At 56.1% G+C, this 57,671-nt stretch carries 47 protein-coding genes (2 of these 47 cut by a window edge); 23 read left to right on the top strand and 24 right to left on the bottom strand.

Going from position 1 to position 57,671, the window contains the following annotated elements; all coding sequences use genetic code 11:
- Positions 1–1,540, bottom strand: the 5' portion of a protein-coding gene (locus WFK59_RS20880) for a methyl-accepting chemotaxis protein (protein ID WP_336757166.1). The gene continues 119 nt to the left of window position 1, outside the view; only the first 1,540 of its 1,659 coding nucleotides appear in the window; the start codon lies at positions 1,538–1,540; the stop codon falls past the left edge of the window.
- 626 nt (positions 1,541–2,166) lie between these two features.
- On the opposite strand from WFK59_RS20880, the gene WFK59_RS20875 reads away from it, so the two are divergent.
- The gene (locus WFK59_RS20875; protein WP_336757164.1) at positions 2,167–2,487 is read left to right on the top strand and encodes a hypothetical protein; all 321 of its coding nucleotides are present in this window, start codon (positions 2,167–2,169) and stop codon (positions 2,485–2,487) included.
- Between the two features lie 95 nt (positions 2,488–2,582).
- Here WFK59_RS20875 and WFK59_RS20870 read toward each other — a convergent pair whose 3' ends face one another.
- Positions 2,583–2,804, bottom strand: a complete 222-nt coding sequence (locus tag WFK59_RS20870; protein WP_336757162.1) for a DNA polymerase V subunit — start codon at positions 2,802–2,804, stop codon at positions 2,583–2,585.
- Between the two features lie 1,155 nt (positions 2,805–3,959).
- Between WFK59_RS20870 and WFK59_RS20865 the strand changes: the two genes are divergently transcribed.
- The 3 genes from WFK59_RS20865 to WFK59_RS20855 all read left to right on the top strand — a co-directional run bounded on the left by WFK59_RS20865 (position 3,960) and on the right by WFK59_RS20855 (position 6,511).
- Positions 3,960–5,180 (top strand): diguanylate phosphodiesterase, encoded by a 1,221-nt coding sequence (locus WFK59_RS20865; RefSeq protein WP_233988877.1) that lies wholly within the window; start codon positions 3,960–3,962, stop codon positions 5,178–5,180.
- Between the two features lie 148 nt (positions 5,181–5,328).
- Positions 5,329–5,538 (top strand): CsbD family protein, encoded by a 210-nt coding sequence (locus tag WFK59_RS20860; protein ID WP_064738984.1) that lies wholly within the window; start codon positions 5,329–5,331, stop codon positions 5,536–5,538.
- Positions 5,539–5,746: 208 nt separating this feature from the next.
- The gene (locus tag WFK59_RS20855; protein WP_262287808.1) at positions 5,747–6,511 is read left to right on the top strand and encodes a MerR family transcriptional regulator; all 765 of its coding nucleotides are present in this window, start codon (positions 5,747–5,749) and stop codon (positions 6,509–6,511) included.
- 91 nt (positions 6,512–6,602) lie between these two features.
- Here WFK59_RS20855 and WFK59_RS20850 read toward each other — a convergent pair whose 3' ends face one another.
- Positions 6,603–7,094: an Hsp20 family protein gene (locus WFK59_RS20850; RefSeq protein ID WP_233988875.1), complete on the bottom strand. Its 492-nt coding sequence runs from the start codon at positions 7,092–7,094 to the stop codon at positions 6,603–6,605.
- 168 nt (positions 7,095–7,262) lie between these two features.
- Positions 7,263–7,502: a transcriptional regulator gene (locus WFK59_RS20845; RefSeq protein ID WP_233988874.1), complete on the bottom strand. Its 240-nt coding sequence runs from the start codon at positions 7,500–7,502 to the stop codon at positions 7,263–7,265.
- A gap of 105 nt (positions 7,503–7,607) precedes the next feature.
- Between WFK59_RS20845 and WFK59_RS20840 the strand changes: the two genes are divergently transcribed.
- The 4 genes from WFK59_RS20840 (at position 7,608) to WFK59_RS20825 (ending at position 12,325) form a co-directional block, all read left to right on the top strand.
- Entirely contained in the window at positions 7,608–8,105 is a 498-nt protein-coding gene (locus tag WFK59_RS20840; protein WP_336757158.1) for a DUF3606 domain-containing protein, read from the top strand.
- 518 nt (positions 8,106–8,623) lie between these two features.
- Positions 8,624–10,408 (top strand): EAL domain-containing protein, encoded by a 1,785-nt coding sequence (locus WFK59_RS20835; RefSeq protein ID WP_336757156.1) that lies wholly within the window; start codon positions 8,624–8,626, stop codon positions 10,406–10,408.
- A gap of 226 nt (positions 10,409–10,634) precedes the next feature.
- A complete protein-coding gene (locus tag WFK59_RS20830; RefSeq protein WP_336757154.1) occupies positions 10,635–10,844 on the top strand; it encodes a DUF1471 domain-containing protein in 210 nt (69 codons plus the stop codon).
- Positions 10,845–11,131: 287 nt separating this feature from the next.
- Positions 11,132–12,325 carry a diguanylate phosphodiesterase gene (locus WFK59_RS20825; protein ID WP_336757151.1) on the top strand — a complete coding sequence of 398 codons (1,194 nt, stop codon included), beginning with the start codon at positions 11,132–11,134 and terminating at the stop codon, positions 12,323–12,325.
- 1,417 nt (positions 12,326–13,742) lie between these two features.
- On the opposite strand, the gene WFK59_RS20820 is transcribed toward WFK59_RS20825, so the two are convergent.
- Complete coding sequence (locus WFK59_RS20820; protein ID WP_233988869.1) at positions 13,743–14,816, bottom strand: RepB family plasmid replication initiator protein; 1,074 nt, start codon at positions 14,814–14,816, stop codon at positions 13,743–13,745.
- Between the two features lie 3,568 nt (positions 14,817–18,384).
- Here WFK59_RS20820 and WFK59_RS20815 point away from each other — a divergent pair.
- The 7 genes from WFK59_RS20815 to WFK59_RS20785 all read left to right on the top strand — a co-directional run bounded on the left by WFK59_RS20815 (position 18,385) and on the right by WFK59_RS20785 (position 27,292).
- Positions 18,385–19,587 carry an AAA family ATPase gene (locus WFK59_RS20815; RefSeq protein ID WP_031377930.1) on the top strand — a complete coding sequence of 401 codons (1,203 nt, stop codon included), beginning with the start codon at positions 18,385–18,387 and terminating at the stop codon, positions 19,585–19,587.
- Positions 19,584–20,567 (top strand): ParB family protein, encoded by a 984-nt coding sequence (locus WFK59_RS20810; protein ID WP_336757150.1) that lies wholly within the window; start codon positions 19,584–19,586, stop codon positions 20,565–20,567. Before WFK59_RS20815 ends, WFK59_RS20810 begins: the two co-directional genes overlap by 4 nt.
- A gap of 233 nt (positions 20,568–20,800) precedes the next feature.
- A complete protein-coding gene (locus WFK59_RS20805; RefSeq protein ID WP_233988867.1) occupies positions 20,801–21,727 on the top strand; it encodes an aminoimidazole riboside kinase in 927 nt (308 codons plus the stop codon).
- A gap of 162 nt (positions 21,728–21,889) precedes the next feature.
- Positions 21,890–23,407, top strand: coding sequence for a carbohydrate porin (locus WFK59_RS20800; protein ID WP_336757148.1), 1,518 nt, complete (start codon positions 21,890–21,892; stop codon positions 23,405–23,407).
- A gap of 71 nt (positions 23,408–23,478) precedes the next feature.
- The gene (locus WFK59_RS20795; protein WP_336757147.1) at positions 23,479–24,849 is read left to right on the top strand and encodes a sucrose-specific PTS transporter subunit IIBC; all 1,371 of its coding nucleotides are present in this window, start codon (positions 23,479–23,481) and stop codon (positions 24,847–24,849) included.
- Positions 24,849–26,258 carry a sucrose-6-phosphate hydrolase gene (locus tag WFK59_RS20790; protein ID WP_336757207.1) on the top strand — a complete coding sequence of 470 codons (1,410 nt, stop codon included), beginning with the start codon at positions 24,849–24,851 and terminating at the stop codon, positions 26,256–26,258. The genes WFK59_RS20795 and WFK59_RS20790 overlap by 1 nt, the downstream gene beginning before the upstream one ends.
- Before the next feature lie 29 nt (positions 26,259–26,287).
- Positions 26,288–27,292 (top strand): substrate-binding domain-containing protein, encoded by a 1,005-nt coding sequence (locus WFK59_RS20785; RefSeq protein WP_336757146.1) that lies wholly within the window; start codon positions 26,288–26,290, stop codon positions 27,290–27,292.
- Between the two features lie 57 nt (positions 27,293–27,349).
- On the opposite strand, the gene WFK59_RS20780 is transcribed toward WFK59_RS20785, so the two are convergent.
- The 3 genes from WFK59_RS20780 to WFK59_RS20770 all read right to left on the bottom strand — a co-directional run bounded on the left by WFK59_RS20780 (position 27,350) and on the right by WFK59_RS20770 (position 30,029).
- Positions 27,350–27,895 carry a chorismate mutase gene (locus WFK59_RS20780; RefSeq protein ID WP_336757144.1) on the bottom strand — a complete coding sequence of 182 codons (546 nt, stop codon included), beginning with the start codon at positions 27,893–27,895 and terminating at the stop codon, positions 27,350–27,352.
- A gap of 433 nt (positions 27,896–28,328) precedes the next feature.
- Positions 28,329–29,495: a zinc-dependent alcohol dehydrogenase gene (locus WFK59_RS20775; RefSeq protein ID WP_233988862.1), complete on the bottom strand. Its 1,167-nt coding sequence runs from the start codon at positions 29,493–29,495 to the stop codon at positions 28,329–28,331.
- Positions 29,496–30,029 (bottom strand): SRPBCC family protein, encoded by a 534-nt coding sequence (locus WFK59_RS20770; RefSeq protein ID WP_233988861.1) that lies wholly within the window; start codon positions 30,027–30,029, stop codon positions 29,496–29,498.
- Positions 30,030–30,258: 229 nt separating this feature from the next.
- Here WFK59_RS20770 and WFK59_RS20765 point away from each other — a divergent pair, with 229 nt between their 5' ends.
- Positions 30,259–30,504: a hypothetical protein gene (locus WFK59_RS20765; RefSeq protein WP_233988860.1), complete on the top strand. Its 246-nt coding sequence runs from the start codon at positions 30,259–30,261 to the stop codon at positions 30,502–30,504.
- Positions 30,505–30,508: 4 nt separating this feature from the next.
- Here the strand turns inward: WFK59_RS20765 and WFK59_RS20760 are convergent, their stop codons facing one another.
- Together WFK59_RS20760 and WFK59_RS20755 are read right to left on the bottom strand one after the other, a co-directional pair.
- Positions 30,509–31,438: a GNAT family N-acetyltransferase gene (locus WFK59_RS20760; RefSeq protein WP_336757141.1), complete on the bottom strand. Its 930-nt coding sequence runs from the start codon at positions 31,436–31,438 to the stop codon at positions 30,509–30,511.
- A 54-nt stretch (positions 31,439–31,492) separates the two neighbouring features.
- Complete coding sequence (locus WFK59_RS20755; RefSeq protein ID WP_336757140.1) at positions 31,493–32,038, bottom strand: GNAT family N-acetyltransferase; 546 nt, start codon at positions 32,036–32,038, stop codon at positions 31,493–31,495.
- A 343-nt stretch (positions 32,039–32,381) separates the two neighbouring features.
- Between WFK59_RS20755 and WFK59_RS20750 the strand changes: the two genes are divergently transcribed.
- The 4 genes from WFK59_RS20750 (at position 32,382) to WFK59_RS20735 (ending at position 38,196) form a co-directional block, all read left to right on the top strand.
- Complete coding sequence (locus WFK59_RS20750; protein WP_233988858.1) at positions 32,382–34,742, top strand: glucose/quinate/shikimate family membrane-bound PQQ-dependent dehydrogenase; 2,361 nt, start codon at positions 32,382–32,384, stop codon at positions 34,740–34,742.
- Positions 34,743–34,885: 143 nt separating this feature from the next.
- Positions 34,886–35,458, top strand: a complete 573-nt coding sequence (locus tag WFK59_RS20745; RefSeq protein ID WP_336757138.1) for a pyridoxamine 5'-phosphate oxidase family protein — start codon at positions 34,886–34,888, stop codon at positions 35,456–35,458.
- Between the two features lie 62 nt (positions 35,459–35,520).
- On the top strand, positions 35,521–36,450 hold the full coding sequence (locus tag WFK59_RS20740) for an alpha/beta fold hydrolase (RefSeq protein ID WP_336757136.1): 930 nt from the start codon (positions 35,521–35,523) through the stop codon (positions 36,448–36,450).
- Between the two features lie 282 nt (positions 36,451–36,732).
- The gene (locus WFK59_RS20735) at positions 36,733–38,196 is read left to right on the top strand and encodes a YsnF/AvaK domain-containing protein (protein WP_336757134.1); all 1,464 of its coding nucleotides are present in this window, start codon (positions 36,733–36,735) and stop codon (positions 38,194–38,196) included.
- A 61-nt stretch (positions 38,197–38,257) separates the two neighbouring features.
- On the opposite strand, the gene WFK59_RS20730 is transcribed toward WFK59_RS20735, so the two are convergent.
- The 6 genes from WFK59_RS20730 to budA form a co-directional block, all read right to left on the bottom strand.
- Positions 38,258–39,097 carry an MBL fold metallo-hydrolase gene (locus tag WFK59_RS20730; protein WP_336757132.1) on the bottom strand — a complete coding sequence of 280 codons (840 nt, stop codon included), beginning with the start codon at positions 39,095–39,097 and terminating at the stop codon, positions 38,258–38,260.
- A gap of 163 nt (positions 39,098–39,260) precedes the next feature.
- The gene (locus WFK59_RS20725) at positions 39,261–40,574 is read right to left on the bottom strand and encodes a CitMHS family transporter (protein ID WP_336757130.1); all 1,314 of its coding nucleotides are present in this window, start codon (positions 40,572–40,574) and stop codon (positions 39,261–39,263) included.
- A 354-nt stretch (positions 40,575–40,928) separates the two neighbouring features.
- Positions 40,929–42,380, bottom strand: coding sequence for a flagellin N-terminal helical domain-containing protein (locus WFK59_RS20720; protein WP_336757128.1), 1,452 nt, complete (start codon positions 42,378–42,380; stop codon positions 40,929–40,931).
- Positions 42,381–42,585: 205 nt separating this feature from the next.
- On the bottom strand, positions 42,586–43,359 hold the full coding sequence (locus WFK59_RS20715; protein ID WP_336757126.1) for a (S)-acetoin forming diacetyl reductase: 774 nt from the start codon (positions 43,357–43,359) through the stop codon (positions 42,586–42,588).
- Between the two features lie 23 nt (positions 43,360–43,382).
- Entirely contained in the window at positions 43,383–45,062 is a 1,680-nt protein-coding gene (alsS, locus tag WFK59_RS20710; protein WP_336757124.1) for an acetolactate synthase AlsS, read from the bottom strand.
- Positions 45,063–45,076: 14 nt separating this feature from the next.
- Positions 45,077–45,859 (bottom strand): acetolactate decarboxylase, encoded by a 783-nt coding sequence (gene budA, locus WFK59_RS20705; RefSeq protein WP_233988850.1) that lies wholly within the window; start codon positions 45,857–45,859, stop codon positions 45,077–45,079.
- Between the two features lie 104 nt (positions 45,860–45,963).
- Between budA and WFK59_RS20700 the strand changes: the two genes are divergently transcribed.
- Entirely contained in the window at positions 45,964–46,854 is an 891-nt protein-coding gene (locus WFK59_RS20700; RefSeq protein ID WP_233988849.1) for a LysR family transcriptional regulator, read from the top strand.
- A gap of 87 nt (positions 46,855–46,941) precedes the next feature.
- Positions 46,942–47,187 carry a hypothetical protein gene (locus WFK59_RS20695; protein WP_233988848.1) on the top strand — a complete coding sequence of 82 codons (246 nt, stop codon included), beginning with the start codon at positions 46,942–46,944 and terminating at the stop codon, positions 47,185–47,187.
- Between the two features lie 49 nt (positions 47,188–47,236).
- On the opposite strand, the gene WFK59_RS20690 is transcribed toward WFK59_RS20695, so the two are convergent.
- The 4 genes from WFK59_RS20690 to WFK59_RS20675 form a co-directional block, all read right to left on the bottom strand.
- Positions 47,237–50,290: an efflux RND transporter permease subunit gene (locus WFK59_RS20690; RefSeq protein WP_336757122.1), complete on the bottom strand. Its 3,054-nt coding sequence runs from the start codon at positions 50,288–50,290 to the stop codon at positions 47,237–47,239.
- The gene (locus WFK59_RS20685; RefSeq protein WP_336757120.1) at positions 50,287–51,423 is read right to left on the bottom strand and encodes an efflux RND transporter periplasmic adaptor subunit; all 1,137 of its coding nucleotides are present in this window, start codon (positions 51,421–51,423) and stop codon (positions 50,287–50,289) included. Before WFK59_RS20685 ends, WFK59_RS20690 begins: the two co-directional genes overlap by 4 nt.
- Positions 51,424–51,516: 93 nt before the next feature.
- Positions 51,517–52,686, bottom strand: a complete 1,170-nt coding sequence (locus WFK59_RS20680) for a sensor histidine kinase (RefSeq protein ID WP_336757118.1) — start codon at positions 52,684–52,686, stop codon at positions 51,517–51,519.
- A complete protein-coding gene (locus WFK59_RS20675; RefSeq protein ID WP_233988844.1) occupies positions 52,683–53,378 on the bottom strand; it encodes a response regulator in 696 nt (231 codons plus the stop codon). Before WFK59_RS20675 ends, WFK59_RS20680 begins: the two co-directional genes overlap by 4 nt.
- Positions 53,379–53,509: 131 nt before the next feature.
- Here WFK59_RS20675 and WFK59_RS20670 point away from each other — a divergent pair, with 131 nt between their 5' ends.
- Entirely contained in the window at positions 53,510–54,298 is a 789-nt protein-coding gene (locus WFK59_RS20670) for a MipA/OmpV family protein (RefSeq protein ID WP_336757116.1), read from the top strand.
- A gap of 184 nt (positions 54,299–54,482) precedes the next feature.
- On the opposite strand, the gene WFK59_RS20665 is transcribed toward WFK59_RS20670, so the two are convergent.
- The 4 genes in view from WFK59_RS20665 to WFK59_RS20650 are tightly spaced (at most 19 nt apart) and all read right to left on the bottom strand, a layout consistent with a single transcriptional unit that may run on beyond the window.
- The gene (locus WFK59_RS20665; RefSeq protein WP_233988842.1) at positions 54,483–54,797 is read right to left on the bottom strand and encodes a PTS lactose/cellobiose transporter subunit IIA; all 315 of its coding nucleotides are present in this window, start codon (positions 54,795–54,797) and stop codon (positions 54,483–54,485) included.
- Positions 54,794–56,194 (bottom strand): glycoside hydrolase family 1 protein, encoded by a 1,401-nt coding sequence (locus WFK59_RS20660; RefSeq protein WP_336757114.1) that lies wholly within the window; start codon positions 56,192–56,194, stop codon positions 54,794–54,796. The genes WFK59_RS20665 and WFK59_RS20660 overlap by 4 nt, the downstream gene beginning before the upstream one ends.
- A 19-nt stretch (positions 56,195–56,213) precedes the next feature.
- Positions 56,214–57,542, bottom strand: coding sequence for a PTS sugar transporter subunit IIC (locus WFK59_RS20655; protein ID WP_336757112.1), 1,329 nt, complete (start codon positions 57,540–57,542; stop codon positions 56,214–56,216).
- Positions 57,539–57,671, bottom strand: partial view of a PTS sugar transporter subunit IIB gene (locus WFK59_RS20650; protein ID WP_233988839.1) — the 3' portion only. Its footprint extends 197 nt past the window's final position; the window shows 133 of its 330 coding nt (coding positions 198–330); its start codon lies beyond the right edge, outside the window; it ends in the stop codon at positions 57,539–57,541. Before WFK59_RS20650 ends, WFK59_RS20655 begins: the two co-directional genes overlap by 4 nt.

The raw sequence follows: 57,671 nt of genomic DNA, 5'->3' as shown, positions 1-57,671 counted from the left end.
TATCCACTTTAAAGGTGGCCACCAGCGCCGATAAGGTTTCAGCCTGTTCCTGCAGGGATTTTGAAGCCGATGATGCCTCTTCAACCAGCGAGGCGTTCTGCTGCGTAACCTCATCCATCTGACCGATAGCCAGATGAACCTGCCCGATGCCCTTACTTTGCTCAGAGGTAGCCGCAGCGATCTCATTCACCAGATCGGCGACCTGCTGGATCGCCTGACGGACATTTTCACTGTTACTGCCAACACCACTGGCCTGTTCTAAACCGTGCCCGACCTGTGACACCGAGGTTGCGATAAGGTCTTTAATTTCACGCGCGGCAGACGAGGAGCGCTGTGCCAGATTACGCACTTCAGAAGCGACAACCGCGAAGCCCCGTCCGTGCTCACCGGCACGCGCCGCTTCTACCGCCGCGTTCAGCGCCAGGATATTGGTCTGGAAAGCGATGCCTTCAATCAGCCCGGTGATTTCAGAAATTTTAGCCGAGCTGGCGCGGATCTCATCCATCGTACTCAACATTTGCTTCACCGCCGCCCCGTTCTGAATCGACATATGATTCGCATTGTTTGCCAGCTGACTGGCCTGTTGCGCACCTTCTGCATTCTGGCGTACCGTTTCGCTCAGCGTTGCCATGCTGGAAGAGGTCTGCTCCAGCGAAGCCGCCTGCTCTTCGGTGCGCGAAGAGAGATCTTCATTGCCCGCCGCGATTTGTGTCGAACCGGTACTGACCGATTGTGCAGCATGATTCACCGACAACAGCGTCGCGGAAACCCGCTGTAACAGCCCATTAAACGCCATCGCGGTTTTGCCAATCTCATCTTTTCTTAACACCGGCGCGGTACGGGTCAAGTCGAGCGTATTGCTGACCTGAGTCAGGGTATTGACCATGCCCGAGAGGCTTTTCCGGATGCCAAGAATAGTGCTGGCAGAGAAAGCGCCGAGCAGCAGGATGATCAGCAAAGAGCCGCCTGACATCGCCCACAGCGTCAGGCGGTAGACGCGCTGATTTTCTGCCCGCAGCTGATTGCCGATATTAATGTTCAGCTCAATCTGACGGGTAAAATCCGCTTCAAGTTTTCTTGCGGCAGCGCCGATCCCGGCATCACCCTGCAGCAGTGCCAGCGAAACCGCATTATTGTGCGCACGTGAAGCCGCAATAAATGCCGGTAACGCGCTACGCACCGCGTCAAGATTTCTGTAGGACTGCTCGGTCAGCGCTTTATCTTCCTCGTTGGAGATGTCATTCGCCATATAGTAATCGCTAAGCGATTTGATCTCGTCCAGCAACTGGTTAATCCGCTGCTCGGCCGCCGGCAGTCGGGCACTCTCCATCATGCTCTGATGGCGATACAGCGCAATCCCGAGCTGATTAGTCGCACTGATCGATTTGTTGATATCCCGGATGCTGGGAATGGCATTGACCTGCACATATTCAAAACGGGACTGAAAACCTGAGATCACGGATAAAGAAATAATCGCCAATGCAATCAGAGAGATTGCAAGCAGTGAGAATACCGTTACCAGTCGCTGTGTAATAGTCATAAATGCTCGCTGTAAAACAGGCTAAAAAAAGCACAGGGTTATTTAGTGAATCGTTTTTATCGGCGCGGTTTAAACGGGCTTTAATTGATTTTCGCCATTATATTTTTTTATTATTTCTTGCAAACAGCCTGTTCTGGACTATGTAATAAATTGCATTCAGGATGCATGTCGGCGCGGAGCGATTATTTTTCCGCGCCTCTGTTGATTATTTTATTGTCGACACGATTTACTCCTCAGCGGGCAGAATATATCCGCACAGAAACCGTTCATGGCCTGATGATTAGCGTTCTTATTATGAAATTTCAGCATCAGATAAGCGCGCCGCGGGCAAAATCGGGTCATAACGGCGATCTGTACGAACAGGGGATCTCCTGCGCGCGCCGTGCTGTCAGCCCCGGAATTCCGTGCGCTGCGCAAAATAAGTTACATCAGAATTTCTGATTGAATAACGGCCCTTTACCTGAGTCTGTCTGAACAAGCTGGGCGTCTGCATGGTTGATTTTGTCAGTACCAATTAAAAAACGTGATTGGGCTGGCAGAAATCAAATCATGGTCTATGCTCACTGGCCCGACCAGGCTCAGGTCTGGTCCACAGCAATAATACATACAATAAAAAAGGAGTCATTATGGATTTAGCCACATTTGAAGCCAGAACCGGCCTTTGGCCACATATGCAGTTTACCGATGTCGAATATGAAGTGTGCGGCGATCGGGTTGAGATCTACGCCATTGATGTCAGTGGTCAGACGAAGAGTAAGTTGTTTATCTGCCGTGTTGCGAATGAACAACAGGCAGCATCGCTGACCGCTCAGTTCAAAGAGTGGTTGCCTAAACTGAAGCTGAAAAAACGCAAAGTGGCGCTCAACCTTGCTCGTGTCGCCTGTGAAAAGAGTTATCCCGCCACGCTAAACCGGCCGGCTCGTCACACAGCCAGCCGATCGTTCTGATCGCCCGGCCGCGTCCCTTTCTTCAGCCTGACTGTCAGCGGTCAGGCTGATCAGATTAGCCGGTCAGCGGGTGCCAATGGCGCGTTCATCACGGTTTACGACAGCCGGAAAAGGCGATCGTCGCCTGGCGCAACAGAGACATCCTGAAACGGTGTGATGTGGATTTCGATCCAGTGATTGGCAGCCCGCAAGGTGTGTGGCCAGTTGCGCCGCGCCAGTTCTGCGACAAAATCATGGGTGCTTATCGTCAACCTGCCGTTTTCGTCCTGTCGTATTGCCTGACGGAACGCGGTATGAATTTCATCTTCATGTGACATTTATCGCTTCTCACATCAACTGTATAAATAAACAGTATTAGTAATCGACTCAGTAATCAAGCGTTGAGCGTCATTCCAGCCTGCTTCACTTCAGCCTGGCGCCGTCTGCTGTTTCACCTATCGCTTGTGGCCGGACTAAAAAGTGCCAGCCCGATCCTGCTGACATCGCTAAGCGCCCCCCTTCGCACGGATGTAAGTAATTATTTGATTTATAATATTATTTTTGGATTTTCGTTACAGGCAGCAGGCGCGGTCGTTGCTTTCTCACTCCTGCCGCTCAGTGACTTTAAGCCAAATCTTAGAAAACGTTTTCATATAAGCGTAACGCGTTGATTAGCCAGACAATCACCTTCCATTAGCGTTTTAATTATTTGATATCTAACTAAAATAATAAGTAAACGTAGCGGCAACTCTGCAGGTTTTGCCCTATCTTTAAATGGCTCTGTAAGGAAATCCACTCCGATTACAGAGTGATCTAACTCCTACCCTTGCCCCCTTTTTCAGGGGGCTCTTTTTTATAGACTGCCAGGTCGTTTTCAACAGGCGGTTTTCCTCGCCCCGCTCCACTGATTATTCCCGCTGATCGGATAAGGCACAAAGTCAGCCTCAGCAGTAAAGATATACCTGAGCAGGAATTAATACCGATTAGCGTTAAGAAAGGTTATTTATTTGTAACGGTATAATTCATTACGCTGAATCAATACAAACAATGCGGATTATATTGCTTTGAAAAGAATGCTTTTTTTATTCATATCGTTGATACAGGCTTTTCGTGAGTGAAAATTGGACCAACACGCTATGGAAACAATTAAAAAAGTTGGGTAATAATCACACTGACCACCCTTATCCGGCGCCTCACCAGGGAAGCCGTTAGTCCATAAAAACAGGTTCGTTCGTTGTTTGCCCCTGCCTTAATGGAAGGGGCTTTTCATGTGCGTTGTTTCAGTCAGCGTAATGGGCTGTTCTTTTCCGCTTAAACGTTATCTGACCTCTCTGTTAGCAGACCAGATTAATCCGGTCAGCAGATTTCAGCCTGCATAAATGGACGCCCGCCATCCGCCCAGCAGAGGGATGAAAACGCCGCTGTTGTGTCGCTAACCGCGATTCACTCTGTGTTATGGTTGCTGAGCAAATACCAGCCATGCGAGTCCGCCTATGCTTTCCACCATCATTTACCGTAGCCAGCTTACGTCTTGCGTCTCACCTGAGAGATTGCAGGCGCTGGTCGATCATGCCAGTTCTAAAAACATGGCTATTCAGGTGACCGGTATCCTGTTATTTGATGGACAGCATTTTTTCCAGGTGCTGGAAGGCACAATGGAAGCCGTTCTCGACGTCTATCAGCGTATCAGTCAGGACGATCGGCATTTTAATCTGATTGAATTAATGCGTGATTACGCGCCGGCCCGCCGGTTTGGCCATGCGGGTATGGAGCTGTTTGATCTGCGGGGCTACCAGGACAGCTCCGTCGTGGAGGCGCTGCTTAACCGTGTCACGCTGAATGCCAGTCGGGTGAAAGGCGATCGGGTGGTGAAATTCTTACGGTCTTTTGTAGAGGGCCGCGATAAAGAGACCTTTATTGCAATTGATCCGGCACAGGCCTGGCAGCTGGTTACCCCACCGCAACCTGCCCTTCCATCACCTTATTGTCCTGCGCCCGACCAGCATTGTGCATTTGCCCTTCAGCCGATTGTCGATGTCGCCCGTCGCCGCATCGTCTCCTGTGAGGCGCTGATACGCGGCCCGCAGGGCGCCTCACCAGCAGACTATTTTGCCCGACTGCCTGAAGATAAGATTTATCAGGCCGATCTCCATTCAAAAACCTACGCCTTTATGCTGGCCAGGCATCTGGGGATGCGTCATCAGACGCTGTCCGTCAACCTGCTGCCGATGTCACTGGTGGTGATTGAACACGCAGTTGAACAGCTGATCCAGCAGATCATCCGACAGGGGTTACGCCCGGAGCAGGTGGTGGTTGAAGTGACGGAGGATGAGGTCATTTCGCGCTTTGATGAATTCCAGTTTGCGGTACAGCAGCTGAAAGCAGCCGGCATCAGTCTGGCGCTCGACGATTTTGGTGCCGGTTTTGCGGGCCTTTCGCTGTTAGCGGAGTTTCAGCCAGACAAAGTGAAAATTGACCGAAAGCTGATTATGGATATTCACCGCAGCGGTCCGCGTCAGGCGATCGTGCTGGCGATCCTGAAATGCTGTAATGCGCTGGAAATAACGGTGATAGCGGAAGGGGTCGAGAAGATTGAAGAATGGCTGTGGCTGGAAGGCGCGGGCGTTCGCTATTTTCAGGGGTTCCTGTTTGCCCGGCCGGCCCTCAATACTATTCCGCCGGTAAGCTGGCCTGAACGTCGCCAGTTACGCTGATCGACTCTTTTCGCAGGAGTATGATGCAGCTCACACCGCTTCGCTGCAAAGCACAGAAGCTGTGCCAGGCTTAATCCATCGGTCAGAGAGAGCGTCTGGCTGATAATGATTAAATCGCTGGAAACCAGCCTGAAAGTGGAGAATCACCATGAACGAAGATCGCATTAGCGGTAACTGGAAGCAGTTCAAAGGCAAAGTTAAGGAAAAATGGGGCGATCTCACAGATGACGATATGACCGTTGTTGAAGGGAAGCGCGATCAGCTGGTCGGTAAGATTCAGGAACGCTACGGATACGAAAAAGATCGTGCCGAGAAAGAAGTAAAAGAGTGGGAAGATTCGAACAAGTACCACTGGTAATACCTTCTCTATGCCGGGCTGCCCTGCGCCCGGCTCGTTTTCTGTTTCACTCCCCTGCCCTCATTTATCACGTCACGCTTGCTCCTCTGAGGTGCCGCATTTGCTGCACTGATTATTATGGAAATGATTGTTTCTTTATAGGGCCGTGACGCGCATACTGCCGACGTCGTCCCGGTCACCGGGATCCGTACCCCTCCGGAAATCTATTATGCCCCAACACTCTACCGACACGGTCTGCGGCCTCGTCGGGGTTCTGCCTGAGACGCTGCGCCGCTGGCGTCGTGCCGGTCTTATAACCTCTCCCGGACCTGCCGGTTATTCCGACAGCCAGTTGACGCGTGCGCTCTACGTGCGCGACATGACCTCAGGCGGCCATACGCTTTTCGATATTCACACCTCGCTTCGCTGGCCTGCGCTGAAGCCTCCGGGTGGCTGGGCCTGCCGGGAAGAAGAGTTGTTGCAACTGTTACGTCATAACGCGGATGAAGACATTGAGCGCGAATTACGCATGATGGGCACCGATTACAGCGGCGATGATTATGTTAACTGCTATCTGCGGCCGCTGAATCTCTGGTTACGTACCGATGTCAGTGACGGATCAGCAAGCCGTCAGCAACGTTTCCATTCCGCTATCGTCTCGCAATGGGAAGGTCTGGCGCTGGCGTCTCAGCGTCGCAGTACCGTGCCGCTCTTTCTTGAAGCAGTCAGCGTCACCGATGAAACAGAGATCTGGATGGAAGCCATCCGTCTTAACGGACAGGGGTTTCGGGTCGAAGTTGCTGCGGTTGCCTCCGGTAAGCCTGCCGTGGCTCACCGCCGGTTTGATCATCATCTGATGTGGTGCAGCGACGGGATTACACCACTGATGAATGCCGCCTATCAGTCGATGCTGGCGGCAGGTCAGCCAGTGATGCTGACCGGAACCGATACCCGGCTCAAGGCCGGGGAAGAGGTGCTGGCCATCAGCGCCTGACGGCAGCCTGCATCACGCCCGTCGGTCACCGGATAAAAAAGGCGGAAGACGATCGTTATCGCCTTCCGCCTTGACGTCCTTCACTTACCCATTATTTCTGATGTTCCAGCGTTCTGGCTCCGCCGGTTTCAATAGGAATACGGCGAGGTTTCTCACTTTCCGGTATCTCCTGCAGTAAACCAACGTTCAGCAGGCCATCCGCCAGGCTGGCACCGGTCACTTTCATGTGTTCGGGAATAGCGAAGCTCAGCCGGAAATCATGACGGGCAATACCGCGGTAGATCCAGCCACTGTTCTCCTCATTCGCGTCACCGGACGCTTCCGGCGCCGTGGTCTCTTTCTTACCTGCCACAGAAAGGCGTCCACCGCTGAGCTCAATTTCAAGCTCGTGCTCTTTCCAGCCCGGTACGCTGACCGTCAGCGCGTAACGATCGTTGTCGACTCGCTGCAGATCGTAAGCGGGTGCTGACGTCAGCTGGCTGTCGCCGGTGAGCTGACTGAACAGTTTATCGATGCGGCTGAATCGATCTGATAATGCGGAATCAGCCAGTGAGGGGAAGACGGAAATCTGATGTAATGACATGGCGATAACCTCCTGAATAATGTTCATCCAAAAGCTCATCTGACCGGCTGACAGTGGCCGGTCACTTCTTAAAATAATAGCCTTTTCATCACTTTCAAGGCGGCGGGCTGATTTTTTTATTGTCATAAAGTCAATAAGTTAAATAATCGCTCATCGCCGGATGCTGGACTATTTCTTTGCGTGCGGGGTAAGGCAGAAATGGGGATGTCGGCCCGCCAGTAACAGCAGCAGCTCATATTCACCCTGACTTAACAGCGTCGGATTAACGGCCGCTTCTTTGGTTTGCCAGACACGCAGGCTGAGGTCAAAGCGCTCGGCGGCGCTCTGCTGAGAGAGTCCCGCGGCAAGTCGAAGTTCACGAACATTATTCTGCACAATCACAGGCTGCGGGGAGGAACGATTAACCAAAAAAAACTCCTTTGAAATGAGTGACCCGCATAAAAAACGTAACGCTGCTTTTTATCGAAAACAGAGCGTTACCGACGCGGCCCGGATGTTTTGACATGAGAATAATTGACCATTTTATTTAAATGTCAAATATCCGGCTTATCTTTTACCTGTAATCCGGCGTTAAGCGGAGCGGCGCATTGTGTCAGTAAATCGTCATTTTTCAGTTTTTTAGAATGCTTTATTTCTGATGCCAGGAATTTTCCTGTTATTTTTAATCTCGCTGATTCAGGGATTATTCCGCTATCCCGTGTTCCTCTCATTCGTCAGGATAGTCCGTTTAGCCTGAGGATAATTTTCAGGCCGGCTACCCTAAAAAAACAAGAGGAGAAAAAACAGATGAAAAACCCTATTCAGCGCCGTTCACCGGAAGACCTGTCGCGGGTGGAGCTGCGTGAACAATGGCAGATTACCTACTGGACGCAGGAGCTGAAGACAACGCAGGAACGGCTGACACGTGCAATTCGTGAAACCGGCCCTGAGGCGGATCATGTGCGCGACTGGCTGGAGAAAAATCCGCCGCCACGACGCCCGGCGCAATCCGCCACCGGCAGTAAAGGTTAACCTGACTGTCGCCTGAGCCCCGGCATCAGCCAGAACTCATCAGCGATACGCGTTGCCTGACAGGGTGGCTCAGCGGCTGACGGAAAGCGACGCTGAGTGACTCTGGCGGCGTTTTACCTTTTTTCTGAAGGTGTTACCGCTCCTCTTTTGGTGAGGCTGCCACCATTTTTCCCTTACATCTCCTCTTACCGACCGCATATTCCGAATTAATCGCGCGAGGAATTAAGGCGAATGGGTTAGCTGTCAGCGAATAAACGATAAGCCGCTTTGTAGTATATTCCTTGCTGTCAGTGAAAATAAAAAGCGTTATCGATAAAATCACCGAATCGTAAACAGGCATGAAATGCGTTAAAGAAAATATAAAGAGACACCCGCCGCAGAGTCACTTATCATCGCGGTGAAAATAATAATTACGCGTTATTTCCTTTCGCCTAATCGCACTTCGTTCCGGTCAGTTACCGTACAATTTCTCTTTTTTATTTCGCGCCGTCATCAGAGGGTGCGAAGGACACACACACATGCTAAAAAATTTAGACGGCGACGACGAGCGCCGTTCCCGTGCTTTGCAGGCGTTAAGTAACCCTGACGAGAGCCGGGACGACGTGCTCAGAAAATTTGTCAGGCTGGCCAGCCAGGCACTGAGTATACCGGGCAGCTTCATTTCTGTGCTGGATGATGAATTTCAGACAGTCCGCGCGGCGCACAACTTTGCCCTGGAGCGCTCAACCCGCCAGGACTCCTTATGCCGCCACGTCGTTGACAGCGATAGCGCAGTAATCGTCCCTGACACCTATCTCGATGCGCGTTTTGTTACCCATCCATTAATTACCGGTGTGCCCTTTATTCGCTTCTATGCCGGCGTGCCGTTAAAAAACCGCGAGGGGATTATTCTGGGCACCTTGTGCGTGACTGACACCGCGCCGCACACGTTTGGCGCGGACCAGGTCACCACGCTGAAGCTGCTCTCTACCCTGGTGATGTCATTTCTGGAGGCGTGGCATTCCGCCGGTTTTGCCGATCCGGTGACCGGATTACCCAATCGCCAGCGTCTGATCCGCGATCTGCAATATCTGGCCGTAGCCGGCGATACCACGCCGCGCCGGCTGGTGCTGATCGATTGCATCGACATGTCACGCGCTTACGAACTGGCCCGCACGATGGGCATGGGGCCGGTTGAAAATCTGCTGAAAGATATGGCGACGCTGTTGCCGCTGCGGCTGCGTCCGGCGGTGGGCGAAATGCTCTATACGGTCGCTACGGGCCGGTTCGCCATTTTAACCCGCGCAGATAGCCGGCTGAGTGCGGCATGGGTCGCGGGCCGTCTGGAAGGTATCAGTGCTGATATGGATGAAGGCTTGTCCGTGGCGCTGACCACACACACTGGCGAGGCTGACTTTATTGCTGGCAGCGTACCGGCACCTGAAGTGCTGCGCCGGGCGGTCAGCGCACTCAACGAAGCGGTGGGACGCGGATTGCCGTCACACCGCTTCGACGTGGCATCAGAGATGCAGCGTACCGATGATTTCGTACTGATGACCGATCTTAAAATGGCCTTGCGCGACAATGTCGGGCTCTATCTGGTCTATCAGCCAAAGATTTGTCTGCACAGTGGTAAACCGGTCGGGCTGGAAGCGCTGGTCCGCTGGCATCATCCCACGCGTGGTGAGCTCTCTCCCGCGGCTTTTCTTCCGCTGGCTGAGCAGACCGATCTGCTTTCCACCCTGACTGCCTGGGTGATCGATCAGGCCGTTGATCGCCTGCGACGACTGCGGAATAACTGCATCCAGTTGCCGTTAACCGTCAACGTCAGCGTCCGCGATTTTTCACGTGAGGGGTTTGCCGCCGCGCTTGAGAGTAAAATGCTAAAGGCAAAACTGCCGACCTCGCTGCTGGGCATCGAGTGTCTGGAGACCGAACGCATCATTGAAAGCCCGACGGCTTTGCGCGGTCTGGAATTGCTGAAACACCGGGGCTTTGGCATTTCGCTTGATGATTTCGGTTCCGGCTACAGCAATATCAGTTATCTGCGACGAATGCCGCTTGATGTGATTAAGCTGGATCGTTCGCTAATCAGTGAACTCTCCTCTGATACCGCTTCACGGATTATCGCCCGTAGCATTATCGCCATGCTCAAGGAGCTGGACTATGTGGTACTGGCAGAGGGTGTCGAGTGCCCGGATACGGTGAACTCGCTGACCGAGTATGGCTGCGATCAGGCACAGGGCTTTTTCTACTCAAAACCGCTCACGGAAGAAGCGCTCAATCACTGGCTGCACTGGAAACTGCGCGGTCATTGTCATTGAGGCTGTCACCGATCGGGCTGACAGATTCCAAAGCGCTGTCTGTTGCAGACAGCGCTTTGTTGTTGTCGCTGTTCAGGCGGAGTGATCCGGCACCCTCATCAACGTTCAAAATTTTTGAAGTTTAACAGCAAAACATCGCTATTCCCCTTCAGCGCCATTGCGCCTACTATTCATTTCATCGAGGCGAAACGCCTCTCCCGAATTAAAATGAACTGAGGAAATGACCATGAAAACCATCAAAACTTTTGTTGCTGTTGCTGCCCTGACACTGATCTCTTTCGGTAGTTTTGCCCAGAGTATTACCGTGACCGCCTCTACGCTGGATGCTGCTGAAGCGAAAGTCGCGGCGCAGGCCAAAGATGCTGGTGCGTCATATAAAATTACCGGTGCCCGTGTCGACAATCGCGCGTACGTCTCCGCTGAACTGATCAAATAAGCTCAGCAGTTAGCTGACAGGGCTGCCCGAAGGGCGGCCTTTTTTTGCATTCTGCTTTCCCCCTGCAACCTGCTGCTCTGTTTGCGGTGTCTCTTAATGCCGTTTCACCAGGCGGACATCTTCCATTTTCTGCCGCTACGGTTAAAAAAGTGTTATCGGCCAATCTGCCGTTTCGCTTACTCCCGCCTGCGATGGTGCAGTCCGTGCGACGGTGAATAAGGTTAGATGCAACATTATTTGAACAATGTTAGCGTGTCCCCGACAATCACATAAAACCGGAGCTGCACATGCTGACCACAATAATATATCGCAGCCATATTTCGGATGACTTTTCCGTTAAGACCCTGCCCGAAATGGTGAAAAACGCCAGCAAAATTAATGCGTCTCATGATGTGACCGGCATTTTATTATTTAACGGCACGCATTTTTTTCAGCTACTGGAAGGACCTGAAGCGGGCATTCTGGCTGTTTACCGTCGCATCTGTGCCGATCGCCGTCATCACAACGTGGTGGAGCTGATGCGTGACTACGCGCCTTCCCGCCGTTTTGGTAATGCCGGAATGGAACTGTTTGATCTGCGCGAGCACGACCGTTCCTCGTTGTTGCAGGCGGTGCTCGATAAAGGCACCTCGAAATACCGTCTGACCTATGATGATCGGGCACTGCAATTTCTTCGGACCTTCGTTGAGTCGCGTGAGAAAGAAAATTACTACGAGGTTCTGCCGCCTGGCTACTGGGAGTTCATTTCTGAACGCAGCGATGTGCCGGACTCCAGACCGCTCAATGAAGGCGTCAGCTTCCGGCCGGTGGTGGATCCGCTGGCACGTCAGGTGACAGCGATTGAAGCGACCACCACGCGCCCGTCTGGCACGTTATCTGCGCAAGTCGCGAGCCAGCAACTCTATCTCGACGATCTCGACACGGTGAAAAAGACCTTTGCGCATGCCGGTCTTGTCTGCCCGGACGGCATGACGCTCTACGTCAGCCTGCTGCCTATGACGCTGGTGGTGGTGCCGGATGCCGTCAGCCAGATTGTTGCGGCGATAGTTCAGGCGGGTCTGGTGCCCGAACAGGTGGTGATCGGAGTCAGCGAAACCGAAGTTATCTCACAGCTTGAGGCGTTTTCTGAAGCCGTGCGCGAACTTAAAGCTGTCGGGATCAGCCTCTCCGTTGACAACTTTGGCGATGGATCGGCTGGCCTGTCATTACTGACGCATATTCAGCCAGATCGTATCCGAATCGATGCAGGCATTACGCGCGATGTGCATCGCAGTGGACCAAAACAGGCGGTGGTACAGGCGATTATCAAGTGTTGTTCGGCACTGGAAATCACGGTGATCGCGGCGGGCATCGTGCAGGCTGAAGAGTGGATGTGGCTGGAAGCCGCTGGGGTGATCAACTTCCAGGGCACCCTGTTTGCCGCCGCAGGACACTATGATGCGCAGTCCGTTGCCTGGCCGGAATACCGCGAAGCGATGTGATCCTCGCGCCGCTGCTCGTTGCATATACTGGGCTCGCCGGATGGCGGGCCTTTTTTTATCCGGGTTTCAGCCATCTCTTGAGTCGCGTCTGGAATGCATAGCGCGGTGCTGGTTCACCCCTATCCAACATCCGCAGGCTACAGACTTTTGATAACCACTATAGCGAGTAAATATCCCTGTCTATCCACTGTAGCGAGTAACCGAAGCGGCTAATCCTGCTGTTTACCTCCCTTTCACCGCAGCGGAAAGAAATGCATAACCACTATAGCGAGTAAACAGACTCCATCATCCATCCGGATAACCACTATAGCGAGTAGTTCGCGCAAAAATAACGCTGGATCAGCGTCGTGGACGGTTATTTAGCGGGATTCGCTTCAGATAACCACTGTAGTGAGTACCCGCACACCGTTACACGGTCACGGGTAACCACTGTAGCGAGAAGATGATGCTCACCGGCAAGGGGTTTTCGCAGCGCTTTGTATGCAGCCTGGCGTGGGGTACGGTGCTGACCACTCATGTCAGAGATAATCTGATTCCGCTCAGCTAACCACTGTAGCGAGCAGTTTTAGCAAGGCCGTGAGTGGGGTTAGCAACAGAAAGAACGCGGCGCTTGCAGGGATCACAACAGGCCTGCCGCAGGTCGCGGCCTTCGTCGTTAGCCCCTCCATCCGGTAACTGTAACCACTATAGCGAGTAGATCGTTGCGGGAGGTGTCTCGGCCAGCCCCTTCATTTTGCCTGGCGGCATGACTTTTCATTGCTTTACCGCTGAATAACCACTGTAGCGAGTATCTGTAACCCATAGCATCAACCACTATAGCGAGTATTTAACGTCGATCCCTCAAAAGATAACCACTGTAGCGAGAAGGTAAGAAGGTTTCTGGCTATTTCCTGAACGATAATGCGCAATTATGGATTATAAAATAGCCAGTTAACCACAGCGGCGAGCATTACGATCACAAAAACCAGCTTTGCCGGTTTTCGCCACGCGGTTCAGAGAAGATACTGAGAGTGAGTAACCACTATAGCGAGTAACCATTCGTTAGCGCTCCTCAGGCCGTAAGGCAGAGCAGCACAGCCAATACCAGCCAGCCTGCGGCGTCGCCTGAAGAGTATGCCTCACGAATAACCACTAAAGAGAGGGACGCCAATCGGTCAGCACCGGTTGCAGAGTGGAAAAATGGCGGGAAGTCAGGCGTGCCGGAACCCGAAGCGACAGAGCTGACAGAGAAAACAGCAGAGTATGTCTGGGTGATAACCACTATAGTGAGTGATCCGTCTCACTTTTCTCTCTACAGTGGTTAGTGCTCACTACAGCGGTTAGTCATTCTGACGCTTTACTCGCTATAGTGGTTAGCGTGCTATACGACTCCGGCAGGGCCTGTTTTCCCGGTCAGAAGCCGTGATAATTTCGCCTGTCAGCCCTTTTTCTCTTTGCGGATTTTATTCAGCAGCTCTTTTTCTTCCCGTGACACCATCACTAATTCGCTGCTCTCCTCTTCCGGCAGGATGTCGGGCAGATTGACGTCAATGATGTCCACATCGCTGTCGATATCATCGTAATCATCAATATCATCATCGATTAAGCCTGACTGGCTGAGTGGCAACTCTGCCGGCCGCAGCTTAGGATGGCGGTAATGGACCCAGAAGTAGACTGACGAGCCGCGCTTGGTTTCGGTGTAGTCGAGATAGCCGATCTCTTTTAACTGCTCCATCGCTTTTCTCACGGTCGCATTCTGTGTGATAACGCGGGAAGTGAGGTTAAGCCGCGCGCGCAGGCGGGCCATCGATATCGGCGCAGGCTTCGGCGGCAGGCTTTCAATGAAGGTGTAAAGCGCCTGTGCGGACTCTTTTCTTGCCAGCTCGTTAATGGCTTTGAGCTGCAACAGCACTTTTCTGTCGAACTGATACAACTCAAAGATCTTGGGATCGGCCTGCAGCGTCACCGTATCTTTTTTAATGCTGTATTTGGCGGACTGCACCAGGTGCGTGGTGTAGTTTTCACCGCCTTTGCTGGTGAAAGTCAGGGTATTGGAGGCGATACGCGTCAGAGAGGCGTCCAGACGGTTCCTGAGCTTCGATGAGAGACGCGCTGATGGTATCCCACACAGCTTGGCAAATTCGACGAAAGAGAGCGTTACAGTGTCTCCCAGACACTCATGCGTGGCGAACGCACGGATGATGCCGACCCAGGTTTTAAAATCGTTATCCATATCCAGACGGGCGCCCAGGATCTTGATGTTGTCATACCCTTCCGATCTCACCAGCGAAAGCTGCTTCAGATCCTGCGTGACGTCCATCGCGTTCATCTGGTTTTTCTGACTGCGCGCCGTGGATTTTAGCGTGGGAACGAACAGACCCAGCCGCATCAGAGCAACAGGCTGCACCGTGTTATTACTGTTGGGAGTGAGGGTAACAACTTCACCGGTACGTTTGTCTGTTTCGCTAAACGCTTCAGCTATGTTCAGGATATCGGGTTCTTTTTTTGGCATGTAACAGATCCGTGATGTGAACAAGCGAGAGTCGCCGTTACTCGATACAGTGGATACTAGCACTCACTATAGCGGTTGATCTACTCGCCATAGTGGTTTTTTATCTCGCTACAGTGGTTAGTTTACTCGCTACAGTGGTTGGCGATCCGCTTTCAACTCAGCAATACCACGGCCTCGCACGGTATGGGGATCTGTAGGGAACTTATAAGGATCTTACTGGGATCTGTTATTGGATCTGACCGGTGGATAAAACGGCAAAACCCGTGTCCGGTTGCAGTGGAAAATTAACGTGAACTTCAGAATGCGCTCTCCTGCCCGCTGGCAAATTCCAGCCAGAATGGGATTAACAGCCCTTTCTGTGAAGATAAGGTTATACACAGGGAAATAGCGATTTACTCGCTACAGTGGTTATCGGTCACTCGCCAGCGCGGTTGCTTTTCTCGCTACAGTGGTTATTCCACTTACCACAGTGGTTGTTCTTCTCGCTATAGTGGTTATCAACCCTGCCTCAGCCCTTGTCTGGTAAGGGCCAGGACGGATCGGGGATCTGTTAAGGATCTCATTTTGATCTATAGAGGATCGAACGATTGGATCTGGCCTGTGGATAATGAGGATAAAATGAATTACTGAGGGTGTATAACCTGCCGGTTCAGTTCAGACAAAGTCACCACGTAAGGAAACGCTGGAATAGCGATTGCCTGTTATCTGATGAAACAGAAAAGACCTTACCCACTTGACCAGGCCAACCTCGGACAGGCTTTTTTTGAAGAGATCCCGTAAACGGAAAAGCGGTTTAACATCCACCCTCCCCGTTCCGGTCAGCCAGCTCTCTATTGTTACTGAATGAAGCCTGAGAAGGATTAACCTCTTTCAGCCTGAAAAGCAGAACAGTTAGTGTGGCAGAACGCTCCGCCAATATTGCTGACCTGAAACCACTCAGTTTGAGAACTGCATTCCTGTTACAGACACGCGATCACAGAAACTAATTGCGTGGCTCTTCACTGACTTTATTTCAGCTCGCCCCGTTTATCTTTCTTAATCTGGCATTTTTCACCATAAGATTTCATGTTTAAATATTTGATTTTAAATAATTTGTTCAGAATTTTCATGCTGAAAACACCCTAAGCCCGGACTCAACTTTTCTTCTTTAGCGCACTTGAGCAACCGCTCAGAGGTGAAACCTGCAGGATGCAGGAAGACAAAATGAGGTGATGAATAAAATCACCATCGAGAGATGTACGAAGCATCTAGCATTAAACTCATCAAAGAAGTTACTGGAATGACCGATAACTTCCTTATGGCAGCCTGCTTATTGGCTGATAACACTATTATCAACTCTGATTCCGAAGGTGGAGTATTCCTGGAAGCAGGAAGCAATTCTGATCATTGTACGGACGCACATATCGCGGTTACACCAGAGTTCAGAGAGTCTCAGCCCGGGCGCTTTCGATAATATGAATGAATGCCGGTGACGTTGCAGAAATAAAACGTTCATTGACTGAGAGCCAAATCCCTTCGAATGCCTGCCACCATTCAGACAACTCGGCAACACGTTCATCGGTATCAAGGTGGCGTTGCTGCAAATTTTTAAATCCTGGTCCGACTTAGCTGGCTTTACAGCAGAACAATCGATGCTGAATGTCAGCCTGCCAGCGAATTTAAATTTCACCCTGGCGATAAGCCGTTCAGAGTATCAGTGCCCTGCTCGCGTGTTCCGGATAAAAGTCAGCTTGCGCAGAATAGATGAGACGGGAAACAGTGCCCTGCATAGCCAGATAAACGAGCACAGCGGCAAGGGGCGACGCTTTGAACCTGGGTACCACTCGGACCAGTAAAGTTACCCTTTGCCTGATGTGCACCTTAACCTATATCTGCATCACAGACTGCTGATGTCACGTCGCCGGGGCGATCAGCACCATTATTTCTGCCCGTAATAACGGCTAAACGCTTCTCGAAATGGCCACATTGTGATGGTGCAATATCCGGCATAACCGCACCAGCAACATTAAGCTTGATGACGCCGCGCAGTTCCAGCTGCGGGCTTCCAGACTCATCAGGACCGGATCATCAATAAAAGGTGTTATCCGCGCGATCAGACTTTGCTCACTTCAGTTGGCGTGACGCCAGGAGTCGTGCGGATAAAAAGCGTGACGCCCAGCCTGAGCTCAGGCGCTGATGTTCTCACACTTACCGTTCAGGCGCTAAGTCCGGACTGTACTTCGGTTGCCCAAAAAACCTTGACGTTAAACAGAGCGACTGAGATCGATAAGTGGTCCACAGAGAGTGCCTGACATTGTTCGTTACCCCGATCAGCCTGTTCTCTGTTCACAATAGCTGTAGACACCGGGGTTCACAGCCGGTCTGTTAAGAGAAGACGGAGAGGGGTTTTTGTCTCTGTCAAAGGGCGCAGATACGTCAGTGATGATTAAACCAGGAGTCGGCGTAAAATATAAAAATGTTTCGATTCCCCAGGCGAATAAAAGTATGAGGTTCGATACAGTCCGACACCGGGTCTGATTAGTTACTAAAACTGGCGGACTTGACGTGAAAAGCCCGGAACCGGGCTGCGCGAAAAAAACGGGCCATTGAGGGCATCCAGAACCGAAGGGTGATTAGGGACGTCACGCTGCCGGCAAGTTTTGGGGAGGTGCTGCTCAGAGCGACAGATGAAGCGAGAATCATCAGGGTCATTAGCGCTGAACACGCCCGCAGGGATTTCCGATCCCGGCCGCCCCTATTTTAAGGATAACAAGATGGGGTATCACAGTTCAAAACGGTGCTTAACGCAATATTCATCTTCATTGCTAAAGTACTACAGGATGAGAGCTTCAGCGTAACGGTGGGAGAGCCGGGTTACACCACGATCGGGTTTAGTCAGCGCTCCGGCTACAGAAGCGTCGGGCGGGCGGTCCATAACATTCCCTGGCAGGCAGAACAGAGACCATCAGAAATCAAAGCGGACTTTTTTCGATGAACGCGGCTGACAGACTGCTTGCTGTGCCGGAACAGATAGTAAGGACGGGCTTCTGTTTACCTGATTAAAAAAAACGATAGTGCCAGCAAATATCGCATTCTGGCTGCACGGGCAGAATGGATAATGAACCTTCGTCCCGTTCTCCTCGCCTGCACGCCTGCTCGATGAAAAATGTCCTGAACGGCTTTTGAAAATGAATTTTCACCTCAGGATTTCATCTCTATTGCGCTGAAATATAGGCTTTTTTTCTGGATTTTCACGATGAAAACACCTTTTTTTCAGCCGGTTTTCCTGCGTTTTCATCACCTCTATCAGCTCTCTGCACACACAAATAACATCCGCCGGTACTGCACTGTTCACCGTTGTGATTTCCAGCAAAGGCTGTCGGGCAGTGATCAGTGACCTCAGCGGCGCGTAAACTGCCGCTGTTCATTAGGCTGAACGGCCGATAGCAGCCAACGGCTCCGCAACCTTAAAACCTCCGCAGCCATCCATCCGATAATAAAAAATCCAGGTTTTTGGCATTTTTCTAAAAAATTGGCAGGTAACCGCTTTTTGTGTAGTATGCAAAAAAACATTAATGCAGAGGGGCTTATGAAGCGTGACTATGGTGGTGTGCTGGAGATGGCAACGCGTGCCAACTCCATGTTGCACGGGCTGAGCAATCACATTGAACAGCAGCGTCAGGAATTTAACCAGACCGGTTTTTATCAGACTTTCTCGCGCAATGCCGTCGCTAACATGCCGCTGCTGAGTAAGCATGCGGTTGTAGCTGCCATCAGTGACATGGAAGAAGCCGGCTATCAGTTTGGTAAGAAGCAGACCGGCAGCACCTCACAATATGCATTAACCATTCAGAACGTGGTCGATATTTACCAGCATCGCAAGGTGCCTAAGTACCGTGATAAGCATGAAGGTCCGTTTGTGATCTTTGTGGTCAGCCTTAAAGGCGGCGTCTCCAAAACGGTCAGCACCGTGACGCTGGCTCACGGTATGCGCGCGCATCCTTCTATGCTGCACAATGACCTGCGTATTCTGGTTATCGACCTGGACCCGCAGGCCTCCAGCACCATGTTCCTCAGCCATACCAACAGCGTCGGTTCGGTGCTGGAAACCGCCGCCCAGGCGATGCTTAACGATCTGGATGCCGATCAGCTGCGCGAACAGTTTATCAAACCGACGGTGATGCCTGGCGTGGATGTCATTCCCGCTTCGATTGATGATGGCTTTGTCGCCAGTGACTGGGAAGAACTGGTCGCTCAGCATCTGCCTGGCGTTGCACCTTCCGAAGTGCTGCGCCGTAACGTGATCGATCGTCTGGCGGGGGATTATGATTTTATTTTCCTTGATACCGGCCCGCATCTGGATTCCTTCATGCTGAACGCCATTGCTGCCAGCGATGTGCTGCTGACCCCAACGCCACCGGCACAGGTCGATTTCCACTCCACCATGAAGTATCTGACGCGTCTGCCGGAAATGCTGGAACGCATCGAAGCGGAAGGCGTGGAGCCACGGCTGAAGGCAAACATTGGCTTTATGTCAAAAATGACCTCCAAACACGATCATCTCACCTCGCAAAGTTATGCGCGCGAAGTGTTTACTAAATCGATGCTGGATTGTGGCCTGCCACGACTGGATGGTTTTGAACGCTGCGGCGAATCGTTTGATACGGTGATCAGTGCTAACCCGTCCTCGTATCCCGGCAGCGCCGATGCGTTACGCAAGGCGAAGTATGAAGCAGAGCAGTTCTCAAGGGCTGTATTTGATCGTATTGAATATATCAGGAGCACCCTGTGAGCAAACCTATCCAGCGCATCGGTCGCAAATTCGGTGACTCCGCCATTGCCAGCATGATCGACAGCAGCAGCCAGTCGCGCACCTTTACCCTTAAATCAGGGATGAAGGCGACCTTTGTGCGGCAGTTGATCCCTCATGATGACATTGAAGCAAAGACCTTTGTCGACCCGAAGATTAACGGGCGCGATCAGAGCACGCTGACGGCGGAATCGCTCAAAGAGATCACCCGCACCATTACGCTGCAACAGTTCTTTCCGGCCATTGGTCGCCTTAGCGCCGACCGTATTGAGATCATGGATGGCTCACGCCGCCGGGCAGCCTGTATTCTCTCCGGAGCCAGTCTCGAAGTGCTGGTCACCGCAGATGAACTGAGCATCAGCGATGCCCGTCAGCTGGCGGCAGATATCCAGACCGCCAGAGAGCACAACCTGCGGGAACTGGGGCTGCGTTTTATGCTGATGAACGATCAGGGAATGAGCAAGTCGGACATTGCCAAAGCGGAGGGGATCTCAAATGCCAAAGTGTCGCGTGCATTCCAGGCCGCATCCGTACCGGCAGCGTTTATCGAACTTTTCCCGGTGGTGGCTGAGCTGACGCTTCCGGATTACCAGCTGCTGCTGGATGTCTGGGAAGAGGCGAAAGCGGAAGCGGTAGACGCCAGCGAACTGACCCGCCAGATTCAGGAAAAGTTGTCCAGCGAGACTGCACCGGAAAAGATGAATGACGATGAGACAAAATCGGCCATTCTTAACCACTTCAGGGCCGCCAGAAAACAGCTTAAAGCCCCCGCGCCCGCGAGCAAAACGGTGACAGAAAAACTGGCGACCTTCAGCACCGCCAATACTTATGCGCGTCGTAAAACCAACGATGAGAAGCGCACCGTGCAATATGAGTTCAGCCGTCTGCCGAAAGAGATCACTGAGAAGATTGATGCCTCCATTAAACAGATACTGGCATCAATGAAGCAGACCCATTCGTAGCATCCCTCATAACCGGCCAGGCGCCGGTTTTTTTAGCTCAGGCCTGCCTGTGGCTCTCCGCCTAACCATCACGCCCGCCGGAACCCTTGCTGCATCGATGCCTCCCTGTGCGTAAACCTGCACATCGTTACTACGGCACATCTCTCGTTACCGCATTTTGATCGTTGAACTCAGACGCATTTACGGTTATAGCTAAAACGGTTTAGCCAATTTACTTCTTTTAAGGAATCGTTATGTCAGCTCGCGTGTGGTGTCTGGGTGATGCAGTGGTCGATCTGTTGCCGGAAATGCCGGGACGTTTAATGCAGTGTCCGGGCGGCGCACCGGCTAATGTCGCCGTGGGCGTGGCGCGCCTGCAGGGAAACAGTGGTTTTATTGGCCGGGTAGGGGCCGATCCGTTTGGCGACTTCATGCGTCAGACGCTGAACGATGAACAGGTTGAAACCGCCTGCCTGATATCCGATCCCGCTCATCGTACCTCAACCGTGGTGGTCGGACTCGACGACGATGGAGAGCGTTCCTTCACCTTCATGGTGCGCCCCAGCGCCGATCTGTTCCTTGAAACGGCCGATCTCCCCCGATTCAGCGCCGGGGAGTGGCTGCACTGCTGTTCAATCGCCCTGTCAGCCGAACCTTCACGGACAGCCACGCTCACCGCGATGCAGCGTATACGTGACGCAGGCGGATATGTCAGTTTTGATCTGAATCTTCGCCATGACCTGTGGCCCGATCCGACGCAGCTGCACGCCGTTGTAGATCAGGCGCTGGCCTGCGCTGACGTGGTTAAGCTGTCAGAGGAGGAACTGCAGTTTCTTCAGCCTGCAGCGAAGCCTGCTGACGGTATGCAGCAACTGGCTGAACGCTTTGCACTCAAACTGCTGCTGGTCACGCAGGGCAGGGCGGGTGTGATGGCCTGTTTTGGTGGCCAGATCTATCACTATCCCACCACGCCCGTGGTCAGCGTGGATACCACCGGTGCCGGCGATGCCTTTGTTGCCGGATTACTGTGGGCGCTGGCAGCTGTCGGCTTGCCCACCGATGAGCCACAGTTAGCTGCCAGTCTTGCCAGCGCCCAGCATTGTGGGGCACTGGCCACCACCGCTAAAGGGGCGATGACGGCGTTACCCTGGCTGCATCAGCTTACCGACCAGAAAGCCTGATTTAGCCGACTGATATCGCGTGTTTTGCGAGCCATCTCACATTCACTAAACCGGTTTAGCTTTTTTCATTGCGCAGGGAAATTACCCATGATTATGATTCGCGCCTAAACCGGTTTAGCAAAAAATTATGTGATGATAGCCTTTCCTCAGGGATGCAAAACAATGAAAAAAAGCATGCTCGCATTAGCCCTCTCAACCCTGCTCGTTGCTGTGCCGGCCCGGGCAGAACCGGGCCTCACCAGCATTGAAGCCCGGCTTGCTGCACTTGAACAACGTCTGCAGGCCGCAGAACAGCGCGCAAGCGCGGCCGAGACAAGGGCTGAAGCGGCTGAAAAGCAGGTACAGCAGGTGGCTGCTCTACAGCAGCAGAAACCGGCCACAAACGTTGACGTTGCGCAGCGTCCCGCAGCACCGCAACAGACCTCGTCAGCCGATGAGGGGGGATTTGAGTTTCACGGTTACGCGCGTTCGGGTTTGCTGATGAACAGCTCGGCAGCGAAAACGCAGGGCGGACCGACGCTGACGCCTGCCGGTGAAACCGGTGGTCACGTTGGGCGTCTTGGTAACGAGCCTGATACCTATGTCGAACTGAATCTGGAGCATAAGCAGACGCTGACCAACGGTGCCACCACCCGTTTTAAAGCGATGCTGGCCGACGGGCAGCGTACCTACAACGACTGGACTGCTGACAGCAGCGATCTCAACCTGCGTCAGGCGTTTGTCGAAATCGGTCAGTTACCGACCTTCAACGGTGCCTTTAAGGAGAGTACCGTCTGGGCCGGCAAACGCTTTGATCGTGACAACTTCGATATTCACTGGATCGACTCCGATGTGGTGTTCCTCGCCGGTACCGGTGCCGGCTTTTACGACATCAAATGGGGCGATCAGGCGCGCAGTAACCTCTCGGTGTATGGACGTACCTTCGGTGATATCGAAAACAACGAAAACAGTGCGCAAAACTACATTCTGTCGCTCAATAACTTTGTCGGTCCGCTGCAGTTGATGGTCAGCGGCATGCGGGCAAAAGATAACGACGACCGCGAAGATATTGACGGGAATAAAATCAAAAGCGATGCGGCCAGCACCGGCCTACATGCGTTGCTCGGGCTGCATAACGACAGCTTTTATGGCCTGACCGGGGGGACGTCAAAAACGGCGCTACTGTATGGTCACGGGCTGGGCGCAGAGGTGAAATCGATCGGTTCGGATGGCGCATTGTTGCCGCAGGCGGATACCTGGCGCCTCGCCAGCTATGGTATTACGCCGCTGGGCGGTGGCTGGCATATTGCCCCGGCGCTGCTTGCCCAGCACAGTCAGGATCGCTATGTCAAAGGGGACAGCTACGACTGGGCGACCGCTAACCTGCGGCTGATTCAGGCGATTACCCAAAATTTTGAGATGCAGTATGAAGGCTCTTATCAGTACATGGATTTGCGCCCGGAAGGGTACAACAACCGCAATGCCGTCAGTGGCAGCTTCACCAAACTCACCGTCGCGCCAACCCTGAAAGCAGGAGACGTTGGCGACTTCCTGAAACGTCCGGAAATCCGATTGTTTGCCAGCTGGATGAACTGGGATCACCGGCTGGATAACTATGCCAGTGACGATGCCTTTGGCAGTAAGGGCTTTGAGGCCGGAGGTGAATGGAACTTTGGCGTTCAGATGGAAACCTGGTTCTGACCAGGCAGCCCCGGCCCGCAGAGCCGGGGCAACCGCAACGATAAGAACAACACCAGAAGACAGAGGTTAATATGGATTATGCAAAAATTTCCCGCGCGCTACTGCCTTTGCTGGGCGGCAGGGAGAATATCGCCAGTGCTGCACACTGCGCTACGCGCCTGCGGCTGGTACTGGCGGACGACAGTAAAGCAGACACCGCGGCGATTGGCCGCATCGAGGGCGTGAAAGGCTGCTTCCGCAATGCCGGGCAGTTGCAGGTTATTTTTGGCACCGGCGTGGTCAACAAGGTCTATGCCGCGTTTATCAGCGAGGCGGGGATCAGCGAATCAAGCAAGTCTGAAGCGGCAGATATCGCTGCGCGCAAGCTGAACCCGTTCCAGCGTATCGCCCGTCTGTTATCGAATATCTTTGTGCCGATTATCCCGGCCATTGTGGCGTCCGGCCTGCTGATGGGGCTGCTCGGCATGGTCAAAACTTACGGCTGGGTCAATCCCGATAACGCACTCTACATCATGCTGGATATGTGCAGTTCAGCCGCCTTTATTATCCTGCCGATCCTGATTGGTTTTACCGCCGCCCGCGAGTTTGGCGGCAACCCGTTTCTTGGCGCGACACTTGGCGGCATTCTGACTCACCCGGCGCTGACCAACGCCTGGGGCGTGGCGGCGGGCTTCCATACCATGAACTTTTTCGGCATCGAAGTGGCGATGATTGGCTACCAGGGCACGGTGTTTCCGGTGCTGCTGGCGGTGTGGTTTATGAGCATGCTCGAAAAGCAGCTGCGCCGGATTATTCCCGATGCGCTGGATTTGATCCTGACGCCGTTCCTGACCGTCATTATCTCTGGCTTTATCGCGCTGCTGATTATCGGACCCGCCGGGCGTATGCTGGGTGACGGCATCTCCTTTGTGCTCAGTACCCTGATCGCCCACGCGGGCTGGCTGGCGGGGCTGGTGTTTGGCGGGCTCTATTCGGTGATTGTGATTACCGGGGTACACCACAGTTTCCACGCGATTGAAGCAGGACTGCTGGGAAACCCCGCTATTGGCGTTAACTTCCTGCTGCCAATCTGGGCGATGGCGAACGTTGCGCAGGGTGGCGCCTGTCTGGCAGTCTGGTTCAAAACCAAAGATGCGAAGATAAAAGCCATTACGCTGCCTTCCGCCTTCTCGGCGCTGCTGGGGATCACGGAAGCGGCAATCTTTGGTATTAACCTGCGCTTCATGAAACCCTTTATTGCTGGTTTGATCGGCGGCGCGCTGGGGGGAGCCTGGGTGGTTTCATTGCATGTCTCTATGACGGCCGTCGGGCTGACGGGTCTGCCCGGCATGGCTATCGTCAAAGCTGGCTCATTGCTCAACTACGGCATCGGTATGGCGATCGCATTCATCACGGCGTTCGTAATCGCTTATCTGCTCAAGTACAATACGGATTCTGAATGATGGCCTCATCGACGCTTTTGCCGGCGATTCTGCAGTCGGTGATGCAGAAGATGCCTGCTGCACTTGGCGACAGCTATTATCCCGGCTGGCATCTGGCACCGGTTACCGGACTGCTTAATGATCCCAATGGATTTATCCATTTTGATGGTCACTATCATCTGTTTTATCAGTGGAATGCGCTGGGGTGCGAGCATAGACAGAAATGCTGGGGACACTGGCGCTCTGCCGATCTGCTGCACTGGCAGCATCAGCCGATTGCGCTGATGCCCGATGAAGAATATGACCGCAGTGGCTGTTACTCGGGCAGTGCGGTCGATGACGATGGCGTACTGACGCTACTCTACACCGGCAACGTGAAATTTGACGACGGCGGGCGCACGGCGTGGCAGTGTCTGGCACAGCAAAACAGCGCTGGTGGGTTTGATAAGCTCGGGCCGGTTATGGCACTGCCGGAGGGCTACACCGGACATGTCCGCGATCCCAAAGTCTGGCGACAGGGCAACCACTGGTACATGGTATTGGGTGCTCAGGATCGGCAACTGCAGGGCAAAGTGCTGCTGCTGCGGGCGGAAAATCTGCGGCAGTGGCATCTCCTCGGTGAGATAGCGGGCAGCGGGCTGGGTGGCCTTGGGGAAGCGGGCTACATGTGGGAATGCCCGGACATGTTTACCCTCGGTAACACCACCTACCTGATCTGCTGTCCGCAGGGCGTGGCGCGCGAGGAAAAACGTTTTCTGAACAGTCACCCCAGTGCCTGGCTGAGCGGTACGCTCGATGAAGAGACGCCGGCCTATCGCCACGGCCCGCTGCACGAAATGGATGCCGGTTTCGAATTTTACGCACCACAGACCACGCTGACCGCTGATGGCCGCCGATTGCTGGTGGGCTGGATGGGCACGCCCGACGGGGAAGAGATGGCACAACCCACCATTGCGCATCACTGGATCCACCAGATGACCTGCCTGCGTGAACTGAGTAGCCGGAATGGCCGGCTCTGTCAGCAACCGATCGCCGAACTGCAGGCGCTGCGTGAGGACGGGCAGGTTTATCAGGGCCGCGCCGATGAGGCGCCGCCGATCGCAGCGCAGCGGCTGGAACTGCGACTGGAAAGTGAGGGCGACATTGAACTCAATTTTGCCGATACGCTGATCCTGACGTGGCAGCAGCATGAGCTACGCCTGGCCCGGCGCAGTCTGGTCACAGGGGAATGGCACTACCGCTACTGGAGGGGTACAGTCAGCCGGTTACAGATCCTGTGTGACCACTCCAGCGTTGAGATTTTCATCAATGATGGGGAAGGGGTGATGAGCAGCCGTTATTTTCCGACCCAGCCGGCGACGTTAACCCTGCGTGGCCGCGCAGAACTGCAGGCACACTACTGGTCGTTACGTCGCTGCATGGTAGAATAAGCGCTTGTTTCCTTAGACGATGCCTTGCCGTGAGAAAAACAAAACGCGTTACCATCAGTGACATTGCCGCGCTGGCGGGGGTGAGTAAAGCCACCGCCAGCCTGGTGCTCAACGGCCGCGGGGAAGAACTGCGGGTCGCGAAGGAGACGCGTGAACGGGTGCTGGCGCTGGCCAGGCAGCATCACTATCAGCCGAGTATCCATGCACGGATGCTGCACGATGCCCGCAGCCATACGCTGGGGCTGGTGGTACCGGAAATCACCAACCACGGCTTTGCCGCCTTTTCACACGCGCTGGAGAATCTGTGCCGCGCCGCGGGTCTCCAGCTGCTGATCGCCTGCACCGATGAAAACGCCGTGCAGGAGAGGGCGGTGGTGAATAACCTGGTCTCGCGTCAGGTGGATGGGCTCATCGTCGCATCCAGCATGTTAAGTGACAGTGATTACGTTGCGCTCAGCGAGCAATTGCCGGTGTTGCTGTTTGACCGCCATATCAGCGACACCGGCCTGCCCTGGGTGATCACCGACGCCATCACGCCCACCGCCGATCTGGTTGAAAGGCTGGCGCACGCCAGCCCGGATGAGATCTACTTTCTTGGCGGACAGCCCGATCTGTCACCGACCCGGGACCGCCTGACGGGGTTCAGGCAGGGACTGTCGCGCGCCGGTGTCACGCCGCGTCCGGAGTGGATTATTCAGGGTAACTATCATCCGGGCAGCGGCTATGAGATGTTTGCCACGCTGTGCGAGCGGCTGGGAAGACCACCGAAAGCGCTTTTTACCGCCGCCTGCGGCCTGCTTGAGGGCGTCCTGCGCTATATGAGTGAGCACCGGTTGCTGACCAGCGAGATCCGCATTGCCAGTTTTGATGACCACTATCTCTATGATTCCCTCTCCATCCCTATCGACACGGTCGAGCAAAACGTGCCGCAGCTGGCGCAGGCCTGTTTTTCGATCCTGACCACCCTGATTCGCGGTGACGATCCGGCCAGCAGCCAGATGGTTCTGCCAGCGACGCTTCGCCTGCGCTGTTAACTGCCGCCGGATATGAGAACCGACGAGCCGCATCCGCCAGCTTACTTCAGCATGACATTAATGGCTGCGCTCGATGCCGGAAAGGGATGCCAGCAGGCTATTTTTATCGGCTTCGCTCAGGTTAGGCGCTGTGAGTTGCGAGGCCAGCCAGGCCCGTTCAGCATGTGGAAAGCCGCCGGCCTTCAGCTGCTGACTGATAGCGTTCAGCAGTTGGGTATCCAGCCGTTGTATCTGTTGCCGGGTATCAGCCAGATCCCTGGCGGGCACACCGTTATCGGGTACTGATAGCCAGTCAGCCCGATAACGGTACTGAATTGCTTTGCTGGCATTCATCAGAGCATGGACGAACGGCTCGACGGAGCGGGGTTCCAGACCGGCTTGCCAGGCATGATCGAGCATGCTTTGCATCACCTGCTCTTCCCGCGGCAGATCCTCGATCGGCAGATGATGCTGTGCCTTATAGCCAGCCACCTCTTTCATCACCTGCATACGTTCATTTAGCGCAGTGGAGAGCGTCCCGAGCGCGACAGAAGAGACCGATCCCGCAAAGACGTTACTGCAGACAAACAGTGAGGAAAAAAGAATCGTCGTAAAGTGCGTCATTTACCCGCTCCGTTAAGGAAAAGTGGCACTAATTTAGGCATGAAAATTTCGCCAGAAGTAATTATTTTGTTTTCAAAGTATGAATTGCAAGCGATGTCAGTGCTGTGCTGCCAGGTGATTCATTCTGATGGGTTTTTGGCGTTTTCCGGTCACACAACCTTCATGTTGCTGTGTCAGGCTGACAGGTTGACTCCGCGGCGACCGGATCATTTTATCAGCCTGCCACATGGCCGCTCATGAGTTGACCCGACGAAGGTGGAGAGGAGAGGGAGAAGATGTTGTTCTGGCGCGGCGGCATCCTGGAGTCAGGCCGGGATCGTGTCCGGTTATTGCACAACCTGATGTTGCCATCCGGGTCGGACCCGGTAGCATCAGGCTGCCCGCGATGTGCTGAGGATGAAGACTGCGCCGCCAGTCCAGGCGGCGCAACCTGTCAGGGAACGAAGACCGCGCGGACGCAACCCTCTTCTTTATGTTTGAACATCTCATAACCCCGCGGTGCCTCTTCCAGCGGGAAGCGATGCGTGGCCATAAAGGCCGGGTTCAGTTCATTCTTTGCCACATGCTCCAGCAGACGATGCATATAGCGCTGACCATGCTGCTGAGCCGTGCGGATGGTCAGGCTCTTGTTGATCATCAGTCCTAGCGGAAATTTATCCATTACGCCATACACGCCGAGAATGGCAATGTTACCGCCCTTACGGCAGGCATACAACGCCTGACGCAGCGCCGCGCCGACATCGGTTTCGAGATGCAGCATCTGTTTGGTTTTATCGTAAACCTGGCTTAATCCTTCGCCGCGCGCTTCCATGCCGACAGCATCAATACAGCTGTCCGGACCCCGTCCACCGGTGAGTTCCAGCAGCGCTTCGTTGATGTCCACCTGAGTGTAATCCAGCGTTATGCTGCCTGCGTAATCGCGCGCCATTGCCAGTCGCTCCGGATAACGATCGATCCCAATCACCTGATGAGCGCCCATCAGCCACGCACTTTGCTGCGCCATCAGACCGACACCGCCACAGCCCCAGACCACCACCGTGTCACCCGGATGGATATTACAGAAATCAGCGCCCATATACCCGGTCGGGGCAGCATCGGACAGAAACAGCGCCTGCTCATCGGTTACACCTTCGGGTATGACGAAGCAGTCATTATCGGCAAACGGCACGCGGACATATTCAGCATGAGATCCGGCGTAGCCGCCAAACGCGTGGCTGTAAGCGTAGATGCCGCCGGTAGCATGACCGAGCACGGTTTCACCTTTCTCCCACTGCGGATTGGTGTTGTCACAGCAGGATGGCAACTGATGCTGGCAATACCAGCAGGAACCACAGGAGATGAATGAGGGCACCACCACGCGATCGCCACGGCGAATATTTTTTACCGCGCTGCCGACTTCAACCACTTCACCCATGAACTCATGACCGAGGATGTCGCCTTCGCGCATACTCGGTATCAGTCCGTCAATGACGTGCAGATCGGAGCCGCAGGTGGTGGTCAGTCTGACACGAACAATCGCATCATGAGGGTTTAGCAGGCCGGGATCGGCCACGGTTTCGACGCTTAAATCGTTGACGCCATTCCAGCATAGTGCGCGCATTTATTCCTCCTTATCCTGACGTTCGGCGTGGCGACCCGCAGGCTGGCCTTCCAGCGTCGGAATTTCTCCGGTTTCGGCCAGGCATTTGAAGCGATGCAGCGCTTTGCTGGCCACTTCTTTGGGCAACAGGTCAAAAACTTTGGTTACTTTTTTACCCAGCGCGCCACCGGGTGGAATAAAACGCAGCGTCAGCGCCAGTTCTGTTCCCCATTCACCGGGTGCCGGGCGCAGCAGCAGTTCGCCCTCGTTAGGAATATCAGCGCCCTCCAGCGAACGCCAGGCGATGATTTCACCTGGCTGGGCTTCGACAATCCGGCTTTCCCACGCATAGTGTTTGCCCAGTGGGCCGTCAATCTGCCAGTGCGCGTCGCTTTTATTCACCGGGGTAACCCTGGCAAAGTGGCTCATGATGCGCGGCAGGGTGTCAGGCTCAAGCCACAGGGCAAAAAGTTCGGTCGCGGGTCGCCCTACGGTGATCCAGCGCCGCAGCGTCAGCGCATTGTCGCTGGGGGTTGTTTGAGATTTTTTGGCCAAAGGGTCCTCCGATAGCAGGCTCATTCGAACGGAAATCACTGAAATGAGTTAAGAACAGCCTGTGAAATTTTGCGAGCGAAGCCGTGGCGCTGCGGTGCTGCCCTCACTGACGCATTTCTGCGCCAGACACCGCGATCAGTCGCGCAGGAAAACCCCCTTCCGGCGAGCAGGATTATGTATAATGCCCGCTGCAAAGAGGCATCTGTTTTAGCAGCAAATAGAGGTGGATATGTCTGCATCTGAAACTTCTACCGGTGGTAAAAGTGTGGTTGAGTTGGTGCTGAGTTTAGAGAGTCAGGTGGCAAGCTGCCCGACAGTAAACTGGCACAAAGGCCTGAAAGGCAAAACCAAAATAGCGCTGGAAAAAATTAATCGCGCATTCGACGCAAAGCGCATCAGCGCAGAAGAGAGTCTGAGCCTGAAACAGCGGGTCTACAGCGTTCAGGATAAATTAATCGAGCTGGCATTGTGGTAATTTGCTACTTTCCGTCCTCGTCAGACAGGATCTGCTGGCCCGCTTGTAAATCCTCAGGTGTGAAAAAGTGATATTTCAGCACGCAGCGTCGCTGTGCTTTTTCCGCACTTCTCAGTGACGGCGCATTGCCAGGCAGTATCGCACCTGACAGCAGCGCGGTGTCGCCGTAGCGGTGATAAAGCTGGCGCAGCAACAGCTGCTGAGCATGGGCTGCCAGCCCCTTGCCGCGATAGGCTGGCGAAATAACTTCATCCAGAATCTGAAACCCCTCAATAAAACCCACGCGGCGCTTCGCGCAAATAATCAGCCCCACCTGCACGCCCTGGCAGATAATCAGAAAGACGTTGCCCTGAGCAATATCCTCAGCCAGTTCCCGCTTATCCGTGGCCAGCAACTGATGTCTGATAGCGGGCAGGGCGCGCCAGCTGGCGCGATAGGCACGATTAATCATGGTGAGGCAGCGCGGATAATCCTTCCGCGTGGCAGGCAGCAGCGAAACATCAGGTCGGGTGATACCCGAAAGCGAATCCGGATGACTCAGGAAAATCAGCTGATCGGGTATACCAATCGCGAGGTGATCGGCGGGCAGTAAAACCCGAAGATAATGCGGGTGCAGCGGCTGCCACGCCTGCATGATGGCGCAGGCAATTTGATGATTTATCGGCCCGTCCAGCGCGACGATATCGATAAACGGCTGGTCCGGATCGCCGCCGAGATAGCGCGGTCCGGTGAGATAACGCTGACCGTCAATATGGAGTTCACGTTGCAGGAAATAGCGCTGTGGCAGTCCGGTTTCACGCCAGGGAAAGGCGGCAGAGAAACGGGCATCACGGCACCATGCCTGCTGCTGCGTCAGCCACTCAATCAGCCAGCCCCTGAGCCGGTGCGGTGAAACCGGCAGGCTCTGGTAGCGCGACACCATATAATCCAGCATACGAATCCCACCTTATTGCCTGCATCAGGTCCGGCACAGCGGAGAGCGAACGGCTCAGCGTCGGGTCTGGTACTCCTCTTTCAGCAGGCCAAATAGCCAGTCATCCTGCCATTTACCAGCCAGAAAAAAGTTCTGTCGTAAGGTTCCTTCCTGCTCGAAGCCGGCCTGGATGAGCGCCTTCCGTGAAGCGATATTGCCTGCGGTGACGGTTGCCACCAGCTTGCGGTAACCCTGCTGATCAAAGCAATACCGCATTACCGCGTCCAGCGATTCACGACCGTACCCTTTGCCGTGAAAGTCAGCGGCGAGAATAAAACCAAACTCCGCAATGCCGTTTCCCCGATCGATAAGTCCGCTGAATCCAGTCGGCAAACCGGAGGTTTTTTCCTCCATCACCAGGCAAAGCCAGTGGTCACAGCCTTTATGCCAGGCGGGTAAGCGAACGTCAAACGAATGGGTTCTGATCTCTTCAGCAGAACGCGGGTCGGAGATGTATCTCATTACGGATTCATCCTGACTGACCGCCAGATAGAACGGCCAGTCCTGCCGATTCAACGGCCGGTAATTCAGCCGGGCGGACGTGATCTCACCAGGTTGCATCGTGCCACTCCTTGCAGGCTGATATCAGGGCGAAGGTGCCTGCCAGAAAGCTAACACAGCCGCCGGATAAGCGGGAGTCAAACTCGCCAGGCTGATGCGCTGTCAGGATATCACGCAGTGGTATCGTTTCCATTGTTGACGGCTTTCAGGCGTTATCCGTTTAATAAATCAGCGTTTAAACTTTTTCAGTTGGCTGAATATAAAATTAAGTCACTGATAATAAGGTTTAATCAGGAGTTTTTTTACACTCTGCCACGAAAATACAATGTAAATGACATGTGATAGCGTTTACACTAGCGCTGAAGTTTCTTTACATTTCTTCTTTTTCACCAAGGTTAATGACATGTCACGGGTATCCCGAACACTCAATTTGTTAACGCTGCTGTTTTCAGTCGCCTGCTCTGCCTGGCTGCTGATCGGTGGCGTCTGGTTGCTATCGCTGGGCGGTAGCGCGTATTACCTGATCAGCGGCCTGGCGATGGCAGGCTTTAGCCTGCTGTTGTGGCGCAGAAAACGCAGCGCGCTCTATCTCTATGCCGCGATTCTGATCGCCAGTGCGCTGTGGGCGTGGCAGGAAGCGGGCAGCGACTACTGGACGCTGGTTCCGCGACTCGACGTCTGGGTGCTGCTGGGGATCTGGCTCATTTTGCCTTTCAGCTACCGCCAGTTTGGCCTGGCTGACAAAAAACCATTGGCGGCGATGCTGATTGCCTTACTGGCTAACGGAGCGCTGCTGGCAGGATCGTCATTGCACGATCCGCAGGAGATAAACGGCGAATTACCGCTGACCGATCGCGCACCCGCCGCCTCATCGGTGCCGGCGGAAGACTGGACCGCCTATGGCCGCACGCAGGAAGGTGTGCGTTACTCGCCGCTGAAGCAGATCAATGAGCATAACGTGCAGAACCTGCAGGTGGCCTGGCAATATCACACCGGCGATGTCAAAACCGCTAACGATCCGGGTGAAATTACCAATGAAGTGACGCCGCTGAAGGCGGGCAACATGCTTTATCTCTGCACGCCACACCAGATTCTGCTGGCGCTGGACGCGGTGAGCGGCAAAGAGAAATGGCGCTTTGATCCGAAGCTCAAATCCGATCCGTCATTCCAGCACATCACCTGTCGTGGCGTGTCCTACCACGAAATGCCGGCGGCACAGCAGAACAGCGGCTCACAGCCGGCTCACTGCGCGCGTCGTATCTTCCTGCCGGTGGATGATGGCCGTCTGATTGCGCTGGATGCCGCCTCGGGTGAGCGTTGCGAGAACTTTGCCAGCCACGGCGAACTGAATCTGCAACATCAGCAGCCCAATGCTTATCCGGGCGGTTATGAGCCGACGTCACCGCCGATTGTCACCGACAAAGTGGTGATTGTGGCGGGCTCGGTCACCGATAATCTGTCAACCCGCGAGCCGTCTGGCGTGATCCGCGGTTTCGATATCGACAGCGGTAAGCTGGTGTGGGCGTTTGACCCGGGCGCGAAAGATCCCAATGCGCTGCCGGCAGAAGGGGAAACCTTCAGCGCCAACTCACCTAACTCCTGGGCACCGGCAGCGTATGACGCTCAGCGTGACATCATCTATCTGCCGATGGGCGTCTCGACGCCGGATATCTGGGGCGGTCATCGCACCCCGGAGCAGGAGCGTTATGCCAGCGGACTGCTGGCGCTGCACGCCTCCACCGGTAAGCTCGCCTGGTTCTATCAGACCGTGCATCACGATCTGTGGGACATGGATTTGCCATCCCAGCCGACCCTGGCGGACATCACGGATAACAGTGGCAAGCGCGTTCCGGTGGTCTATGTTCCGGCTAAAACCGGCAACATTTTTGTTCTGAATCGTGAAACCGGTCAGCCGGTGGTGCCTGCACCAGAAACCCCGGTACCGCAGGGACCGGCGAAAGGCGATCATCTCAACCCGACCCAGCCTTTCTCGCAACTCACTTTCCGGCCGAAGCAGAACCTGCAGGGCAAGGATATGTGGGGCGCAACGATGTTTGATCAGCTGGCGTGCCGCGTAATGTTCCATCGCCTGCGATATGAAGGACCGTTTACGCCGCCTTCAGAGCAGGGCACGCTGGTATTCCCGGGTGATTTCGGCATGTTCGAGTGGGGCGGGATTGCGGTTGATACCGACCGTCAGATCGCAATTGCGAATCCGATGGCGATGCCATTTATCTCCCGGCTGGTCCCGCGCGGACCGGGCAATCCGATTGAGCCTGGCGCGGCGGGCGCGGCAGGTTCCGGTTCCGAAGCCGGTGTTCAGCATATGTATGGCGTGCCGTATGGCGTTGAGCTGAATCCGTTCCTGTCGCCGTTGGGTCTGCCGTGCCTGCAGCCGTCGTGGGGCTTCGTCTCGGCGATCAATCTGCAGAATCATCAGATCGTCTGGAAGAAACGCATTGGTACGGTACGCGACAGTGCGCCGGTTCCGCTGCCGTTTAAAATGGGCGTGCCGATGTTAGGCGGTCCGGTAACGACTGCGGGCAATGTCTTCTTTGTTGCCGGTACGCTGGATAACTATCTGCGCGCCTACAGCGTGCGTGACGGTAAACTGCTGTGGCAGGCCCGACTGCCGGCGGGTGGTCAGGCGACGCCGATGACCTATGCGGTTAACGGTAAGCAATACGTGGTGATTATGGCGGGCGGACACGGCTCGTTTGGCACCAAAATGGGCGATACGCTGATCGCTTATGCGCTGCCGTAATCCCGGTTAATCTGTGACATCACGCCCCCGCCGGTCTGCCCGGTGGGGGCTTTTTTTTACTGAGATCGCGGGGCTGTCAGGCCAGGTCTCTGCTTCCTTGCTACGCTTGAGCCGCCCCCCTTGTGATTAAGAGAGCAAAACGCATGGATCTGAAACAGATTGACGCTGCGGCCTGGCGCACGCTGGGCGAGGCTGCTGGCGATCCCCAGGCGGAATTTCGCTATCTGACCCTCTGTACCGTTGATGCCGCCCGTCGGCCGCAGGCGCGCACGCTGGTGTTGCGTCAGGTCGATAGCGTCATGCGGACCCTGACCTTTCATACCGACGTACGCAGTCCCAAGTGGCAGGAGATGATGGCGAATCCGCAGGTAACGGTACTGGGATATGCCCTGCAGACCCGGCAGCAGTTGCGCCTGCAGGGACGGGTTGAACTCTATGCGCAGGAGAGCGATATCGCCCTTGCCGCGTGGTCGCGGTTACCGGCGCACACCCGCAAAACCTACCGCGGCGGGCCGCCCGGCGAAGAGACAGAGAGTGAGCCGCAGGCAGCTCCGCCCGCCACCACTGACGAAGCGGGCAGGCCGCATTTTGGCGTGGTGGTGATGCGCGTCAGCGAACTGGACTGGGTTCAGCTACAACGGGACAACAATCAGCGGGCGCTGCTGACCTATTCGACAGACGGCACATTAGCCAGTGGCCAGCGCATTGCACCCTGAGCGGCGGCGTCCGATCCCGGTCTACACTCACTGAACACGCTCTTTCAAACGACGAGGTCAACGTGGGTTCAGTAAACAATCGGGGCCAGTCCCCTTTTATTGACGGTTTTCAGCTACAGGATGTCACGCTGGATAATGGCATAACGCTGCGGGTCGCCACGGGCGGCAGCGGGCCGGTGCTGGTGATGCTGCACGGCCATCCGCAGAATCACCTCTGCTGGCATAAGGTCGCGCCGGTGCTGGCACAGCATTACACCGTCGTTCTGCCCGATCTGCGCGGCTATGGCGACAGCGATAAACCGGCCAGCGATGCGCAGCACCGACCCTATTCGAAACGGGCGATGGCGCAGGATATCGCGCTGCTGATGACCACGCTGGGCCATCACTATTTTGCCTTTGTCGGACACGACCGTGGCGCCAGGGTAGGGCACCGGCTGGCGCTCGATTATCCGGATCGCGTCAGCGCCTGTACCTTTATCGATATTGCCCCTACAGCCACCATGTACCAGCGCACCGACCGCGAGTTCGCGACCCGTTATTTCTGGTGGTTTTTCCTGATCCAGCCTGCGCCGTTACCGGAAACGCTGATCGGATCAAACACCGAATTCTTTCTGCGGCAGCATATCCGGGCGCAGCTCAAGGTCGCCGATGCCACGCCCGAAGCGATCCTGAACGATTATCTGCGCTGTTATCAGCATCCCGCGATGGTACACGCGGTGTGTGAGGATTATCGCGCCAGCGCGACCATTGATTTAGACGATGATGCTGCCAGCGAAGGGCAACGGATACGCTGTCCGCTGCTGCTGTTATGGGGCGAGCAGGGTACGGTCGGCCAGCTTTACGATGTGCTGCAGACCTGGGCTGACAAAGCCACCGATGTGGAGGGACGGGCGTTGCCCTGTGGCCATTCGCCGCAGGAAGAGGTGCCGTCCGCGTTCCTCTCTGAATTACAGCCCTTCCTGACCGCCGCCGGAAAGCATCGACCGGCTTGAGCCACAGCCCTGGCAGCCGGGACATCCCGTTAATAATGTCATATTCACTGCCAGCCGCTGCGCTGGCGATTTTTTATCTGCCGTATCGCTTACCGTATTTTAGCGCCACGTTATCCTCATATTTCCATCTTTTTACGCTATTTCCTATCTTTTAGCTTCGCTTGTGCCAGGCTTTAAATTCCCATGAGGCAGTCACTTATGCTGCAGCTCAGGGAAAGTAACCCTTATTTCTCTGCGCGCTTATTCCAGCAACACGTTCTCAGGACGACGGGCAGGTTAACCATGAACAATCGACCGCCTGAAAAACCGGGGGCAGGGGAAAACGATCAGCGACTCAGGCTGGCGGAAGAGAAACTTGAGGTCTCGAAGCAACAGGTCAGTGACGGTCATGTCAGGGTTACCCGGCGGGTAATCGAGCATGAAGAAAAAATTGCCCTGATGCTCAGGCAGCAGACCGCTGAAATAGAGCGAGTCCCTAAATCGGAACGGCTGACGACGATGCCGGAAATCCGCGAAGAAAACGGCGTGATCATCATCCCTGTGGTTGAAGAGGAAGTTGAGATTATCCGTCGGCTGGTGCTGAAAGAGGAGCTGCATATCCGCAAGGTGATCAGCCAGGTTCCGCTGGAACAGGTCGTCACCCTGAAAAAACAGCACGCTCAGATAGACATACATCAGAACCCAAAACAGGCTGAATCCATCACCGAGGAGAAAACCATGGCGCGTGAAACAATCGTAACAATGTTCAGTAATGTCACACTGGCAGAAGGCGCAAAACGCAACCTGATTAAAGCGGGTTTCCTGGACGATGATATTGATATCCTTTCCGGAGAACGCCTGCGCACTGAAGGGCAGGAAGCGCGTCATCCGGGCTTCTGGCAGCGTCTGTTTGGCAATACGCTGGAAGAGGATCAGGCTGAAGTGTATGAAGACGCGATGCGGACCGGCGGTGTGGTGCTGACGCTTCGCGCGGATGAAGATCAGCTGCCGCGGGCGCTGGGCATTCTCGATGCACATGAAGAACTGACCGAACGCAGCGCCGCCTTGCCAGAGGACTATGCCGCCGATGATGGCCTGAGCAGTGCGCCTGGTGCATCATTGAATCAACCGGCGTCGGGCAGCGATCTCAGCGGCAATCAGCCATACAGCGCGAGCGTGCGTCCATCCCTGACCGGTGATGAAAGTGAAGAGGATGTGCTGCGTCTGGCCGAAGAGCGGCTGGAAGTCGGTAAACGACTGGTCAGCGAAGGCTCCACCCGGGTGCGTCGCTACACGGTCACCGATCAGGTCTCTGAAAATGTGTCGTTGCGTGAGCAGCATGCGGAGATTTTCCGCCGTCCGCTGAGCGAAACCGGCGCACCGGATCAGGTCGACTGGTCGGAAAAAACCATTGAGGTTGAAGAGACTCACGAACAACCGGTGGTCAACAAGACGGCGCAAATCATTGAGGAAGTGGTACTGCGTAAAGAGCAGAGCGATCGGGTTGAAACCATCAACGATTCGGTACGTCGTCAGGAAGTGGATATTGACCGTGCCAGCACGGATAACGTCGCCAGTAACCGCAGTGCGACCGATCCGCTGCTCGACGCCACCCAGCAGGCCCGCACCGGTCACGACAGCCCGGCAGTGACGCCGGGTGGGCTGTCCGGCCGCGATCCGGCGCATCACGAAGGTGTGATGGATAAAGCGGGCGATAAAATTGCTGAAGCCAAAGAGAAGGTTGAAGACAAATTTAAAAAGCCGTAAGCCGCAGCTTTACCCGGCTCGTCATACTGCCCGTATCCGCCGATACGGGCCTTTTTTATCCTCAGCGCAGCGGGGCGTTAACCCGCAACGCGTCCAGTTCGCGCGCATCGTGGCTGCAAAAAAAGGTAATTTCGCCGCCATGCTGGCAGGAAAGCTCACGCAGTCGCTGCTGATTGTGCCGCCGTGCCGCATTATCCATCGCCATCATCCACTGATAAAAGCGCAGCCCCGGCGTACAGTGCCGCGCTGGCTGACGCATCTCACCGCGATAGAACCAGGCATCACCGCCGTGCAGCAGCCAGCCATCGGGCTGCTGAATCGCGATACCGGCATGACCTGGCGTGTGTCCCGCCAGCGGCACCAGCAAAATCTCCGTCGGCAGATCACGCAATCCCTGCACCGCCTCAAAGCCAAACCACCTCTCTCCCTGCGGCTGATAGGTCTGCCAGTTGCTGACGCCGCCCCATTGTCCGGGACGGTAGCGTTCACGCGACAGCCAGCTATGACGCTGATGGGCAGTATCAACTTCCTGCTTTAGCAGATGAATGCGCGCCTGCGGGAAATCGGTTAAGCCACCCGCGTGGTCAAAATCGAGATGGGTCAGAATGATGTGACGCACATCCTCAGCCTGAAAACCCAGCGCGGTTATCTGGGCCAGCGCGGTCAGCTCATCGCGGCGCTGAATGTTGTTTAAGGCGCGGAAAAAGCCGGACAAGCGGCTGCCGGGCGCGCGCATATCCTGACGGCCAAACCCGGTATCAACCAGCACCAGCCCGTCGCGGTCGGTCTCAATCAGCAGACAGTGGCACACCAGCTGGGCGGTCAGGCCTTTGCTGAAGCCGTCATAGAGCGCGCCACCCAGCGGACACATACAGCCACAGTTGAGATGGTGAATTTTCATCAGGCCTCCATAGGGTTATTGCACAGGATAGGACGCGTCGCTGCCAGCCTGGCGAGTGGCGCGTCACTCTGGCTATAGAGTGTAGAAAGGGTTAGCGCAGTAGGCGGAGCGGTGCAGCGGATAACCGGGCAAAATTGCCGGTTATCCGCCAGAAAGCAGCGATTTAACGGTGGAACAGCGGGAATGCGCCGGTGAGCAGACCGCCAGCCATCAGCACCAGACTGATCAGAATCCCCCACTTAATCGCAAAGCGCTGATGATCGCCGATATCGACTTTTGCCAGCCCGACCAGCAGATAAACCGACGGCACCAGCGGACTGAGCAGGTGGAACGGCTGACCAACAATCGACGCGCGGGCGATCTCCTCGGCTGAGATACCGTAACTGGCGGCGGTCTGGGCGATAACCGGCAGAATGCCGAAGTAAAACGCATCATTGGACATAAAGAAGGTGAACGGCAAACTGACCAGCGCAATGAACACCGCCAGATAAGGCCCGAAGCTGTGCGGGATCACCGCCAGCAGGCTCTTCGCCATCGCATCGACCATGCCGGTTCCGGAGAGAATACCGGTGAACACGCCGGCAGCAAAAATCAGCGAGGTCACGGCCAGCACGTTACCGGCATGGGCGCCAATGCGGGCTTTCTGCTCTTCCAGCGACGGATAGTTGAGCATCACCGCAACCGCAAAAGCCAGCATGAACAGGATCTGAATCGGCATCAGCCCAATCACCAGCAACACCAGCAGTAAGGTGGTCAGAATGAAGTTCGGCCAGAACATTTTCGGACGGCGATTGGCGGCGCACTCTTCAGCATCACCGAGTCCCAGTTCGATATTATCAAGGTGATGATCCTTCAGAGTCATCACGCCCAAACGCTTACGTTCACGCAGGCCAAACAGCACCGCCATCCCCACCAGGCTCATGCAGGCCATCAGCATGGCGGGCAGCATCGGAATGAAAATGTCCAGCGCATCAATGCGCAGCGCTGCTGCCGCACGTGCCGTCGGCCCGCCCCACGGCGAAAGGTTCATAATGCCGCTGGCCAGGTTAACCAGACAGGTCATGGCCAGCACGTTCATGCCAAGACGCTGATAAAGCGGTAAGAAGGCAGCGATAGCGATCATGTAGGTGGTGGAACTGTCGCCATCCAGTGAGACCAGCAGGGTCAGCACGGCGGTACCGACCAGCACCTTGAGCGGATCGCCGCGTACGATTTTCAGGATAAAGCGTACCAGCGGATCGAACAGGCCAGCATCAATCATCAGTCCGAAATAGAGAATAGAGAAGGTGAGCATGACGCCGGTCGGGGCCAGCGTTTTAACGCCGTCCAGCATCATGGCGCCCAGGCCCTGATAAAAGCCGCCAATCAGGGCAAACAGCGTCGGGATCAGGATCAGCGCAATCAAGGCTGACATGCGTTTGGTCATGATCAGATACATGAAGCAAACAACCATGGAAAAACCCAGTATGGTCAGCAAATTAAAGGCCCTCGTCATGGCGTTAAAGTTATGAAACGGTGAAATAGTGCGACAAAAATTTAAGGTATACTTAGCGCGGTAATGATTAACCTTTTGTTTTAATTAACACTGTCTGTAAAGACGATAATAATCACCCGTCAGGATTTAGCATTTATTTAACAAAAAAGAGTGATCCCGATCGTTTTTAAACGGCTGTTAAACGAAATTGTGTGATTGCGATCAACTGAGGCTGCCGGTTCACCCGGTTATCAGGGCCAGCAAAGGAAAGAGGTCGCGGAAGATGTCACTGCTAACGGAGAAGAGCTGTAGCCTGGCTGAGCCGGAAAGCTCAGCCAGAAAGGGAAGGATACGGGATTAACTGCCTAACAACTGCATGATTAATTCAGGCGTCTTATTCGCCATTTTCATCACGGCATTCTGGCCCTGTTGCAGTATCTGACTGCGCGCCAGCTGACTGGCTTCCTCTGCATAGTCCGCATCCTGAATGCGGCTGCGGGCGGACGCAGTATCCACGCCCTGCTGTGACAGCACCGCGCGGTTAGATTCGTAACGGTTAATCTTCGCACCATAGGTTGACTGATAGCGGCTGATTTTTTCCAGCGCGCTGTCGAGCGCCTTCATGGTGTTACTGATATCACCCTCAGTCAGAAGCGTGGTGTTCTTCAGCCCCAGCGCTTTGGTATCTGACGGCGTGGCCGGAATATGATCTGACTGTATCGGCTGACCATAGTCGGCGCTGGTGATCACCTCTAACGGTTCGCTCTGATGTGGCGGCGTGGGCGGAATCGCTTTCGGCTCAGGCAGATTTCCCCAGGTCAGGTTACTGGTGAACGATCCATTACCCACCACCACCACGATCAAATCTTCGCTGACGGTATCGAGCGTAATGCGCTCCAGTCGGGTACCGGTGTTGGTGCCGTTGTTGAAGTCGCCACTGGCAACATCTTCATAGCGATCGCCGTCACCACTGTAGGTGATGTTCATCCCGTTGTAGCTGCCGCTGTTACTGCCTGCCAGCGACCAGCTCGCTCCGCCTTCCAGCAGCTGCGAACCGTCATAGGTTGCGCCACTGGCGAAGCCGTTGTTGCTGGTCAGCAGGCGAGACTGCGCGCTGGCGTCGTCGGTGATGCCTTTGCTCACCCAGGTATAATCGGGGGTGCTGCCGTCAATCGGGGTGCCGGCCAGGTGCTTACCGTCGCGGGTAAACAGCTGCAGGTCATCATCCTGACCCAGCGAGTCAATGGTGATGGTGATGGCGGTCGAGCCGGCCGGGATATAGGCCAGCGGGATCACCCCGGAGGTAAACGAATAGCTCTGGCCCGCTACCGGGAATCGGCTGCTGATCGGCTGGACGTTGCCGAGCAACGCCGGCGGCAGGTCCGGATCGTTGGTGGCTAACGGGTATTTACCGAAAATTTCGGTGTGACTGGCGATGTCGTTAATGCCAGCCAGAATCTGCTGGTATTCACTGTTAAGGGTCTGGCGATCCACCTCCGACAGGGTACCGGTGGCAGCCTGAACCGAGAGCGTTTTCGCCCGGACCAGCTGGTCGACGATGCTGCTAAGGCCACCGCCTGCCGTCTGGGCATAGCTGATCGCATCGTTCAGGCCGCGCGCGACCACATTATCGGCACCGATATTGGCCGTCATCCGGTTGGCAATCGCCTGGCCTGCTGCATCGTCTTTAGCACTGTTAATCCGCATCCCTGATGATAAGCGTTCAATCGTTCTTCCCAGAACTGTGTCAGTGCTGTACCGCATTTTGTTCGTTAATGCGGCGGTTTCGTTATGGTTGATCGTTAACATAGTCGCTTCGAACAGGGAGTAGGGTCTGTGTTTTATCGGCATGATGATTAGCAGCTTTAACCTGCGACGGCGCATATTCTGGCTGTTATAGCGGCCGTATGGGCAAGTGGCTGAAGGGAGTGGGGTTTTTTGATAAAAAATATTAACGATTCAGCGAGCAGCCATCCCTGCTGCGCGTGGCGCAGCAGGGGATGGGAAGGAGCAATCAGTTAAACACCATACCGCCATCAATCAGTAACGCCTGTCCGGTCATATAATCGGAGTCGGGTCCGGCAAGGTAGGCGACACAGGCTGCCACGTCTTCCGGCTCGGAGAGGCGTCCAAGGGTGATGCGTTTGGCAAATTCCTCCGTGCCGTAACCGGCCGGTTTTCCGGCCGCTTCAGAGATCTGCCGGTCGATCTCTTCCCACATTGGCGTTCTGACAATGCCGGGGCAGAAAGCATTGACCGTGATACCGGCAGATGCCAGATCGCGCGCGGCGGTCTGGGTCAGGCCACGCACCGCAAACTTACTGGAGCTGTAGACGGCGAGTTCCGGGTTACCGACATGGCCGGCCTGTGAACAGGCGTTGATGATTTTGCCGCCGTGGCCTTCAGCAGCGAACGCCCTGATGGCGGCCTGCATACCCCAGATCACCCCTTTCACATTGACGTTGTAGACTTTATCTATCACCGCTTCGGTGATCTCGGCGATCGGCGTGGAGGGCGCGATGCCCGCATTATTGACGATAACATCGAAGCCGCCCAGCGCCTGGCGCGCCTCCTCAACGGCATGCATCACCTGATCACGCTGGGAGACATCGACTTTCAGCGCCAGCGCTTTGCCCCCAGGCTGAATGATCTTCTCTGCCACCTGGCGGGCCGTTTCAGGGTTGAAATCAGCCACGGCCACGGCAAAGCCGTCTCTGGCGAGACGCAGGGCGATCGCTTCACCAATTCCCTGTCCCGCACCGGTAACAAATGCCACTCTGGTTTTCATCATCATATCCTTTCAGGTTGAAATTAAAGAAGCTGGCTCAGATGCAGCTGGCCCATCAGCAGGTGGTTGTCCGCATAATCGACCGGTACCGCCACCACGGCAGGTCCCTGAACATCCATCGCCTTACGCAGGGTCGGTTCAAGCTCTGCCGCACTGTTAACCGCAAAACCGGCGGCACCAAACGCTTCGGCATAAACCTTGAAATCGACCGGGCCAAACTTCACGCCGGAGACACGCTGATATTTCTTCTCTTCCTGCATCGCCACCATGTTGTAGGCGTTGTCGACCCAGACGATGTGCAGAATATTGGCGTTCAGCCGTACCGCAGTTTCCAGCTCCATGCTGGATTGCAGGAAACCACCGTCGCCCGATACCGACACCACTTTGCGCTGCGGATCGACCAGCCAGGCACCAATCGCCCACGGCAGCGCCACGCCCATGGTCTGCTGACCGTTAGAGATCATGATCTGGCGGGCGCGGAAACTGTAGAGATAGCGGGCGATCCAGATGTGGAAGCTGCCCATATCGACGGTCAGGCTGACATCGCTGTTAATGATGTCCTGCATGGCGCGCACAATCCGTAACGGATGCAGCGCAAACTGATTGAGGCTGGCACCCTGCATCGCCAGGAGTTTGCGCTGCTGTTGCCGATCCTCCAGCACGCTGGCGGCTTCCGGGCTGAGCTGCAGCGGCGCGGTAATGCGGGTTGCCAGCTTGCGCAGCGTGGCGGCGATATCACCGACCAGCTCTGCGTCTGGCAAATAGCGGTTGTCGGTTTCGGCGGGCATCACGTCGATATGGATCAGCGTCGCGTTGCCGGTGTTCCACATTGCCGGTTCATACTCCACCGGGCTGTAACCGATGGTGATAATCAGATCGGCCTGTTGCAGCAGCCGGTCACCGGCCTGGTTGTTGAACAATCCGACGCGTCCGGCAAAGCGGGAGAAATGTTCCTGCCTGACCGCGCCCGCCGCCTGATAGGTGCTGGTAACCGGAATATGCGTGCTGTTCAGCAGGTGGTGAATCGCTTCGCTGTTTTCTGGCTGGCTCGCCATCAGTCCCAGCAGGATCACCGGGTTTTTCGCCGCCGCTATCGCCTGACCGACCGCATCAATCATTGCATCGGGCGCGGCACCCAGAACCGGGCGGCCTTTGCTGCTCAGGGCCCGGCCGGTGACGGGCTGATCGACGATATCCTGCGGCAGGCTGATGAACGCACCGCCACCGCGACCGTGCTCGGCGTGGCGGAATGCATTCGACAGACATTCAGACAGCGCAGCCGGATCGGTCACTTCGACCGCATATTTGGTGACCGGACGAAACATGGAAACGGTATCCATGCTCTGGTGTACCTGCTTGGCGCTGTCAGAGCGCTTCACGGCACCGCCGATCGCCACCACCGGATCGCCTTCGCTGGTGGCGGTCGCCATCCCGGTGATCAGGTTGGAACAGCCGGGACCGGAGGTGACCAGCGCGACGCCCGCGTTGCCGGTCAGCCGGCCAACCGCCGCGGCCATAAAGGCGGCGTTCGCTTCGTGGCGCACCGGGATAGTCTGAATCGGGGAATCCAGCAGGGAGTCGAACACCTTGTCAATTTTTGCGCCGGGAATACCGAATACGTGGCTCACGCCCTGTGCTTCAAGTTGCGCGACCACCAGGTCGGCGCCGCAGGTCCAGAGTGTGCTGTCGGTGGAGTTTTTCATCTTCATTCCTCTGTTTAGCTTTCAACTGCGCGAATGGCGGCGTCGAGGTTGGCGGGATTGAGGTTGGCATTGAGAAAATCGCTGTCCTGAGGCAGATCGACCACCAGTTTGCTGATGGCGCCAAAGGTCAGGGTGCCCTGTTCCAGCGCATAATCGAGAATGTGACCGCCGCCTTCGCGATCGTCAGTGATAAAATGTTCGTGATAGCCAGCCACGTTGATGCCCTGCATATACTGCGGTGTGCGGAAGCCAATCAGCTCACCCGCACGCTGGCTGAAAGTGAAGGTCGGCTGGTTGCCGAGCACTTCCGGCATCGAACGATAAGGGCGGCACTGGCAGGGGACGGTGCGGGTCTCGACGCGGCTGAAGCGTCCGCTGATGCGCAGCGCACAGAACTGGTTGTCGGAGGTGATTTCACGGTCGATCACGCGGTGAATCGCTTCACGTGAGATCGGCCGTTCAAATTCATACAGATGCTGCGGTTTGAAAAAGGTCATCACCGCAAACGGGGTTTTCTGTTGTGGATCGGCGGGATGCGCGCTGCCGTCTGAATGCAGCTGATAGACCTGGCTGTCGAAGGCGATCAGTTCGCCATCCAGCCGGTTAAAGGTGCCTAAGCCAAAATCGCCCTTGCGCAGCAGGTCAGCGATCCGGGTGTTGCCATCGTAAACGCCGCTCAGCAGCGCACTCATCAATGAGGTCTGATAGATAACACTTTCTGGTGCATCCTGGGAAAGTTTTAGGACAGTATGTTTCAGTTGATCCTCACAGGAACAATCAGTTACATAATTGCTCATTTGATGCCTCATAGGTTAACCATTAAGCCGTGTTAACCTAATGTTGAACCGATTCAGTCGGTGGGTCCAATAGCGAAACCTGTTAACTTTGAGACGTTTTTGATATGGAACTGCGTCATCTGCGTTATTTTGTCGCCGTCGCCCAGACGCTTCATTTCACCCGGGCTGCTGAAATGCTGGGGATTTCGCAGCCGCCGTTGAGTCAACAGATACTGCGGCTGGAGCAGGAAATTGGTACGCCACTGTTAAAGCGTCTGACGCGCGGCGTTGAGCTTACCGAAGCCGGTGAAGCCTTCCTGGCCGAAGCGCAGCAGATTGTGCAACTGGCCGATCATGCGCTGGAAAATGCGCGGGGCATTGCCCGCGGTATCAGCGGCCAGATGTCGCTGGGCTTTGCCAGTTCGGTGGCGTTTAATCCGCGGATATTTGTGTTAATCCGCCAGTTTACGCAGCGCTATCCGGCGATGGAGCTGCTGACGCGCGAAGAGAACATGGCGCTGCTGATGCAGGATTTACAGGAAGGGTTGCTGGACGCGGCGTTCATTCGCCTGCCGTGTGAAAGCAGTAAAGCCTTTAATCTGCGGGTGATCTCAACCGAGAGAATGCTGATTGCGCTGCCGCGTCAGCATCCACTCAGCCAGGCACCCGCGGTGGCGTTATCGGCGCTGGCCGCTGAAACGCTGGTGATCTTCCCACGCGAGGTGGCGCCCAGCCTGTATGAACTGATTGTCAGCGCCTGCCTGCGGGCGGGCTTTTCGCGCCACGCCTTTCAGCAGGCGCCACAGATCACCTCATCGCTCGGCATGGTGGGCGCCGGATGCGGTGTCGCGCTAGTGCCGGCGTCGATGCGCTGTGTGGGCAATCCTCAGATCAGCTTCTGTGAAATCGAAAATAATACGCTGTTCACCGACGTGGCGTTCGCCTGGCGGCGCTACCCTCCGTCAAAAGCGATATTGCATCTGCTGTCGCTGCTGGCGGAGAAACCGCCAGCCTGAAACGCAGCGGCGTTGATAAGCGCAGGCTATTGAACTGAGCACAATAACCGACTGGCACCGCGCGTCCGGGTTGCGAATAATCGAACCATGACTACATACCGCGTTCGAGTCGGGTTTCACAACCCGTCAGCCCTGACATTCAGGCAACTGGATGAGATTCTGGAGCCGCAGCGATTCTGGAGAACAGATTCGGCCAGCGGCAGGTTCCGCTATTTCATGGAGTATGAGTATCAATCTGACATACGCGATCTCTGTTCAGTTTGTTCGCTGGCCTACTCTCAGGCCTGCAAAGTCAGGAAATGCCCGTTAATCCTGGTTGAAGTGATGAAGTAACCCGGCCGTCCGATGCCGCCCGGTGGCGGGATCGGACGGTCAGCCTGAATCAGGCCCGCTTCCTGTTCATTAACAGACTCAGCGACGCAGGCAGCACCGTCAGCGTCACCAGCGTGCCGGTCACCAGACCACCAATAATCGCAAACGCCATCGGTCCCCAGAAAACCTGATGCGAGATCGGGATCATGCCGAGGATCGCAGCGCAGGCGGTCAGCAGGATAGGGCGAACGCGGTGCTGCGCCGCTTGCCGGATGGCTTCATCCGGCGGCAGTCCGGCGCGGGCGTTGGCGTCGACTTCACTGATCATGATCACCGCGTTACGGATGATGATGCCAGCCAGCGCGATAATCCCCAGCAGCGCAACAAACCCCAGCGGTGTCCCCGCCGGCAGCATGGCTAACACAATGCCCGGCAGCCCAAAGGGTGCCATGCAAAATGCCAGCACCATGCTGGAGAAACGCTGTAGCTGGATCATCAGCAACACCAGCATGACGCAGAGGGTGATCGGCAACAGGGCGAACACCGAGCCGTTACCCTTATCCGATTCCGCCACCACGCCACCTTCTTCAATCCCGTATCCGGCGGGCAGGGCGGCGCGCAGCGAGGCGACCTGCGGCGCGAGCTGCTGCGACACGGTTTCAGCGCGCTGGCCGGGCGCGATATCGGTCTGCACGGTGATGTAAGCCAGCCGCTGACGTCGCCAGATCACCGGGTCGTCCACGCCCCACGTCAGGGTCGCGACCTGGCTGAGCGGGACTTTTTGCCCGCTGGCGGTGGTGAGCATCAGGCCCGCCAGCACAGTGGTATCCTGCCGCTCGCGATCGTTACCGCGCAGCACCACGTCAATCAGCCGGTTGCGGTCGCGCAGTGTAGTGACCACGCTGCCGGACATCACGGTGTTAAGGGCGGAGGCGATGCTGTCAGACGAAAGCCCGACCGCGCGGGCAGCGGTCTGATTCACCGCCAGGGTGATGACCCGTTCCGGTTCTCCGGCGGTGAGATTCACCTCGCGGGTGAGCGGCGATCGGGCAATCACCGCCGCCAGCTGGTCGGCAGCCTGGCGTACTTTGGCGTTGTCCGGACCGGTAATGCGATACTTCAGCGGCCAGCCGACCGGCGGACCGAGTTCGAGCGGTGATACCCGGGTGGTGATGTCGCTGAAATGGTGCACCATCACCCGTTCGAGCCGCTTGCGCAGCCGATCGCGCGCGGCGAGGTTATGTGCCACCACCACCAGCTGGGCGGTGTTTTCATTATCCAGCAGCACATCCATCGGCAGATAGAAGCGTACCGCGCCGGAGCCAACGTAGCTGGTAAAGTTGGCAACGTCAGGATCGTTGCGGATCGCCTGTTCCAGTTGTGCAGTGCGGCGCGCCGTTTCAGCCTGTGCGGTATTGGCGGGCAGCGTCAGGCTCACCAGCAGTTCAGGGCGATCGGAGGCCGGAAAAAACTCACCCTGCATAAAAGTGGTGGCGTAAAGGCTGACCAGCAATATCCCCAGCGCGGCGCCGAGCGTGATTAGCCGGTGTTGCAGGATCTGCTCCAGCAGCCGGTGGTAAGCGCGCATCAGGATGCCCGGCGGACGGTGTGCCTTTACGCTGCCTGCCGATAACAGCCAGCTTCCGGTCAGCGGGGAAAACAGCACCGCCACGACCCATGAGCAGAGCAAGGCCAGGGTGATCACCACAAACAGCGAGTAGCAATATTCTCCGGCGCTGGACGCGGCGAATCCGACCGGTATGAAACCCGCTATCATCACCAGCGTGCCGGTCAGCATCGGGAAGGCGGTGGTTTTAAACGCATAGGTGGCGGCCTGCCATTTGCTGTCACCCGCTTCCAGCCGCGCCACCATCGCTTCCACGGTGATCATGGCGTCATCCACCAGCAATCCCAGCGCAATAATCAGTGCGCCTAGCGAGATCCGTTGCAGGCCGATATTCGCCAGCAGCATGCCGGTAAAGGTCATCGCCAGCACCAGCGGTATAGCGGCGGCCACCACCAGGCCAGCCCGCAGTCCCAGCGACACAAACGAGACCGCTAAGACAATCACGATCGCCTCGCCCAGCACCCGGACAAAGCCGCTGACCGCCGTTTTGACCACCGCGGACTGATCGGCAACCCGGGTCAGCGTAATGCCGTGGGGCAACTGGCTGGCTAATCGGCTCATCCGCTGATCCAGCTGCTGACCAAAGTCGAGCATATTGCCGCCGTCGGCCATGGAAATGGCCAGTCCGATGGCGGGCTTACCGTTAACCCGAAAGGCGGGAGCTGGCGGCTCGGCGGATTGCAGGCTGATGGTCGCCAGATCGGTCAGCGGAATAAAGCGTTGACCGATATGCAGCGTCACCGCCTGCAGGCTGGCGACCGAGGTTAAGGTGCCGCTGACCCGCAGCGCGATATTTTCGCGATCGGTGCGCAGGCTGCCGGCAGGGACCACCTCATTCTGGGCTTTAAGCGCATCGCTGACCTGCTGCAAATCCAGCCCCATTCCATCCAGCTTGCGCGGCGAAAAGGCAATCACCACCTGCTGCTCCTGGACACCGAGTAAGAGGGTTTTGCCGATATCGGGCAGATCGGCCAGGCTACGACGCAGGTTATCAACCTGATCGCGCAGTTCCCGCGCGGTGAAACCCTCGGCGGTAAAGCCATAAAGGGTGCCAAAGGTGTCATCAAACTCGTCATTTACCGCCGGCCCCTGAACGCCCTGCGGCAGCGAAGGCGCGATATCCTGCATCTTTTTCCGCAGCTGGTACCAGATGCCCGCCACCGCTGCGGGAGGCGTATCGTCGCGCAGATTAACGTAAATCACCGTCTGCCCGGCCCGGGTTTCGCTTTCAACTGCGTCCAGCGACGGGATCTCCTGCACCTTTTTTTCCAGTACGTCGGTGACCAGCTGCACGGTGGTATTCACATCAGCGCCCGGCCACTGCGCGGAGATCACTGCCGTTTTGATGGTAAAAGCCGGATCTTCGTTGCGCGACAGATGTTCATAGCTCAGCACACCCACGGCCATCACCAGCAGCATGAAAAATACCACCAGCTGCTGATGCGCCAGTGCCCAGCCAGAGAGATTAAAAGCGGATGAGGAGGAAGCAGGCTTCATGGCGCCTCCTGAGATAACGCGACCTGTTCACCAGGCTGCAGGGTGCTGACACCGGCCGTCACCACCGTTTCACCCGGCTGGATGCCGGTGCTGATAAAAATCTGCTCTGCGGTGAAGCGGGTCATCACCACGGGGCGCAGCTGCAATCGTCGGGTTGCGCGGTCAACCACCCACAGCGCGGGTTTTTCACCGGCGCGGGTCAGGGCACTGGCGGGTAAGGCGATCACGGGCGGCTGACCATCCGGCAGACTGAGCATGACCGTGGCGCCAAGCGCCATGGTGGCAGGCGGATTGTTCAGCGTGACCCGCAGCCGCCAGGTGCGGGTCTGCGGATCGGCCTGCGGGCTGATATCACGCACGCTGCCGCTGACCTGCACGCCGGGATCGGAGAGCAGCGCAATATTCAGCGGCATCCGGTTATCTGGCCGAATCAGGCTGGGTTCTGCCAGATCAAATACCGCATCGCGCGTATCCCCGGCGGCCAGCGTCATCACGCTTTGCCCGGCGCTGACCACCTGACCAGGCTGCAGGTTGACGGCGGTGATCCTGCCGGATGACGGGGCCCTGAGCTGGGTCCAGCTGAGCGTATCCTGTGCGTTTTTCAGCGCAGCCTCACTGCTGAGACGCCGCGATTGTGCGCTCTGAAAGTCCGCCTGGGCGCTGTCCAGCTGGCTGCGGGCGATGGCGCCGCCCGGCATCAGCAATCGCATCCGGTGTAAGTTAAGTGCGGCGACGCGTTCGGCTGCGCGGGCGCTCTCAAGGTCGGCCCGGGCGCTGCTCAACTGATTCCGGGCTGAATTGTCTTCCAGCGTTGCCAGCGGCTGACCCGCAGTGACACTGTCACCCAGTTCAACCGTGCGGCGGATAACCCGACCGTCGAGCCTGAAGGCCAGCGCCACCTCCTGATGGGCGTGGACTTCGCCGGTGAGCGACAGTGAGGCATCGTGACTGAACGCCGGGGCAATAACGGTTTTTACCGGTCGTAACGGGGCGACGGGCGGCTCGGCATGATCATCCCGGCAACCGGTCATGATGAAGATCCCCAGCAGCAGGAACACGATCGGCGCAAAGAGGTGAACACTGAGGAGATGACGCCACACCTGACGGGCAGCATCCTGAATTAAGTCTGTCATAGCCGGGTTCCTGTAATGAGTTGTGCTCATTGAACCCGGCTTGTGTCCAGAATCCTTCGATGAACCGTCAAGAAACGGTCAAGTTATCGCTTTTCAGTTCACCGGCAGGTTAACGCCGATTAACAGCCCGCCCTCCGCCGGCAGGCTGGCGTGAAGAGTGCCGCCGTGGGCTTCAATAATGGCTTTGGCAATCGACAATCCCAGACCGCTGCCGCCGGAGTGGCGTGCACGGGAGGACTCAGCCCGGGTAAAGCGGTCAAACAGTGTCGGCAAAAAATGGCGTTCCACGCCCTGACCATAATCACGGAAGGTCAGGGCAGTGTATCGATCGCCCTGGCTGGCGGTGATCTCCAGCCGTCCGCCCTCCGCAGCGTAGCGCAGCGCGTTTTCGCAGATAATGGTCACCACCTGACCGAGACGAAACGGATCGGCAGTCAGATAGAGATCCTGTGCCGGCGTCACGCTGATCGCCATGCCCGCTTCCCGCGCCTGCGGCATCAGCCAGCCGATCCGCTCGCGTAACAGTTCACTGAGGTTCACCCGATCGCGATTCAGGGTGAGCTGACCGGCATCCGCCAGCGATAACAGGTGCAGCTCATCCGTCAGCCGACTGAGCTGCGTCAGCTGTTTCATGATCATCGCCAGCTGCTGCGGTTCAGGCTGGAATACGCCGTCCAGAATCCCCTGTAGTCGGCCAATGGCCGCCGTCAGCGGGGATCGCAATTCGTGCGCCATCGCGACGTGTGAAGCACGCAGTTCCCGCTCGTAGCGCGCCAGCTGTTGCGTCATCTGGTTGAAGTCTTCGGTGAAGCGCACCAGCTCCTCTGGCGCCTCTTTCACCAGCGCCGCGGAACGGCCAAACTCGCCCTCAGAGACGGCGCGCGCCGCCGTCGCCAGCTGGCTGAACTGCGCCGACAGCGGACGAGCGAAACGCAGCGCCATCAGCACCATAAACGGGATCATCACCGCCACCAGCACGCCAACGGTAAGCCAGTCTGACGAGGCCAGCGAAGGATCGGAAAAGTTGATGCCCCACCACTGATCGACAATCTGATGAAAACGGGCCGGATCGCTGGCGGGATGGTGCCGCAGCTGTGAGAACTCCTCCAGCAGGGCGGGCGGCATCCGGTAATAGACCCAGAATGCCTGCACGGCAAAACGCAGCCACATACAGAAGGCGATCAGAATCACGCTGCCAATCGCCAGAAACATGACCCGGACGCAAATCCAGCGCCACAGTGAGGGATGGGTCTCGTTTTTCATGGCTGTCTGAACCGATAGCCGACGCTGCGAACGGCCGGTAACAGATCGGAGATGCCCGCCACCTCCAGTTTACGCCGCAGGTTGTAGACATGGGTGTCGACCACCCGCTCCAGCGCATCGCTCTCCGGCAGGCAGTGCTCCAGCAGAAACAGGCGGGTAAACGGCCGGGTCGGCGCACGCATCAGCGTCACCAGCAGAGAAAACTCGGTCGGGGTGAGATCGAGGCGGCGAGGGCCGGCGCCGTCAGTATTGACCACGGCGGTAAGCGCCAGCGGATCGACCTCTAATCCCGCCCAGCGCAGGGTTTCCGGCTGCGGTGTGTTGTACTGACTGCGGCGCAACACGGCCTGAACGCGCGCCACCACTTCGCCTGGGTTATACGGTTTCACCACATAGTCATCTGCGCCATAGCGCAGCGCGCCGATGCGATCCGGCGCGTCGCCCATCGCGGTGACCATAATCACGGGCGTGTCGCCGCGCCGCCGCAGCGCCGCCAGCACTTCGGTGCCGTTCATGCCGGGCAGCATGATATCCAGCAGGATCAGATCGGGCTGCCAGCGGCGGGCAACCTCCAGGCCGCTCAGGCCATCACCGGCGACGGTAACTTCATAACTTTCACGTTTCAGATACGCCTCAAGCACACCGGCTGCATCCGCGTCATCTTCAATAATCAGCACACGTTTTGACTGCATTTTCGGACCACCTTGACTGTTTCTTCATAAATCCCTGGTCGTTCATTGACACAGGTTTCACATACTCCGGCCAGAGACGCGTAACTGATCCCACTCGGTTCCGCAACGTGATGTGATAATGAGGAAACGTGATGATAACCGGAAAAATACAGCTTCACATGGTCTGTTTTTCGCTGGGGTTAAGCGCCGCCGCTGCCGTGGCGGATGACAGCGCAACGCCAGCGCCCAGCGTGACACTGGGCATGGCCGGTATCTATGCGCCGCGCTACAGCGGAGCGGATAAACGTCACTGGCAGCTGATGCCGCTGATTCAGGCGCGCGACGGGGCCTTCTTCCTGGATACGCAAAAGGGGATCGGCTACGACCTGCAGGCGGATAATGGACTCTATCTGGAACATACCCTGGGCTATGGTCTGGGACGCGCGGATAAAAATTCAGCGTGGCGTGACGGTGACGATCGGCTCAAAGGGATGGGCAACATCGATGCGACGGTCAACACCTCGCTGGCGCTGGGCTGGTCAGTGACGCCCTGGCTGGCGCTGGAAGGCAAAGCGACACTGCCATTAAGTGACGGTCAGGGTGTGCAGTATCGGACTTCGGCCACCCTGGTCCCGTGGCAAACCAACAGCGACACGGTCGCCTTGCAGGTTTCCGGTCTGTTCGGGGATAGTCGTTACATGAACACCTTCTACGGCGTCAACAGCCAGCAAAGCGCACGCACGGGTTTTGCCCGCTACAACGCCGCCGGCGGTTTCTATGGCACCGACACCAGCCTGACCTGGAGCCATCAGTTCACGCCCGCCTGGTCGGCCAGTGTCATTGGTGAATATACCTGGCTCGACAAGCACGCCTCCGATAGCCCGATTGTTGAGAAACGCAATGGGACATCGGCCACCCTTGCGCTCAGCTACTCCTTCTGATGAGGGCATGAAAAGGCGAGGCGGTATGCGCAGTCATCGAACCCTGCTGGCGGCGCTGATCCTGTTGTATCTGCTGGTCTACGCACTGACCGGGCTGGCGATCAGCCTGTTTGATTCGCCGATTCGGGGGTAAGGCTCGATCGCGGGGCGCAGGGTGACTGCGCCCGCGCTGTTATCCCTGGCTTCAGGTGCGTACGTCACGCTGGTACAGATGAAGGAGCTCTTCAGAGAGCTCACGCGCCAGCATGGAGGTCATCAGGTGATCCTGAGCATGGACCATAATTAAGGTCATCGGCTGCCGGGCTTCGCCGGCATCCTGCTCAATCAGCCGGGTTTGCATTTTATGTGCCTGGCGGGTGAAGGTATCGGCCTGACGCAGCAGATCCCGCGCCTGTTCGATCTCTCCCTGACGGGCCGCCTGCAGTGCCTCAAAACAGAGGCTGCGCGACTGACCGGCATTCACAATAATCTCCATTACCGCTTCTTCCTGATCGATCATGCTACGTTCTCCGGGTGGGTAAAACCGTTACGGGCCGATGTTGCGGCAAACCACTCACCGCTTTTTTTCACCGTGCGTTGCTGCGTAGCGATATCGAGCTGGACAAAGCCGTAGCGATTTTTATAGGCGTTACACCATGACCAGTTATCAATAAAGGTCCACATATGGTAGCCGAGACACTGGCTGCCTTCGCCGATCGCCCGGTGAACCCATTTAAGGTGCTCAGCAACGAAGTCGATACGGTATTGATCGTTGATCTGCCCATCCTCAACAAAGCGTTGCTCATTCTCTACGCCCATGCCGTTTTCTGAAATAAAGCAGCGTGGATTGCCATAATTGAGTCGCAGGTTGGTGAGAATGTCATAGATACCCGGCTCGTAGATTTCCCAGCCGCGATAAGGGTTCATTTTCCGGCCCGGCATCTCATAGCTGTCAAAAAACCATTCCGGCATAAAGGGCGCAGCCGGATTGATTGCGCTGTCACGGCATTTTACCCGCCGTGGCTGATAATAATTGACCCCGAGCAGGTCGATAGCGCCTTCGGCGATCAGGGCGTTGTCTTCTGGTTGTGCTGGGGGTAACTGGCCGTACTGCCTGAGCAGTGCCACCAGATCGGCCGGAAATTCGCCGCGTAACACCGGGTCGAGAAAACTGCGGTTAAACAGCAGATCGGCGTGATGCGCCGCGGTGAGGTCCGCCGGATTCTGCGACCGCGGATAGGAGGGCGTCAGGTTGAGCACAATGCCGATTTCACCTGGAAAAGAACCGGCCCGGAAGGCCCGGACCGCCGAAGCATGGGCCAGTACCGTGTGGTAAGCCACCGTGGCCGCCCGGCGGAAATCCACCACGTTCGGATAATGGAAGTCGTACAGGTAACCGCCTTCAACCGGCACGATCGGTTCGTTAAAGGTAAACCAGTGCGCTACCCGGTCGCCGAACAGCTCAAAGCAGAGGCGGGCATAGCGACTGAATGCCGCGACGACGTCACGGTTCTCCCAGCCGCCCAGCTGCTGCATCGCCATCGGCATGTCAAAGTGAAACAGCGTCACGAAGGGCGTGACGCCCTGCGCCAGCAATTCATCAATCACTTGGTTATAGAACGCTACCGCCTGCGGGTTAAGATCACCGCTGCCGTCCGGGATCAGCCGCGACCAGCTGATTGAGGTGCGGAAACTGTTGTGGTTCAGCTGCTTCAGCAAGGCGATATCCTGACGCCAGTGCTGATAGAAGGTTGAGGTGTCAGCCGGGCCAATCTGCTGATGAAAACGCGATGGCTGCTGCGTGTACCAGTGATCCCAGATGGTGGCGCTTTTGCCGCCGTTCAGGCTATCACCTTCGGTCTGTAAGGCGGAACTGGCGCTGCCCCACCAGAAGTTATCGGGAAACGTGTAGTGCATGGTGCCTCTCTCCAGGAAATTAGTGGGTACCGGCGGTTTCAGCCAGCGGCGCGTGCGACTGCGTCTTCTCCAGTTCGGCTTTCATTAGCGATCGTTCGTAGGCGCGCAGAAACGGCAGGTAGCACAGGGCGGAAAGCACCATGCAGACCAGGCACATCACCACCGGACTGATCGCCCAGTTGGCTGCCCATGACGCGCCAATCGGTGCCGGTGTGGTCCACGGCGTCAGCGACACCACCTGCGCCAGCCAGCCGAGCCGGGTAGCGGTATACGCCAGCACGGCGTTAAGCATCGGTACGCAGACAAACGGAATAAACATCAGCGGATTCATGATGATCGGTGCGCCAAACAGGATCGGTTCGTTGATATTGAAGAAGCTCGGCACGATGCCCATTCTGCCGATGGTGCGCAGATGGGTGGCACGGCTGCGCAGCAGCAGAAAGGCCAGAGGCAGCGTGGAGCCGACACCGCCAATCAGCAGGTAGTGATCCCAGAAGCCCTGCAGATAGATGTGCGGTAACACATTGCCCGCCGCCAGGGCGGCCTGATTAGCGGAGAGGTTGGCCATCCAGAACGGGTTCATGATGCCAGTGACAATCAGCGCCCCGTGGATGCCGGCAAACCAGAAGATCTGACACAGCAGTACCGACAGCAGAATCGCCGGTAACGAGTCGGAAGCGGAGACCAGCGGTGCCAGCAGATGCATGATGGCCTGCGGAATGATCATCCCGGTTTTGGCCTCAATCAGCAGATTGAGCGGATGCAAAGTCCCGATGATCACCACCACCGGGATCAGGATCTCAAACGAACGTGCGACACCGGTCGGTACCTCTTTGGGCAGGCGGATCGTGACGTTGTTGTGCTTCAGCCACGCATACACGCGGGTAGCATAAATGGCGGTCAGCAGCGCGGTAAAAATCCCCTGACCGGAGAGGTATTCAGTGGAAATGGTGTGATTGGAGTAGGGGGCCGCCACCAGTAAAAAGGCCATAAAAGCCAGCAGACCTGACATCACCGGGTCCAGTGAGAATTGCCGTCCCAGGCTGGCACCAATCCCCACCGAGATGAAAAAGGTCATCACCCCCATGCTGAGGTTAAACGGCAGCATCAACTGGTCACGGTAGGTGGCGGAGAAGTCGAGCCAGGCCCGGGCGACGCTGTTGGTGCTGGTGGCGGAGAAGGGAGGAAAGATAAACACCAGCATGAAGGAGCCGATGATCATAAACGGCAGCGCGGCAGTAAAACCGTCACGAATAGCAATCACATATTTCTGCTGGCCCAGCCGGCCGGCCAGCGGCGTAATCGATTGCTCAATCACCGCGATCATGGATTGATAGAGTGAGCTCATAAGGCCGCCTTTTCCTGCGCAGCTGCAATCAGCGACAGCGCGAAATCCAGCACCTTGTCACCCCGTTGCATGCCGTAATCCATCATATCGATCGGTTGGACCGGAATCGCCTGGCCTGCTGCTTTTTCG

Origin of the sequence: Pantoea sp. USHLN298, assembly GCF_037149395.1 — a bacterium.
In the GTDB taxonomy this organism is placed as follows: domain Bacteria; phylum Pseudomonadota; class Gammaproteobacteria; order Enterobacterales; family Enterobacteriaceae; genus Pantoea; species Pantoea astica.
Note: the sequence above shows the minus strand (reverse complement) of the source record. Positions and strands in the feature narration are given on the sequence as shown.

Coding starts and splice junctions, on each gene's coding strand:
- WFK59_RS20830 (WP_336757154.1), top strand. CDS start 10,635: ATGAAAACCATCAAAACTTTTGTTGCTGTTGCTGCCCTGACACTGATC.
- WFK59_RS20835 (WP_336757156.1), top strand. CDS start 8,624: ATGCTAAAAAATTTAGACGGCGACGACGAGCGCCGTTCCCGTGCTTTG.
- WFK59_RS20660 (WP_336757114.1), bottom strand. CDS start 56,194: ATGCACTACACGTTTCCCGATAACTTCTGGTGGGGCAGCGCCAGTTCC.
- WFK59_RS20680 (WP_336757118.1), bottom strand. CDS start 52,686: ATGAAAAACGAGACCCATCCCTCACTGTGGCGCTGGATTTGCGTCCGG.
- WFK59_RS20855 (WP_262287808.1), top strand. CDS start 5,747: ATGCCCCAACACTCTACCGACACGGTCTGCGGCCTCGTCGGGGTTCTG.
- WFK59_RS20775 (WP_233988862.1), bottom strand. CDS start 29,495: ATGCGCGCACTATGCTGGAATGGCGTCAACGATTTAAGCGTCGAAACC.
- WFK59_RS20780 (WP_336757144.1), bottom strand. CDS start 27,895: ATGACGCACTTTACGACGATTCTTTTTTCCTCACTGTTTGTCTGCAGT.
- WFK59_RS20690 (WP_336757122.1), bottom strand. CDS start 50,290: ATGAAGCCTGCTTCCTCCTCATCCGCTTTTAATCTCTCTGGCTGGGCA.
- WFK59_RS20805 (WP_233988867.1), top strand. CDS start 20,801: ATGTCAGCTCGCGTGTGGTGTCTGGGTGATGCAGTGGTCGATCTGTTG.
- alsS (WP_336757124.1), bottom strand. CDS start 45,062: ATGAAAAACTCCACCGACAGCACACTCTGGACCTGCGGCGCCGACCTG.
- WFK59_RS20820 (WP_233988869.1), bottom strand. CDS start 14,816: ATGCCAAAAAAAGAACCCGATATCCTGAACATAGCTGAAGCGTTTAGC.
- WFK59_RS20745 (WP_336757138.1), top strand. CDS start 34,886: ATGGATCTGAAACAGATTGACGCTGCGGCCTGGCGCACGCTGGGCGAG.
- WFK59_RS20865 (WP_233988877.1), top strand. CDS start 3,960: ATGCTTTCCACCATCATTTACCGTAGCCAGCTTACGTCTTGCGTCTCA.
- WFK59_RS20670 (WP_336757116.1), top strand. CDS start 53,510: ATGATAACCGGAAAAATACAGCTTCACATGGTCTGTTTTTCGCTGGGG.
- WFK59_RS20755 (WP_336757140.1), bottom strand. CDS start 32,038: ATGCAACCTGGTGAGATCACGTCCGCCCGGCTGAATTACCGGCCGTTG.
- WFK59_RS20860 (WP_064738984.1), top strand. CDS start 5,329: ATGAACGAAGATCGCATTAGCGGTAACTGGAAGCAGTTCAAAGGCAAA.
- WFK59_RS20665 (WP_233988842.1), bottom strand. CDS start 54,797: ATGATCGATCAGGAAGAAGCGGTAATGGAGATTATTGTGAATGCCGGT.
- WFK59_RS20730 (WP_336757132.1), bottom strand. CDS start 39,097: ATGAAAATTCACCATCTCAACTGTGGCTGTATGTGTCCGCTGGGTGGC.
- WFK59_RS20765 (WP_233988860.1), top strand. CDS start 30,259: ATGTCTGCATCTGAAACTTCTACCGGTGGTAAAAGTGTGGTTGAGTTG.
- WFK59_RS20760 (WP_336757141.1), bottom strand. CDS start 31,438: ATGCTGGATTATATGGTGTCGCGCTACCAGAGCCTGCCGGTTTCACCG.
- WFK59_RS20720 (WP_336757128.1), bottom strand. CDS start 42,380: ATGTTAACGATCAACCATAACGAAACCGCCGCATTAACGAACAAAATG.
- WFK59_RS20850 (WP_233988875.1), bottom strand. CDS start 7,094: ATGTCATTACATCAGATTTCCGTCTTCCCCTCACTGGCTGATTCCGCA.
- WFK59_RS20675 (WP_233988844.1), bottom strand. CDS start 53,378: ATGCAGTCAAAACGTGTGCTGATTATTGAAGATGACGCGGATGCAGCC.
- WFK59_RS20815 (WP_031377930.1), top strand. CDS start 18,385: ATGAAGCGTGACTATGGTGGTGTGCTGGAGATGGCAACGCGTGCCAAC.
- WFK59_RS20700 (WP_233988849.1), top strand. CDS start 45,964: ATGGAACTGCGTCATCTGCGTTATTTTGTCGCCGTCGCCCAGACGCTT.
- WFK59_RS20800 (WP_336757148.1), top strand. CDS start 21,890: ATGAAAAAAAGCATGCTCGCATTAGCCCTCTCAACCCTGCTCGTTGCT.
- WFK59_RS20870 (WP_336757162.1), bottom strand. CDS start 2,804: ATGTCACATGAAGATGAAATTCATACCGCGTTCCGTCAGGCAATACGA.
- WFK59_RS20695 (WP_233988848.1), top strand. CDS start 46,942: ATGACTACATACCGCGTTCGAGTCGGGTTTCACAACCCGTCAGCCCTG.
- WFK59_RS20685 (WP_336757120.1), bottom strand. CDS start 51,423: ATGACAGACTTAATTCAGGATGCTGCCCGTCAGGTGTGGCGTCATCTC.
- WFK59_RS20655 (WP_336757112.1), bottom strand. CDS start 57,542: ATGAGCTCACTCTATCAATCCATGATCGCGGTGATTGAGCAATCGATT.
- WFK59_RS20795 (WP_336757147.1), top strand. CDS start 23,479: ATGGATTATGCAAAAATTTCCCGCGCGCTACTGCCTTTGCTGGGCGGC.
- WFK59_RS20790 (WP_336757207.1), top strand. CDS start 24,849: ATGGCCTCATCGACGCTTTTGCCGGCGATTCTGCAGTCGGTGATGCAG.
- WFK59_RS20715 (WP_336757126.1), bottom strand. CDS start 43,359: ATGAAAACCAGAGTGGCATTTGTTACCGGTGCGGGACAGGGAATTGGT.
- WFK59_RS20735 (WP_336757134.1), top strand. CDS start 36,733: ATGAACAATCGACCGCCTGAAAAACCGGGGGCAGGGGAAAACGATCAG.
- WFK59_RS20825 (WP_336757151.1), top strand. CDS start 11,132: ATGCTGACCACAATAATATATCGCAGCCATATTTCGGATGACTTTTCC.
- budA (WP_233988850.1), bottom strand. CDS start 45,859: ATGAGCAATTATGTAACTGATTGTTCCTGTGAGGATCAACTGAAACAT.
- WFK59_RS20875 (WP_336757164.1), top strand. CDS start 2,167: ATGGATTTAGCCACATTTGAAGCCAGAACCGGCCTTTGGCCACATATG.
- WFK59_RS20750 (WP_233988858.1), top strand. CDS start 32,382: ATGTCACGGGTATCCCGAACACTCAATTTGTTAACGCTGCTGTTTTCA.